This window comes from Nocardia sputi (assembly GCF_023501985.1).
Genome location: NZ_JAMFLC010000035.1, coordinates 1 through 55,811, shown reverse-complemented (window position 1 = coordinate 55,811; position 55,811 = coordinate 1). Strand labels below are relative to the sequence as shown.

The following is a 55,811-nucleotide window of genomic DNA, read 5'->3' as shown; positions in this document are numbered from 1 at the left end:
CATCAGGGTCAGGATCGCGCGGTCGCGTTCGTCCAACGCCTCCGCGGCCGGATTGACCGAAATGGGCGCGGCCATCGCCCACAGCACGTCGAAGGTCTTGATCAACAGCTCGAGCGTGGGCGAGCCGGTGATGCGCAGCCCCATCGGGTCGGGCCTGCGTTCGTCGCCGTGCAGCACCAGGCTGGCCCGCTCGTCGTCGCTGATGATCAGCTTGAACGGCGGCTCGGGCAGCGTTCTGGCCTGCGCACCGCTGGCATTCGTCGACAGCGCGTGCCGCAGCCGGTCGGGATCCTGGTAAACGGTGTCCTGGTACAAGGTCTGATAGCGAATGCCTTCGCCGAGCCTGGCCCGTTTGAGCTCGAACAATTGACGTTCGCGTTCCGGATCGCTGAGATACGGGCCGCGCTCGACCAGCTTGACGCAGCTGCGCGCCCCGGTCTGCAGTTCCTCGAAATCCGCCAGCATCTCCAGCCGCTCGTACACCGGCACCACCGCGCCGTTGCCGCGTGGCGAGCGACGCACCGAACGGAACGTCTCGCTCAGCCGCGCTGCGGCAGTGTGCATCTGGTTGATCTCCTGCTGCCTGCGCCGAGCCTCGGCTTCGGACAACGATTCCGGCGCGTGCGCGTCCCACAGCGGTTCGCCGTCGGGCGACTCGATGCGGACCGCGGCGCGCAATTCACACAACACATCCAACGAGTCCGCGGCGAGGTCTTCCGAAACGCCCAGGTACTGCGCGATATCGGCGAGACTCGACCGCGGATGGTGCACCAGCACGGCGTACGCGCGGCCGTGCGGTGACCCAGGCTCGAAGATGTCGCCCAGATCGATCACGGCCCGAGCCTAGCGACCGATCGGTGCCCTTGGGGCGGCTCTGCGAGACCCGCAGGCAAACCGTTTGCCGCGTCACCCGGACGCGAGGAGCTTCGCCGCGCGCAACCGAGCGCTGATCGGAATAGCAAGTTGGACAGGGAAAGTCAGTGCGAGGACGGGCCCCACTGCATGGGCACGCCCTTGGCGGCCAGGTACGGCAGCGGGTCGATCTTGGTGCCGGCCTGATCCCAGATCTCCAGGTGCAGGTGCGGACCGGTGGATTGACCCCGGTTGCCGACGGTGGCGATCACGTCGCCCGCGTTCACCCGCTGGCCCTCGTGCACGAACATCTCGTTCACGTGGCCGTAGACGGCGGTGGTGCCGTCGTCCTGCAGCACGCGCACCCACAAGCCGAAGCCGGAGGCCGGCCCCGCCTCGATCACGGTGCCGTTGCTGACCGAGTGGATCGGCGCGCCGAGCGCGTCGGCGAAGTCGACGCCGTAGTGCATGGCGCCCCAGCGGCTGCCGAACCCGGAGCTGATCGCGCCGGCCACCGGGCGCACCGCGGGCGCCGGGGCGACCTGCTGCTGCACGCCCTTGAGGACCTCTTCGGCGTGGGCCAAGGGCGCGGCGATCTCCGGAGGAAGATTGGGAATCCCGAACGGGGCGGCGACCGGGGCCGCGATCTGGCCCGCGACGGCGGCGGGCGCCGGCGCGACCTCGGCGACCGGCTCGGCGGCGGCCTTCGCCTCGGCGACCGGCAGTATGCTCGAGCCCTTCACGGTGGTGGGCGCGGCCTGCTTCTCGTCGGCGTCGTGTGAACCGGGCAGCAGCGGCGATGCGTAGGCCAGCGCGGGAGCGACCTGGCTCGCGGCGCCGATCAGCGCGCCCGCGGCGACTGCCGCCGTGGCGGCGGCCTTCACCCGTTCGGTGGCGGACGGCTCGGCGCGGTGCCGCGTCGGCCGACCCTTTTCGCCGCCCTCGCCCAGGAGGCTGTGGACGGTAATGGAACTGGGGCCTACACGGTGCTGCGACAAAGCTGAGTCCTTGGTCGAAGAACAGGGTCCGGGATGCCGAGCCCGAGCCGAACCGGTTCGATAACGATCCGGTGAAGTCGAGCGATAACGGTTTGGCATCCGTTGTGATGGGAACTCTACCTCGTCGTGACCATTCCGCAACCTTCCGGCCGAAAAAGGCTGGTGAGGTCCGGGTCACACGTCCAGATGAGCGAGACTCGATCCGTGACGGAGACTCGAAGCGTGATCCTGGACCATCTGGACGTTCCGATCGCGCTGGCCCCGATGGCGGGCGGCCCTTCCACTCCCGAGCTGACCGCCGCCGTGGCCGAGGCGGGCGGTTTCGGCCAGCTGGCCGCCGGTTATCTGAGCGCCGCCGACACCGCCGCGCGGATCGCGGCGACCCGCGCCGCCACCGGCAAGCCGTTCGGTGTGAATCTCTTCGTCCCCGGCCCCGCCACTCCCGCCGCCGACTTGGCGGACTATCTCGCCGAACTCGGCGCCCACCATCGACTCGGAGACCCGCGATTCGACACCGATGACTGGGACGCCAAACTCGACCTGCTCGTCGCCGACCCGGTCGCGGCCGTGTCCTTCACCTTCGGCTGCCCGAGCGCTGCGGAGGTCGCACGGCTGCACGCCGCCGGTTCCGAGGTCTGGGTGACCGTCACTTCCGTCGGAGAGGCGCGCCTGGCGGTCGAGGCGGGCGCCGACGTGCTCATCGCCCAGGGGGCCGAGGCGGGCGGACACCGGGCCACGTTCGTGGATCGCCCGGCCGACGACGCGACCGACCCACTCGGCCTGCTGGCGCTGCTGCAACTGCTCACCGCCGCTGTCGACCGCCCGCTGGTGGCAACCGGGGGCATCGCGACCGGTGCTGGCATCGCCGCGGCGCTCGCGGCGGGCGCCGCCGCCGCGCAGCTGGGCACCGTGTTCCTGCGCTGCCCCGAGGCCGGGACCAATCCGGTACACCGCGCCGCGTTGGCCGGGGATACCCCGACGATGCTCACCCGCGCGTTCACCGGACGCAGGGCGCGCGGGTTGCGTAACCGATTCCTGGTGGAACACACCGCAACCGCACCGGCGGGATACCCTGAGATCCACTACGCCACCGCACCGTTGCGCGCCGAAGCACGCGCGGCGAGCAATCCTGACGAGGTCAACCTCTGGGCTGGCCAGACCCACGCGCTGACACCGGAGTTACCCGCGGGCGAACTGGTCGGGGCACTGGCCGCGGACACGAAAAGCGCACTGGAAAAGGCGCTTTCACGCCGAATCCGGCATTGATGACAACGACTTTCGATTAGACTCGGGCATCGCATCGACGTCCAGCACTGGAGGAGAGCGCCATGTCCCTTGATGTCCCCACCGCACTACTCGAACGCGCCGAGCGCGGCGAGGTCGACGACGCCGATTTCGTCGAGGTCGTGCGCAACTCGCTGCCCTACGCCTGGGAAGTGGTCAGCCGGGTCGCCGGTGAACTGCGTTCGGGCACCGCGGAATACGCCGACAACGTGGTTCCGCCGCCGGACGAGGTGGCTCGTGGACAACTGCTGCGCGCCATGGCCAGCGACGCCATTCGCGGCGGACTGGAACGGCACTTCGGCGTGAAGCTCGCCTTCCAGAACTGCCACCGGGTCGCGGCGTTCCCGCTCTCCGCGGTCGGCGGCGAGACCTACACCACGTTCATCGGCACCCGGGCCCAACTGCTCAACCAGAACCCGGAACTGCGCAACTGCTGAGCGGCGCGAACCGAACACCCGGCGCGGGCAAACTGTTTGCCCGCGCCGGGTGTTTTCGCGTGTGAGGTGGCGCGTCGCCGCCGTCCCCCACGGCCGCCTACGCGTAGGGTGAACCGCCATGAGCAGCAACGATCTTCGCGAAGAGGTCGAAGCCCGGCTCGCACCGTGGCAGCAACAGCTCGGGGCGGACCGCGCCGCCTACACCAATCACGTGCTGCGCGTCCTAGCGCTGTGCGACCTGCTCGCCACAGATCGGCAACCGCCACCGAGCGCCCGCGAGGAGTTCCTGACCGCAGCCGCCCTGCACGACATCGGCATCTGGTCGGCGGGCAGCTTCGATTACCTCTCCCCCTCCTGCGACCAGGCACGCGCCTGGCTGGCGAGCATCGATCGCGACGACCTGACCGGGCTGGTGGTGTCCATGATCGACCAGCATCACAAGCTGCGCCCCGCGGGCCCGCCGCACGACCCGGTCGAGATCTTCCGGCGCGCCGACGCGATCGACGTCGAGCTGGGTCTGCTCGGCCGGTTCGGCATCTCCCGCGGTACCTACCGCGAACTGGCGAAGCGCTATCCCAACCACGGCTTCCACCGCAGGCTCGTGTCGCTGGCCGCGCGGCGGATGCGCAGCCACCCCGCGTCACCACTGCCGATGCTGAAGTGGTGACGCGGGGGCAGCGGGTCTAGCCGAGCGTGGTGACTTCCAGATCGCCGTCGGCGTACTGGCCGCGCAACCGCTTCTTGTCGAACTTGCCCACGCTGGTCTTCGGGACCTCCGCGATGAACGTCCAGCGTTCCGGTAACTGCCATTTGGCGAACTTGTCGGCCAGGAAGTCGCGCAGCTCCTCCGGCCGGGCCTCGGCGCCCTCGGCGAGCACGACCGCCACCAGCGGGCGCTCGTCCCACTTCTCGTCCGGCACACCGATCACCGCCGCCTCGGCGACCGCCGGGTGCCCGATCACGGCGTTCTCCAGATCCACCGACGAGATCCACTCGCCGCCGGACTTGATCACGTCCTTGGAGCGGTCCACCAGCGTGAGGTAACCGTCCTGGCTGATCTTGCCCACGTCGCCGGTGCGCAGCCAGCCGTCGTCGAACTTCTCCGGGTCGACCGCCGTGCCGTCGGGTGAGTAGTAGGAGCCGGTGATCCACGGACCGCGCACTTCCAGCTCGCCCAGCGACACACCGTCGTTGGGCACCACGCTGCCGTCGTCGGCGACCAGGCGGGCCTGGACACCGGCCGGGAAGCGGCCCTGGGTCACCCGGTAGGCCCACTTGTCCTCGTCGGTGAGCGCGGTGGCCGGCGGATGCGCGACGCTGCCCAGCGGCGAGGTCTCGGTCATGCCCCACGCGTGCAGCACTCGCACGCCGTGCTTGTCCTCGAAGGTGCGCATCATCGAGGGCGGGACGGCCGAACCGCCCACCACGACCGCGCGCAGGTGCGTGATGTCCTGCGGGTTGGCCGCCAGCCCCGCCAGCACGCCGCCCCAGATGGTGGGCACGGCGGCAGCGAAGGACGGCTTCTGCGCGGCCATGCACTCGAGCAGCGGGCCCGGCTGCAGGAACCGGTCCGGCATCAGCAGATTCGCCCCGGACATCAGCGCCGCGTACGGCAGGCCCCAGGCGTTCGCGTGGAACAGCGGGACGATGGCCAGAATGGTGTCGGTGCCGAGCAGACCCATCCCGTTGTTCGCGCCGACCTGCATCGCGTGCAGCCAGTTGGAGCGGTGCGAATACACCACGCCTTTCGGGTCGCCAGTGGTGCCGGAGGTGTAGCACATCGCCGCGGCGGAGCGCTCGTCGATCACCGGGAAGTCGTAGGTATCCGGCTGCGCACCGAGCAACTCGGTGTAGGAGTGCACCTGAACGCCTTCGGGCGCGGTGAGTGTCGCCGCGTCGCCGTTGACCACGATGACGTGGCGGACGGTCGCCAGGTGCGGCAGGATCTGGCCGAACAGCGGCACCAGCGTGCCGTCCACCAGAACCACCTGGTCCTCGGCGTGATTGGCCACGTAGACAACCTGATCGGGGAACAACCGGATGTTCAGCGCGTGCAGCACCGCGCCCATCGCGGGCACCGCGATGTAGGCGACCAGATGCTCGTTGTTGTTCCACATGAACGTGCCGACCCGGTCGCCGACCCCGATGCCCAACCCGCGCAGCGCGTTCGCCAAACGAGCCGATTCGGCGCCGACCTCGCGGTAGGTCATGGTGCGCACGCCGGTACCGGTCCAGGTGGACACGGTCGAATCGCCGGCGAACGTCGATGCGTAGCGCAGCAACGTGGCCAGCGACAACGGCTCGTCCTGCATGGTGCTCAACATCGGAACTCCTTTTTCTTCGGTGACTTCCCGTCAGAAAGCCAAGTCGGTTTCGGCCACCTTCGGGGTCTGCGACGTGACCCCGTAGAGCGATCCCACCCAACGAATCACTTCGGGATACGGAGTCGGTTCGCCGCTGGTGAGCACCGCGCGAGACAACGCGCGCTCGGGATGGGCTCCTGCGACGGCCTCGGCGGTCAGCGCCTCATTCGGCTGGCTCCCCACGGACCGGCGCGCGACTGTCCGCCCGATCGTGATGAATTCCGCCCCCAGGCAGGCATGTTCGGGAATGTGGCGGCCGATCGACTCGTCCCGCTCCAGCAGTCCACGCGCTATGCGCGAATGCGTGTTCGGTGCCGTCGCACTTCTGGACGCGGAGTAGGCGGCGAACGAAGGTTTCACGCCGACCGGGACCCTCGGCACGGCATGGCCGTCGCCGCGCGCCCGGTCGAAGACGACTCGCCCATGCCCGCACGGGCCTACCCGGATGGCGGGACGCTCATCCCCCGCGTCGATGTTTCCCGGGATGTGACTGCTTCGTAGCAGGTCAGACAGCTTCGAAAGGGTCGATACACGCGCCGGCATGGTTCAGCACGCACCGACCATGAGCCACATCACACGGCGATGCTACCCAACGGTAGGCCGCCTCGGGCAAGCCCGGCGGGAATGCCGCACGGCACCCATCCGATGGCGGACGCCATCAGTTCCAGCCGGTCAATTCGGCGCCGCTACCTCGGTGTGTGCCGGATAGGCGTGCACCACCGCGGTGTCCAACTTGGGCATGACATGGGTGAGGGAGTGCTGGGCCTCGTGCGCGATGCGATGCGCGTCCGCGAGCGTGATCGTCGGGGCGACGTCCAGTTCGACGTCGGCGTGCAGACGATGACCGATCCACCGCATCCGCAGGCTGCGCACGCCTCGCACGCCCGGTTCGGCGGCCAGCGCCCGCTCGGCCGCCGTGACCAATCCGGGTTCGACGGCGTCCATCAACCGGCGCAGCACGTCGCGCGCCGCAGTGCGCAGCACCGCGAGAATCGCCAGGGTGATGAGCAGGCCGACGATCGGGTCGGCGAGGGGGAAGCCCAGCGCTACTCCGCCCGCGCCGAGCAGGACGGCCAGTGACGTGAACCCGTCGGTGCGCGCGTGCAGGCCGTCGGCGACCAGGGCCGCCGAGCCGATCCGCCGCCCCACCCGGATCCGGTACAGCGCGACCGTCTCGTTGCCGAGGAACCCGGCCAACCCGGCCGCGGCGACCCAGCCCAGATGCTCGAGCGGCACCGGATCGAGCAATCTACGCACCGCCTCGTATCCGGCGATCAGCGCCGACAGGGCGATCATCGCGACGACGAAGAGGCCGGCCAGGTCCTCGGCCCGGCCGAATCCGTAGGTGTAGCGCCGCGTCGCGGCCTTACGGCCGAGAGCGAACGCGATCCACAGCGGAACGGCGGTCAGCGCGTCGGAGAAGTTGTGCACGGTGTCCGCGGCCAAGGCCACCGAGCCGGACGCGGCGACGATCACCAATTGCAGCACCGCGGTGCACCCGAGCACCACCAGGCTGATCTTGACCGCGCGGATGCCGACCGCGCTGGCTTCCAGTGCGTCGTCCACGCTGTCAGCGGCGTCATGGCTGTGCGGGACGAAGATTTCCCGCAAGACACCGATCGGCCCCGACCGGTGCCGGTGCTGATGCAGCGCATGGGAGTGATGGTCGTGCCGATGGGTCATGACGCGCTCGCCTCGCCTCGGCCGGGAAGCTCGCGCACCGCGCCGGCGCCGCGGTGATGCGCCGGAACACCAGGTCCAGCGTGCTCGGCGTTGTACACCGCGTCCACGACCAACTGCCGGACGTGCTCGTTCTCCAGCCGATAGAAGATCGTCGTCCCCGATCGGCGGGTGCTCACCAACCGCGCCATCCGCAGTTTGGCCAGATGCTGCGAGACCGAAGGCGCGGGCTTGCCGACTTGTCCCGCCAAGTCGTTCACCGATAGTTCCCGGTCGACCAGCGCCCAGAGCACTTGGACCCGAGTCGGGTCGGCGAGCATGCGGAACACCTCGACAACCAGGCCGACCTGATCCTGCGCCAGCGGTGGCCGCGTTTCCTGGTTATCTGCATTCATATGCAGATAGTAGAACGGACGAGGGCCCGGTACCAGTGGGCTCCGGGCCAGTGTGGCGGCGGCACCCCCTGCGTCGCCGCCGACACACCGGTCGACCCCGTATCCCAACAGCCTTCTGTCTTAGTCGAGTGTGGCGTCAGTGCGCCAGACGATCGAGCGAATATCACCTGAATGAGACAGAGCAATATTGCAGGCGCACGCACGATTTCGGCTTACCCGCGACAAACCCACGGTGACCAGCACGAATGAGTCGACGCCGCAGACACGTTCACGCGCACCTGTACACACAGCTGCACGTGCAGCCCGCCGCTCCCCCGAGTGCCGCAACTCACCCTCCAGCGGCGGAGGGCCGCTACACCGCTTCGATCGGGTCATTCTGCACTGAAATGTGGCCACTCGCGAGGATCTCTTCCGGACCGTGATGTTCGGCTGGGCCATCCCCTGCGGATTCGTGTCGCGATCACCAGGGCCGGATGACCGCCTGCGGTATGCCAGGACGAGCCGGTGACCTTCCCACAGCGCCCGGTTACTGTGAATCACGAGAACGCACCGAGCGACCTGCGGAGTAGACGACATGCCAGTGGACCGAATGCTGCCCACCCCCGAGGCCAGGGATCTGCTGGAGCTCACTCGCGACATCGCCGACAAGGTGCTCGAACCCCGCGTCGCCGAGTGCGAGAAGACCGGGATCTTCCCCGACGGCGTCTTCCCCGCGCTGGGCGCCGCCGGACTGCTCAGCCTGCCGTACCCGGAGGAATACGGCGGCGGCGCGCAGCCCTACGAGGTGTACCTCCAGGTTCTCGAGGAACTCGCCGCCCGCTGGGCCGCCGTCGCGGTCGCGGTCAGCGTGCACAGCCTGTCCTGTCATCCGCTGTTCGTCTTCGGCACCGAGGAGCAGAAGCAACGCTGGCTGGCCGGAATGCTCTCCGGTGAGACCATCGGCGCCTACAGTCTGTCCGAGCCGCACGCGGGCTCCGACGCGGCCGCGCTGCGCTGCCGCGCCACCCCGGTCGAGGGCGGATACCGGATCACCGGGGCCAAAGCCTGGATCACCAACGGCGGACGCGCCGACTTCTACACCCTGTTCGCGCGCACCGGGGAGGGCTCCCGCGGCATCTCCTGCTTCCTGGTCCCCCACGACACCGAGGGCCTCAGTTTCGGCAAGCCCGAGGAGAAAATGGGCTTGCGCGCCGTGCCCACCACGACCGCCGCCTACGACGATGCGTTCCTGCCCGCCGAACGTCGGGTGGGCGCCGAGGGCCAAGGGCTCTCGATCGCCTTCAGCGCCTTGGACTCCGGCCGTCTCGGCATCGCCGCGGTCGCCACCGGCCTGGCGCAACGCGCCCTCGACGAAGCCGTCGCGTACGCCAAGGAGCGAGAGGCGTTCGGCCGCCACATCATCGACCATCAGGGGCTCGGTTTCGTCCTCGCCGACATGGCCGCCGCCGTCGACTCCGCCCGCGCCACCTACCTCGACGCCGCCCGCCGCCGCGACGCGGGGCTGCCGTACTCGCGCCAGGCCAGCGTGGCCAAGCTCGTCGCCACCGACGCCGCCATGAAGGTCACCACCGACGCGGTCCAAGTCTTCGGTGGCTACGGCTACACCCAGGACTTCCCCGTCGAGCGCTACATGCGCGAGGCCAAGGTGATGCAGATCTTCGAGGGCACCAACCAGATCCAGCGTTTGGTTATCGCGCGCCAGCTCGCCGGGAACTGACCAGCACCGCATGGCCGGAAATGCCGATTGATTGACCGCGGATGTCTTCGGACCTGCGGATACTCTTCCGTACGCTCGGAGTATGACGACGCCGTCCATCATCATCATCGGAGCCGGATTCGGCGGGCTCGGCATGGCGCTGGAGCTGCGGCGGGCCGGGCTGGACACCTTCACCATCCTGGAGCGCGCCACCGATCTCGGCGGCGTGTGGCGGGAGAACACCTACCCCGGCGCGGCCTGTGACGTGCCCTCCCCGCTGTACTCCTGGTCCTACGAACCCAGAGCCGATTGGCCGCGGCGCTTCTCCGAACAGCGCGACATCCACGAGTACATGCAAGGCGTCGCCGACAAGCACGGCCTGCGGCGCTTCATCCGCTTCGGCACCGAGGTGATCGACGCGGAGTTCGACGAGCGCACCGGCCGATGGACCGTCCGCACGGCCGACGGCGCGCAGCTGACCGCCGACATCCTCATCCCGGCGGTCGGGCAGCTCTCCCGCCCCGCCATGCCGAACATCCCCGGCATCGAGACCTTCACCGGTCCCGCGTTCCACTCCGCGGAGTGGGACCACGACGTCGACCTGACCGGCAAGCGCATCGCCTGCATCGGTACCGGGGCCAGCGCGATCCAGTACATCCCGCGCATCCAGCCGGGCGCCGCCCACCTCACGTTGTTCCAGCGCTCGGCCGCGTGGGTGCTGCCCAAGGCCGATGTCGAGTACAGCGCCCTGCACCATGCGCTGTTCAAGTACCTCCCGCCCACCCGCCTCGCCGAGCGCTTCGCCATCTGGTCGGTCTTCGAAGCGCTGGCCCTCGGGTTGACCGACATCCCGGCCATCAAGACCCCGGTGATCGCGCTGGCCGACCGGCACCGGCAAAAGCAGGTTCCCGACGACGAACTGCGCGCGAAACTGACGCCCGACTACGCGGCGGGATGCAAGCGCGGACTGTTCTCCAACGAGTACTTCCCCGCGCTGGCGCAGCCGAACGTCACCGTGGAGACCACCGCCATCGAGGCGATCACGCCGACCGGAGTCCGCACCGCCGACGGCGTCGAGCACGAAGTGGACGTCATCGTCTACGGCACCGGCTTCAAGGGCACCGAGTTCCTCGCGCCGATGAACATCTACGGCCTCGGCGGGCGCAAGCTGGCCGACGTCTGGGGCGACGAAGGCGCCCGCGCCTACCTCGGCCTATCCGTGCCCCAGTTCCCGAACCTGTTCATGATGTACGGCCCGAACACCAACGTCGGCGCCGGCTCCATCATCTACATGCTCGAATCCCAGGCTCGCTACATCCGCCAGGTCGTGCAATACCTCACCGACCGCCCCGGCCGCTACCTCGCCGCCCGCCCCGCCGCCGAGCAACGCTGGGACGACTGGCTGCAGAAACGGTTGAAGGACACCCCCTGGAATTTCTGCTCCAGCTGGTACCGAAACGCCTCCGGCCGGATCACCAACAACTGGCCCGGCGCAACCGTGCTCTACCGCTGGAAGACAAGAACTTTCGACCCCGCCGACTATGACGAGGCACAGGCTCCCGCGCCGCACTGAGACCGCGCCCGCGCCCTCCCCACCCCGCGGCACACCCGGCTGTCCAGGCCCTTCGGGAAGCAATGCAGCCCCCGGACCCTCGACCCGGTAGACTGCGGGACGTCCCTGGTGGGCCCCGAGCCCACCATGCCTTCGTAGCTCAGGGGATAGAGCACCGCTCTCCTAAAGCGGGTGTCGCAGGTTCGAATCCTGCCGAGGGCACAAACCTGCGTCAGTGTTTTCGCAGGTCAACGCGTGTTTTATCGGAGAATCCCGACAAGACCGATATTAAGAACCCAGGTCAGGTGCGTTCCCCCCTGTGTGCCTGTAGGGCACATCGAAGATGGGAACGGGACTGCCTCAGGCTTGGTTGACGTCCAATCAGGGATGCCTTGGCTTCCAGTGTCTACAACTGGCTCAATGGTCGTCGCCGCCAAGGACGACTCGGCCGTCCGACCCCGATCGGATCACGAGGATTTACGCAGTGAGCACGTGGAGCTCAGACAGCACGCCTTGGGGGTCGTTGAGGTAGCGATATCCCTCCACTGGGGGATTGAACTGGCCGAGCACGTTCGCCACGGCATCGCGTTCCGCTTCAGTGACGGGGATGTGGCGCTTGACGAGACTGGCGCACAGCACGTCGACGAGCATCGCCCACTCACCCACGTCGCTGTAGGTCCGGTAGCTTTCGACCAGATCAGAAGGCAGACGGTCGGCGACGCTTTCGAGAAGGTCTCGCGAGTCCTTACTCATCTTGTTGAGCCGACGGTTACGAGCTTCGATGGCTTGCGGGTCTCGCTGACGCTTTCGCGCTTCTCGTGCCGCCCTGTCCGGATTCATCGCTCTCCTAGCCTATTTGATCAGATTGCCAGTCGCGTCGTTCCTGACTACGCCCTCACCGCCGGCGGGGTAGCCGGTCACGACTGAGCCGTCAGGAGCGACGATGACTTCGATTCGGGCGCCATTGCGGGTGCCGTTGACCTTCCAGTTGCCGTTGTCCTGGAGGGCTGGCGGCTGGTCCGGGTTCTTCGCAACGTCGAGTATTCGGTCGATGATCTTGTCGCCTTACCAGTCACCACTGTGGCATTGAGCCTAGGCCGCGAGTAGCATTGCTGCGTGAGTAGTGCTGGGGGGACACCTAATTCAAGTCAGCAGGTTTCCGTCGTACCTGACGAAGTCGTTGAACTCGGTCAGCATATGTCGAACCTGGTTCAAGCGCTGAGGTCGGCTCTCGATGTCGCTGCACGGGAGGTAGATGGCCTAGCTGGCAACTGGACCGGAACAGCTGCGGACACGTTCGGGGAGGGGTGGCTCGCCGTCCATGAGAGCGGGACGCAATTATTGAACTCCCTTGCTGCTCTGACCAATTCACTCGGCGTGGTGGCAGGTAGTTTCCAGCAGCAGGATGGAGCGTCCGCTGCGAACCTGGGCTCGACGAGTCTGAATCTATGAGCAGCCGATTCACCGTCGATATCGATCAACTCGAGCAAGTCGCAACCCAGTTGACCGGGCTGGCCGGGTTCATCGAGGATCAGCTCGATGGACTCGACAGCAGAGTCGCCGCGATACTTTCGGGAAGCTGGAACGGCGTCGCCGCGGAGGCGTTCGGCGATGCGCATTCCCAATGGATGGCTGCGGCGAAAGAATTCATTGACAGCATCCGCACTTCGAGTAGTGCAGCGCGACAAGCTCGGGATCGCTACGTCACGGCTGCTGACCTCAACCGCCAGATGTCATAAAGGTCGAGTATGGGCTGGGACATCGATGCCAAGGATTATGAGCGGGCGGCCAAGCAATGTCACGATCTAGCGACGACGGTACTCATCCGAGTCGGCGCGCTGCACAGGGAACTAACCGGATCGTGCGCAGGGATGGCCGGCGACTACTCCACGTCGCAACAGTGGATTTCGGCATATGAATCCGCCACCCTGCAATGGGTTTCGACGGGCACCCTCTTGTCGGACGCGCTGACTCGATACGGCGATGTGCTCGCGGCCATGGCGTACAACTGGGATGTCTCTAATCAGACCCTGCCGCATCCCGACCGTCCGGTTCCCTCGCCATCAAGTGGAAACCCCTACAAGGAACCGCACATCGCTAAGGGCGCGAATGGTGCGGGAATAGATATCAAGGGCGTTGGGCTGTCAAAATTCGAGCCGATCCCGAATGGTGACACCGATAAACTTCGGAGAGCAAAAAACCAAGCTTGGCTTGCGCACGCTCCGCATCCCGACCTAGCTGATGCCGGGGATCGAATCAAGGAGATCGGATACAACTTCGACCACTCCACCGAAGTCAACGTCGATGACATCAGGGAACGGTTGAGGACGCTCCGGGATGCGGCTATCGGCATCGCTGGCGCCTCGAAGATCATCGAGTTCTCCGTCGGCGACTATTGTGACACGCTGGAGAAGTTGCGCACCTCGATCAAAGAGCGCCTGGAAGAGAAGATCCCGAGTGTGACGGTCACGATCGCCCCGACCTTGGTGGTCGTCAAATGTTCTGCACCGATCTTCAGCAAGGATCTCGAGGATCCGGTGTACACGACAGTGACAATCAGCAGGTTCTCGGTCGTGGTGAGCAGCCTGCCGTTCACCAAATTACCCTCTCTCGACTTCCATGCTTCGCATTTGCGCGATATTATCGCGTTACCCATAGTCTTGATGGAGGAAAACTCCAGCACAGGCGGTCGGCCCGGGAATGGAAATAGTATCCCCGCACCGGTACTGACGACTGCGAGCGAGAAATATGTGCGGGACAAGCACTATCCGGGCGGCCCGCTGAATACGGAGCGGAAGAGTACCTTCTACGCAACCGAGAATCCCTATGCACTCGTCGATGCCGCGAAGAACAGCCCGCCGATCGATCAGGGCGACGGCACCTATCGGCGTGAAGTTACGGTGCCCGATCGATACATCGGGAACGAGTCGAAGTTGCGGGGTGGAGCAGCGACGCAACGGTATATCGTCGTTCACGACCGGTTCGGTGCGGTGATTACGATGTACCCCGCAGGAGATGAGTAGGAATCAGGTGGCTTTAGACATCGTTGTACAGGACATCAACCATGCCGAGATACACCGCTTCGGTGACGATGCGGACGAAACGCTGTTCGGGCTCTGCGCCGCGCAACCAGACACCAGTCTATTACGGGGTATCTACCGGTACGGCGACACCATGTTCAACCGGTACCAACTCGGCTTGATCCTCGATCAGATCGAGCGGATCGAGGTACGGACCGATGCCGAGCGGCAGGCTGTCGACCTGCTGAGGCGGGTGTCGTCGATCGCACTCCGCGCCAACGGATATCTCCTGTTCATCGGCGACTGACGGGTAGGACCGGTCGAATATCGGGCGAGCATGCCGCGTGGGTGACGGATCGCATCACGCCAGCAGCAGGCGACATACCCAAGATTTGTGGGACGTGGTCAGCCCGACCAGACATCATCATCGCCCACTCATAACTGATAACCCGCTTCGATCACCAATTGTCCACCCGAAGACCGCAGGTCGCCCGCGTTGTCACGCTCACCACGCCCACTCAGGATGCAATGGAGCTGGGAACCGGTGGACCAACTTCCGCAGAGCATCGCAATCCCTCAGGCAGCATACGTACCCGCGATGACCAGGCGTTTCCCAGTTGCCCATGTTTCGCGTGTCCTGCCGAGGGCACAAATCTGCAACACGTTTCCGCAGTTCAGCCACCTTTCCTGATCAATGGATTGTTCTGTTGCCAACGGGTGGTATCCGCCGCGCCTTCTTCGCCGAGGCGTCGAGTGTCTCCGACACTGCTCGATCCTTCCCGCCGAACCGTCAGGTCCGGCCAGTCAGACCAAGGTCAAATCCGCTGTTGTTCCGTCAGTCCCGGCAACGGACAACGGCACCACCACCGGAGGCGGCGACGTCATCACACTGGACCTGGCGCGGGGGGCGCTATTCCCCGGCGCATCACCCAGGCTGCCACCGCGCTGCGGCGGACGCGGCCGCGTGTCACTGCGAAGAAGGGTTCCTGATGGCCAGCTCGGACCCACCGGCTACGGGCCCGTGCGCGACACCCTGTTCTGAGTACAGGGCACGGACGTCGCGGGGCTCTCGTCAGTGACGTAGCCGGGCGGCTGCGGCCAGAATCGGGGTGCTCACGGCGGTGGCTGCGGCGCCGAGTGTGGTGTCGGTGGCCAGGATCCACCGGACGGTCTTCATGGCCAGGGTGAGGACTTCTCCGCCACGCTGCCGCATGTCGGCTTCGAAATGTTCCACGGCGTCGGTGAGGGTCGCGGTGCCTGCGGCGGCGGCGTTCACGTGCTCGAGCAGGCTGGCGGCGTCGCGGATGGCCGCGCCCGCTCCCATTCCCGCGGTGGGTGGTGTGGCGTGGACAGCGTCGCCGAGCGCGGTGATTCGACCCGCGGGCCAGGGCGCGAGATCGTCCGCGCGGGTGGAGGCGGCGTTGAAGCGGAACCCGGCCACGCTGCGCGGGTCGGCCTGGGCGATGACCTCGAGCGTGTGCTCGGCCCAGCCCCGTTTGCGAAACCGGGCCAGCAGCGCGGCCTGCAGCGCACCGCCGCGCAGGCCACGCAGGGAGTCGGTGCCGGCGGATTCGGGGAACATCGCGCCCCAAATGTAGGTGGGTCCGGTGGTGATCGACGTCCGCAGCTCGGGAGCGTCGAGCGCGGCGTTGCCGACCGGGTCGAGGAAGCCGATATAGAGCGCTGCCCCGTGCGGGCCGATCGCCAGCCCCGATCGTGGCCTCAGTCGCTGCTGCTCGCCGGGGCTGAGGTCTCGCACGAGGGTGCGGCCGGAGAACCCGATGATGCCCGCCGGTCTGTTGGTCGGGCCTCCCGCCAGGTGGCGGGCTACCACCGAGTGGGTGCCGTCCGCGCCCACCACCAGATCCGCCGAGACCGGCGCCCGATCGGTGAACAGCACCTGGGGCGCGCCGTGGTCATCATGGCCGACGCCGGACGCGCTGCATCCCAGGTGCAGGGCATCACCCACCGCTTCGGCCAACAACATCCGCAGGGTGATCCGATCCACGTCGACACTGCCGCTGCCGCTGAGGTCCGGCCCGTGGCCGAGCAGCCGGCCGCGGCGGTCCCAGAACGCGTCACGCTCGCGCAGCCGCAGCGCCGACCCCGATGCCAGCAACCGCTGCATGATCTTCGGTTCCACTAAATCTTTCAGCGCCGACTGCGCCCGCTCGTCCAGGGTGATGTGGTAACCGCCTGTCGCCGCCACGTCGGTGTCGCGGTCGAATACCGCCACCTCGAATCCCCGGCGCCGCAGCCCTGCACCCAGGGCGAGCCCGCCGATCCCGCCGCCGACCACAACCACCCGCATACCCAACCGTCCTCTCTGCCAATGCTCGCTGAACAGAACCCACCCTGACATCGGTAGAGGACACCGAGTGACCACCACCGGTCATGATGAGACGATGGCGAACACCTCGCACCGGGCGTTGCGACTGCTGTCTCTGCTCGGGTCAGGACGGCAGTGGCCGCTGCGCGAGCTGGCCACCCGGCTGGAAGTCAGCGAACGCACCGTCCGCCGCGACATAGAAACACTGCGCCGGCTCGACTACCCGATCACCACCATCCACGGCCCCGACGGCGGCTATCGGCTCGGCGCCGGGCACACCCTGCCGCCGCTGCTGTTCGACCACGACCAGGCCCTCGCGGTCGCGGTGGCCCTGCAGACCGCACCCAGCACGATGTTCGGCCTCGGCGACGACGCGGCGCGGGCACTGGCCACTCTGCACCAGGTCATGCCGCCTGCGCTGCGGGCATCCATGGAATCCCTGCGCCTGACCCGGCTGCAGAACTACTGGGAATTCCCCGCACCTCCCATTGACCCGGCCGCTCTCACCGCCGTCGGAACCGCGGTACGCCACCGCCGCCTACTCCTCACCGAGACACTGCGTCCGGACGGCACACGCCCCGAACCCGGGGATCCCGATTTCCTGCCCGCACACCGCATCGAGCCGCATCACCTGGTCGTCTGGGCCGCCCGGTGGTACCTGGTCGCCTACGACCTCACCGACCACGAATGGCGAGTGCACCGCGTCGATCGACTGAACTCCCGCCCCACCACGCAACACTTCTCCGCCCGCGCGCTTCCCGACGACGACCTCGCCCACTTCGTGATGAGCACCCACAACCGCGGCGACACCCCCGCCGACTGGCAATGCACCGGCACCGCACGGCTCAACCTGCCCGCTCACATCGTGGCCCGCTGGGCGCCAGGCGGCTCCGTCGTGGAACACCTCGACACCGAACACTGCCGGCTCACGCTCGGCGCCTGGTCCTGGGCCGGTGTCGCCGGCATCCTCGCCACCTTCGACACCGAACTCACCGACCTTCACCCACCCCAGCTCGTCCACGCATGCCGCCGGCTCACCCGCCGATGGGCCACTATCGCCGACACATGAGTTCGTTGTGCGCGCTCAGCTTCCGCTCGGCTGGTTCGGCAGTGAACGCAACGCATCACCGCTGAACTCGGCGCCGTTCGTGCGCGGCTTATTCTGCTGAGCCGACATCACGGCTGCTCATCGAACGGCCGTGCCGCCTCCGCCTGACAGGCTGCTGATCGCGCAGACCAGCGCCACGAACGGGTCGGTGATACCACCACAGCTCCCTGCGACCGACACGGCCGGTGCGGGCGCCTGCGGTTCGAGCGGCAACGGCGCCGCGGCGGCCGCCCCAGCACCGGTCAGGGTTGCGGCACCGATCACGGCGGCGGCAAATCCACGTACTGCGAACATTCCAACTCCTCGTGTATCGGGTAGACGGCCGAACCTGATCGGCAAGCCCTCACCACGCATGACCCGAATTGTGTTGTCCTCGAATCGGGGGGTGCAGAACTCAGTGATTGGTCGAAGGCAGGTCGCGGCAGCCTCGAGATCCGCCTTGCCGGTTCCCGGGCAGCAGCCGGACCATGAGTTTGTTCGCCAAGCTTTCGGTGATGACGCCGTAGCCCGCGATATCGGTGCGCCAGTGCACGGCGAACTTGGGCCACAGCTCGCCGCGCCACACGAAGGTGAGGGACGTTTCCTCGTCGGCCTGGATCTGGATCGGCTCGACGAGCCGCACCAGAGTCCAGATGTCGTCTTCGGACTCTTCGACAGCGATCGCCAGGCGATGTGGTGGCTCGGCACCGCGATAAAGATCGACTCGGAGTTGCTGCATCTCGATGTAGTACTGGCATTTCGTTTCGACGCCGAACACGAACCGGTCCGGACCCACTTGGTAGCCGTGCACTTCGAGGAACGGCACCGAATCGACGGTCCAGTTGGTGGCGATCAGCGCCGCCAGTTGTCGAATGCCTTTGTCGCTGTATCGGCGTACGTGACGTTGCTCGTAGCCGCGCTCTCCGCCGAAGTCGTCGAGCCTGCCGAGAACGGTTTGTTTGTCGCTGGTCAGGCCGAGTGAGCTGGTTGCCGCTTCCAGGCCCGTATCCCGCTCCGCGCTCAGTATCAGGTGCTCGAGGGTGTTGTAGGCGATCTGTGGATCGCCCGCGCCGAGCAAGCCGCGAATGACGGGGCTGCGGGCGACCGCGGCGGGTGTCAGTCCCTCGCTGGCCTTACGGATGGCAAGCAGCTCGGCTCTCACCTGGTCTTCGAGGCTCAACGGGTTGTCCGTGAGCACCGGAACGCCGGGATTCGCTCGGTCATGGCATTTCCTCTGCCGCCTCGCTATGGAGGCGGCCCAGTTCGGCGGCGAGTTCGGCAAGGGCGTCGATGTCGTCGCCGTCGTGGTACAGCGCCAGGCCGGTCGCGCCGCGGGTCGAGCTGCTCATCTCGATGACCTCCGCGGGGAAGCCGATCGTCCGGGTCACGATGGTGGGCTGCATTTCTCCGAGCCAGATCAGCTGAAGGTGGACCGGGAATCCGACGTCGACCTCGATGGCGTTCTGCGGCTGGAACTTGTCCTGGCCGACGGCTTCCATGTCCTCGCGCGCGAAGACATGGACGGCGTGCATTTCGGCGCCGACGACGATCAGCATCGGGTCGTTCATGACGTAGCCGTGCATGTGGTAGATCGTCGGAAGCACGATCAGGACGGTGCCCTCGCGGCGGAGAACGTCGAGATGCAAGGTGGGTGGCTCGATGCCGGACGCCTGCACGATGAGGTCGGCAAGGATCCGTTGGCCGGACATCGACCACCGCCGGACGCTGCGGCTGGATGGCTGGTCTTTTCCTTTGGGCTCTCGGTCATGTTGTTCGGCCGCGAACTGATTCAAGCGATCCTCGGTGTTGCCGGCGTAGCCGAACCCACCGAGATGGGCGAACGCCGCGCCCACGTCCCGGCTCGTGCTGCGCTTGCGGATGCCGTCGAGTACCAGGTACGCCTGCTCGGGATCACCATGCGCCAGCAGCGCGGTGATCGTCGGGGCGTGGACCAGATTCTCGGCGGTGATGCCGTCGTCGCGATCGATGAAGCCGTCGAGCTCCTCGGCCACGCGCTCCATGATGCTCATCGTTCCTCCAGCGGCGAACGTGCTGGTCCGGGTAGGGATCCGAACTCCAGGCCCAGGCGTTGAACCGGGATGTCAATTTCGTGTCACGACTGCCGGGCATGTGCTGGCCCATCGTAGAGATCGTTCACCCGCTCCGACCGCTACGCAGTAAGGGGATTGATCTCGTGACCGACACAGCCAGGATGAACGGCTCGATCCAGCCGTCCGCCGACGATCACCGCATCGGCACGCACCTGGTGACAGCTACGCTCGACGCGGTCGACGAGACCGTGACCGAGTTGCTGGAAACCGCAGAGCACCACAAGACCGTAGCACCCGAAATCAGCCTCCAGATGGTCGTTTTGGCGAACACCATCATGCAGGAGACGGTGCACTGGCTGCGGCAGGTGACCCGCGCGTGACCGTGCGCGACCAGGACGCCCCGCAGTGCCCGGCCTGCGGGGCGTTTCTCCCGAACGACACCGGGCACGTCGACCGGATCAGCTGGTGGCTGGATCCCACAGCGATCCTGCCGATCGAGCTCGACCATACAGACCTCGGCTTGGATTCGGCGGTCTTCGAGGGCTTCCTGCGCTCGTTCCATATCGACAGCACGCAGAAGGCGCGCACCCTCGAGCAGGCGTACCGCCTCGTTCAGCGCTACCTCGCGCCGTTCGTGGTGAAGGTGGTCGTCGACATGACCGCCGATCTCGTACGGGCGATCGATGACGACCCGGGAACCACGGTCGTCTTCCTCGGCCGCGACGGCTTCGTGTTCGGCTTCGTCCTGAGCGTATTGGCACCCGACTTCTACGCGCGACACTGCGTACCGATGTACCTGCCACGACCGCTGGCCGATGCCGCCTTGCGTGACTTGGAAAGCTGGACGGGGAGCGACTTTTCGGCCATCGAAGCATTCCGTAGACGATCGAGCGCGCCCACCGGCACGGCCGGCGCCTGGCAGCAGCTCACCGCCTACTTCGAGCTGTCCGGCATCGACATCGACGGCGGCGACGTCGATCTCTGTCTCGTCGACAGCGGCCTCAAGGGCAGCGTCCAAGAGATGCTGACCGCCGCCTACCCGGCCGCGAGTTTCTTCGGGCACTACGCGTTCTTCGCCGCGTCGGCGCACGATCCCCATCCCGGCACCAAACGCGGACATGCCCTGCATCTCGACGGTCACCACAGCGCCGACGGCCTCGCGCTCCAAGGCGACCTTCCCGAGGATCCCGAGCTGACCTTCCACCACCACGAAGCCATCGTCGCGATCGAGGGCATGATCTCCGGGAGCAAGAGCAGCCCCACCGGATACGGAACGAACGGTCGTCCGCGAGCTCGACGGCATCGCCACGACGAGCGGCCGCTCGACGGCATCAACCCCGCGCTGGTGGCCCCCGAACACGCTGATCCGTATGTGCGCGAGGCGATCTTCGCCATGAATGTCATCGCCATCGTCCACTACGCGCGTACGCTCGCGCCGACCGTCACCGCAGCTGGACCGGAGTGGTATCGGTCGGCCGAGGGGACACGGTGGTACAAGGAACTGAGCGAGCGCAGCGACCTGCTGCGCGACCAGGTACGGGCATGGGTCGCCCGGTCCGATGCTGCCGATCCGGGATTCGCGCGGTTGCTCGACAGCTTCATCCCCCGCGCGGACAAAGACGACATCCGGGATCTCGATGAGCGTCTGCGCAGCGCCGATCTCACCGACGAGCAACGGCAGGGGATCTGGCGAACGGTCACCCAGCTGTATCGACGCTGAGGCCGACGGGCGGCGTCAGCCCGTCAGTTGGACGATCGCCACGGTGCCGCCCAGCAGCACAATGCCCAGGTGGGCGGCTACCCACAGGTGGTGCAGCCGGAGCCCGTACAGCACTTTGTAATTTCGGCTGTGCTGGCTTTCGTTGTCCGACCACAGTTGCTCGATACGCAACTGCGGATACAACTCGTCCAAGCGGCGATGGAAGTGTTCGGCGCCGTCCATGTGCATCTTGAAGCGCTCGTAGTACTTGGCCGAGATCAGCGCACCGAAAAGACCGAGGAGGCAGACGCTCAGCGCCACCGTCGCCGAAAGGATCCGGGAATCGGGCTGCACGGCGACGTAGACCATTCCACCGACCGCGCCTACGACCACTACCAGAGTCATGATGGCGCGGTGGTTCTCGGACTGACGGGCCTGGGTGCGTTGCTCCTGCCAGAGTCGGAGCACCACATCGACCGGACCTTCGGAGTTGTCGGACCGAGTGTCCACGGTGCGCGTCGGAAGGTTGTCCGCCCCGTGCGCGGACTCGTCGCGGGGACCGCTTCGAGCGGTCGTCGTTCGCGCGCTCAGCACGGACACCTGCTCTTGCACTTGTTCCCACTTGGTCAGCCAGGTGCCGACGTCGCCGCCGCAGGCTTTGACGAACGCTTCGGTCGTCTCCCAGGTCGGAAGGTGATCGCCACCGGCGGCCTCGGAGAGAGCGGTCCTGGATCGGCCGCTCAACCTGGCCATCTGAAGGTACTTCGGGTTGCCCGCGCGGGCGCGCAATCGTCGAAGGTCAGCGGCGAAGGCATGGATCGGCCCCGATGACGGATCAAGCGGACGCTCGCTGCGCGGCATAGCAAAGTCCTTCTGATTACACGACATACGCCGTAGCCGTCTTCGTCAATGTTTGCGGAGATACTGCATCGCCAGCCTGCCCCCCGCGGCCGACCATATTGCGAGTGCGCGCCATTGATCGCACGTGCTCACAGGCCGGCCGATCTCATGGTGGCACAGCACGGGCCTCCACCCGGGAGAGACAACCGCATCACCCAAAACCTGCGGCGGCGCCGCTCGTCGACACGAAAAACTCCGAGGCATTGAGCGTCTCACCGTAGCTGAGCAGGCACGACGGTCTATGCGTCGCACATCTCCCGATGCATGCGGGTGTGGCGCCCGACCTCGACCGACGCTCTGCGATCGGAGTTCGTTATCCGTCGCCACGGGCCGGTAGACCGTCGCCGGACATTCGTGCCCGCGTTCCGTCTACAACTATCCAGCGGCCCTCGGAATCGATGACCTGGAGATGCGCACAGCCTTCATTCATGACGAGATTCCCGGGAACCATCGAACTATAGGTAGCACAGCACATGAATGAATCAGCGCAGACCAAATCGAACAGCTCGGTAGGCGCGGTCTGGCCTCCCGCCTTCGCGACCCATAACAGACTTCGTGGCTTCTATCCACACGTCGTCGACACACCCCGTCAGCTGGGGCAGTTCATCGCGGATTTCGCGAGTTACCGTGAGAAGGCACTGCAATCCTCGATAGACAGACTCACGATAAGATATGTGGGCCGCGGCGAACTGCTCGAATCCCTCGATGCGGCGGGCGTTGTCGTGGAAGGCGTCGTTCCGCTCGCATGTTCCCACCCACACGGCATCGTTTACACCTGCTGGAATTCTCCCACACGATCTATCGCTACCGACGCGATGCGGCAGCACGAGATTCTGCTCCGGCGTACGCGCAAAGAGCGCCCGCGAAAGAATGGGGTCGTCACCGAAGCCCGGGCGCTGGGACTCGACCTCCATATTCTGTCGCGGGCTACACCGCTGTCTCGCAGAGAGAACGAGGCCGCGCGTTTCACGGACACTTATAGCGCTTTCGGTCTCGGCCGAGACGGTGTTCAAGAAATCGTATCGAATGCCGACAATACGATCGGATATCTGGTCGACCGCACCGGCGCCGTCGTCTGCACCGTTCTCGCCGAACGTGCGAAGATCCGCATAGAGGGCCACGAGGCAGTGACCCTCTACGAGATCACCGAAGGTATCACCCGCCTCGACTTCCAGGGACGCGGACTGTATCGAGCGCTTTCGGCGTGGCTCGTGGACCGCGTATGGGAGGACGCGCCCGAACCCGTGCACGCCATTTACGGCGAATGCAATCTCTCGTCTCCCGGCGTCATATACGCGGCACGGCAGAATGGTCGACGATTCGTGTACGACGAAGGCCGCAGGTACGGCGCCGTCTACTCGAAGAAACCCGCATTCGGAATACTGTCCCAGAATTACAAGGTCGACGACGGCAACGAGGCACGGGCCTACAACGACTTCGCCCTCTCGTACGTCGACCTTGCCACGCGAAGGATCTAGAGCTCGAAGTAGCGATGCAACAGATCGCGGTACACTTCGGTTACGTCCGTCAGCGATCTCAGGGAAACCCATTCATTCGGCGAGTGGATATTGCCGCCTTCCGGACCCAGCACCAGAGACGGTAGACCGAACGCGTTGGCGAATACGTTCTCGTCACCGACCGACCTGCCGTAGTTGATGAACGGCCCGTGCTCGGGACGCAGCTTCTCCATGATCGCGTCCCGGGCGGCACCCACGAGAGGATCGTCGACAGCGATCTCGTAGGGCTCGGAGTACCTGTTCCGGCGCGGAACGAGTTCCGCTGTCACGCTGACATGACTTCGTGCGGTATCCGGCATCTCCATCGATGCCAGAACACGAGCGCACAGCTCGTTGTACTCGTTCAGGCAGTCATCGATGGTCTCGGGGATGACCAGCAATCGTTCGACTTCGAGTTCGCAGTACTCCGGAATCGACAAGCCGACCGAGGAGGCATTGAAGCTGGCGACATACTGGCTTCCCTCTTTCAAGCGTGGATGGAACGCCTGCTTCGCGCCGTCGATTTGGTGCGCGATGCGAGCCCCTATGTCGATGGCATTGACGCCCCGATCCACGTGCCCACCGTGCGATGAGTATCCGTGCACGGTGAATCGAAAACGCGCCCGTCCCCGACGACCCAGCGTCAGGACATCCGCTCCTCCGATCCGGTCCGCCGAGGCCCCTGGCTCCACCGAGAGAATACGCTCGACGCCGTCGATCCAATCACGTCGCTCGCGCACCACTTGCCAAGCTCCGAGCGATTCGTTTTCTTCGTCCACCGCGAGAAGCAGCTTGACAGGAACGTCGGCCGGAAGGTGTTCCAACGCGGAGAGCAGGCCGGCGATGCCGCCTTTCATGTCACAGGAACCGAGACCGTACAACCGGTCTCCCACCTTTGTGACGCGAAACGGATCGGTCTTCCATCCGTTGTAGACAGGAACCGTGTCCATATGCCCATAGCACAGCAATGTCGCCGTGCCCTTTCCTCGTTCGGCTAGGACGTTGAACCGGTCACCCTCGACGATCTGCTTTCGCGCGACGAACCCTTGACCGGCCAGATACTTCACCAGCCAGTCTCCGATCGCTCGTTCCCGGCCGAACGTCGAGTCGTGTGCTACCAGTGCTTCCAGTAGTCCTGTCGAATTCGTCATGAGCTAGCGAATGTCTCCGATGTCTCCGGTGGTCCAGATCCCGATCCCCTGAGGATAGTAGGTACCTCCGATGATGTTAGGACCCTTGAAAGTGTCTTTCCTACGGTTGATCAGGTTGCTGCGATAGATCCCGACCGAATCCCTGGGCCATGCGTGAGCTTTGCCGAGTACCGCTCCGCCGATATTTTCGCAGCCATGCTCTTCCAGAAAGGAAACAATGGCTTGGAGCTCGTCCCGGCTCAGGATGGGCAACTCATCCTTGCGATACAACTCGTCGATTTCCACATAGGAGTTTATCTTCTTCGGGGTGCTGGAGTTCATTGCCAACCCTTTCCGACGCCGAGGCGGTATCAGCTGAACTTTACGTCATTTCGATAAACACGGTCAAGCGTTTTCCGGTGGACGGCACCCATACGTATACGTCGCGCGACCGAATATGTAACAAACAATTAGCCGGTCGACCGCCCTGAACCGCCGAAGTTGAAGATTTGTGCGCAAACTTACCCGAGGCAGGTCACCTGTCACCCGCGACCCCGCCGGCCGCCCAGTCGAAAGCTACACCAAACTGCGGACGGCGCTGAGCCCGGTACCGAAGTCGGTGTGCGCCGGGAAGATCGGCTCACTCACGAGGGCTACTGTGTGCTGTATGCGGTGGGCGGTGCTCGTGGGCTTGGTGATGATGTCGTGTGCGTGTTCGCATAACACCATCGGGCACCCACAGCCGGCGAGGGAACCGGGTTCGTCGCAACCCAGCACGTCGGCGGGTGCGCCCGAGGGCGAGTTCCGGGATCGCGTCGACTGGGTTCGGCGAGGGTCGCCGATTGATCTCGGGCCGTATCACTCGGTCCGAGTCGAGAGCGGGCCGGTGACCGATCTGGCGGCCGATATCGCGTTCGTCAGCCCTACGCGCAAGATCAGCTGCATTACCGGGACCGCGTTGGGTATGGACGGATTCGACTGCGTGGTCGAACTGAAAGTTCCGGCGCCCGCACCCGGAGAAGGCTTCGGGAGCTGGTTCGGCGGATACGTCACCTACTCGGGCCAACGCCTGACCGTCGGCCAATTCCGCGGTGATCCAGGGCTTTTCATCCATGGTGAGGGACAGACGCTGCCGTACGACAGCACGCTCACCTTCGGCGACTACGCTTGCCGCCTCGCGACTACCGGCCTCACGTGCGTTGATACCGAGACGGGCAGTGGCGTGCAGATGAGCAGCGACGGCGTCGTCCCGCTCGGCTGCCTGCACGAGGTCCCGGAGGCCGATCGGGAACCGGCCGTCGGCCGCGCTTACGCCTGCTGAGCAGAAGCGGCTGCCGTCGGCTCCATTGGACGAAGCTGCGTGCCGGCGAGGCGCACTCGCATGTGAAACGCGAACGGCGCCGCTCCCGAAGGAGCGGCGCCGTTGTCAGCGATTCAGCGAATCACTTGATGATCTTCGTGACGCGACCGGCGCCGACGGTGCGGCCACCCTCGCGGATCGCGAAGCGCAGACCCTCGTCCATGGCGACCGGCTGGATCAGCTTGACGGTCATCTCGGTGTTGTCACCGGGCATAACCATCTCGGTGCCCTCGGGCAGGGTCACAACGCCCGTCACGTCAGTGGTACGGAAGTAGAACTGCGGACGGTAGTTGTTGAAGAACGGGGTGTGGCGGCCGCCCTCGTCCTTCGACAGGATGTACGCCTGGCCCTCGAACTCGGTGTGCGGGGTGGTGGTGCCCGGCTTCACGACGACCTGGCCGCGCTCCACGTCCTCGCGCTTGATACCACGAACCAGCAGACCGACGTTGTCGCCCGCCTGGCCCTGGTCGAGCAGCTTGCGGAACATCTCGATACCGGTGACCGTGGTCTTGGTCTTGTCCGGACGGATGCCGACGATCTCGACTTCCTCGTTCACGTTGATCACGCCACGCTCGACGCGACCGGTGACGACGGTGCCACGACCGGTGATGGTGAACACGTCCTCGACCGGCATCAGGAACGGCTTGTCGGTCTCACGAACCGGGTCCGGGATGGACTCGTCGACCGCGGCCATGAGCTCCAGCACCGACTCCGACCACTTCGGGTCGCCCTCGAGCGCCTTCAGACCGGAGACCCGCACGACCGGCGCGTCCTCATCGAACTCCTGGGAGGCCAGCAGCTCGCGGACCTCCATCTCGACGAGCTCGAGGATTTCCTCGTCGTCGACCATGTCGGCCTTGTTCAGCGCGACCAGGATGTAGGGCACGCCGACCTGACGGGCGAGCAGCACGTGCTCACGGGTCTGCGGCATCGGGCCGTCGGTGGCGGCGACCACGAGGATGGCACCGTCCATCTGCGCCGCACCGGTGATCATGTTCTTGATGTAGTCGGCGTGACCCGGCGCGTCGACGTGCGCGTAGTGGCGCTTCTCCGTCTGGTATTCGACGTGGGAGATGTTGATCGTGATACCACGAGCCTTCTCCTCCGGCGCCTTGTCGATCTGATCGAACGCGAAGCTCTCGTTCAGATCCGGGTACTTGTCAGCCAGCACCTTGGTGATCGCTGCGGTCAGCGTGGTCTTGCCGTGGTCGACGTGACCGATGGTGCCGATGTTGACGTGCGGCTTCGTCCGCTCGAACTTCGCCTTCGCCACTGTTTGTCCTCCTGGACTTGTTGGTGCGTGCAGTTGCAGCAGTGCGGGGTCATCCCCGCGGACACGGGGAAAGGGGTATTACAAACGCCCGGGAGCCATTTACTCGCCGGTCGCCTTGGCGATGATCTCCTTCGACACGTTGGCCGGAACCTCCGCGTACGAGTCGAACACCATGGAGTAGTTCGCCCGGCCCTGGGTCTTCGACCGCAGGTCACCGATGTAACCGAACATCTCCGAGAGCGGAACCAGCGCCTTGACGACACGGGCACCACTGCGTTCCTCCATGGCCTGGATCTGACCACGGCGGGAGTTCAGGTCGCCGATCACATCGCCCATGTAGTCCTCGGGCGTGGTGACCTCGACCGCCATCATCGGCTCGAGGATCACCGGACCGGCCTTGCGGGCCGCTTCCTTGAGCGCTTGCGCACCCGCGATCTTGAACGCCATTTCCGACGAGTCGACGTCGTGGTAGGCGCCGTCGAGCAGCGTGACCTTCAGGTTCACCAGCGGGTAGCCGGCGAGCACGCCGTACTGCATGGCGTCCTGGGCGCCCGCGTCCACCGAAGGGATGTATTCCCTCGGCACGCGGCCACCGGTGACCTTGTTCTCGAACTCGTAGTGCGCGCCGTCCTCGCCGACGAACGGCTCCAGCGCGATGATCACCTTCGCGAACTGGCCGGAACCACCGGTCTGCTTCTTGTGCGTGAACTCGAGCTTCTCGACCCGCTTGGTGATCGTCTCGCGGTAGGCCACCTGCGGCTTGCCGACGTTCGCCTCGACCTTGAACTCGCGCTTCATACGGTCGACCAGGATGTCGAGGTGGAGCTCGCCCATACCGCCGATGACGGTCTGGCCGGTCTCGGCGTCCAGCTTGACCGAGAAGGTCGGGTCCTCTTCGGAGAGACGCTGGATCGCGGTGCCCAGCTTCTCCTGGTCGGACTTGGTCTTCGGCTCGATGGAGACCTCGATGACCGGGTCCGGGAAGGTCATGGACTCGAGCACGATCTGGTTCTGCGGGTCGCACAAGGTGTCACCGGTGGTGGTGTCCTTGAGGCCGATGACCGCGTAGATGTGGCCCGCCGAGGCCACGCCGACCGGGTTCTCCTTGTTGGAGTGCATCTGGAACAGCTTGCCCAGACGCTCCTTCTTGCCCTTGGTCGAGTTGATGACCTGGGCGCCGGAGTCGACCTTGCCGGAGTACACGCGGACGTAGGTCAGCTTGCCGAAGAAGGGGTGCACCGCGATCTTGAACGCCAGGGCCGCGAACGGCTCCTCGGCGCTCGGCTTGCGGGTGAGCAGCTGGTCTTCCTTGCCGGGGACATGGCCGGTGGTGGCCTCCACGTCCAGCGGCGAGGGCAGGTAGTCGATGACCGCGTCGAGCATGGGCTGCACGCCCTTGTTCTTGAACGCCGAGCCGCACAGCACCGGGTAGAGCTCGGAGGTCACCGTCAGCTTGCGGATGGCACCCTTGATCTCCTCGACGGTCAGCTCTTCGCCGCCGAAGAACTTCTCCAGCAGCGCTTCGTCCGACTCGGCGACGGTCTCGAGCAGCTCCTGGCGGTACTGCTCGGCCTTCTCCTTCAGGTCGTCCGGGATCTCGACGACCTCGTACTGCTCACCGAGCTTGGTCTCGCCGCGCCAGACCTTGGCGTTGTTCTCGACCAGGTCGACGATGCCCTCGAAGGTGTCCTCCGCGCCGATCGGCAGCTGGATGACCAGCGGCTTGGCGCCGAGGCGGTCCTTGATGGTCTGCACGGTGAAGTAGAAGTCCGCACCGAGCTTGTCCATCTTGTTGACGAAGCAGATCCGCGGCACGTCGTACTTGTCGGCCTGACGCCACACCTGCTCGGACTGCGGCTCGACGCCCTCCTTGCCGTCGAACACCGCGACGGCGCCGTCGAGCACGCGCAGCGACCGCTCGACCTCCACGGTGAAGTCGACGTGCCCGGGGGTGTCGATGATGTTGATCTGGTTGTCTTTCCAGAAGCACGTGGTAGCCGCGGAGGTGATGGTGATACCACGCTCCTGCTCCTGCTCCATCCAGTCCATCGTGGCGGCGCCGTCGTGGACCTCACCGATCTTGTAGGTGATGCCGGTGTAGAAGAGGATGCGTTCAGTTGTGGTCGTCTTGCCCGCGTCGATGTGGGCCATGATGCCGATGTTGCGGACCTTGTTCAGGTCGGTGAGCACGTCCTGTGCCACGGAAATCTTCCCCGCTCGTAGCTAGTTGGGATTATCGGGGACGACCCTGTGGTCGCCTCTATGTCAACGCCGGAAGCGGCCGGTGAGTGCCGCGCTCCGGCTGTGCCTCCCCGACCCAGACGACGGGCCGGGCAGACGTCACCAGCGGTAGTGCGCGAAGGCCCGGTTGGACTCGGCCATCTTGTGGGTGTCCTCGCGGCGCTTGACCGAGGCGCCGAGGCCGTTGCTGGCGTCGAGCAGTTCGTTGGCCAGACGCTCGACCATGGTCTTCTCCCGGCGCGCACGCGAGAAGTTGACCAGCCAGCGCAGGGCGAGGGTGTTGGCGCGGCCCGGACGGACCTCGACCGGAACCTGGTAGGTGGCGCCACCGACGCGGCGGGGCTTGACCTCCAGCGACGGCTTGACGTTGTCCAGCGCGCGCTTGAGGGTGACCACCGGATCGGTGCCGGTCTTCTCCCGCGCCTGCTCCAGCGCACCGTAGACGATGCGCTCGGCCGTGGACTTCTTGCCGTCCAGCAGGATCTTGTTGACCAGCTGAGTAACCAGCGGCGAACCGTAGACCGGGTCGTTGATCAGCGGACGCTTGGGTGCGGGGCCCTTGCGTGGCATATCAGCTCTTCTCCTTCTTGGCGCCGTAACGGCTGCGGGCCTGCTTGCGGTTCTTCACACCCTGGGTGTCGAGCGAGCCGCGAATGATCTTGTAGCGGACACCGGGGAGGTCCTTCACACGGCCGCCGCGCACGAGCACCATCGAGTGCTCCTGCAGGTTGTGACCCTCGCCCGGAATGTAGGCCGTGACCTCGACCGCGCTGGTCAGGCGAACACGCGCGACCTTGCGCAGCGCGGAGTTCGGCTTCTTCGGGGTCGTGGTGTACACGCGGGTGCACACGCCACGACGCTGCGGGCTCCCCTTGAGGGCCGCGGTCTTCGTCTTGGCGACCTTGTCGCGGCGACCCTTGCGGACCAGCTGGTTGATGGTTGGCATAGACCGGCTTTCCTTATTAGTTAACGCGGTGTGTGGACTTCATGTCTGTTTTGAGTTCGCGGCGTTCCCGGGGCCCTTGGTGGAGGCAAGCTTCCACTTCCGGGCCCGTCGTTCACGCCGCTGTCATCGAGCTTTCACTCGCACGTCCGGCCACGTTTCTCGCGTCCCGAGGTCGGGCGTGTCGCGCGCGGCGCGGAGCCCGGATTCCGGGCACGCTGGAGTCGTCGGCCGCTCTCGCTGGCCTACGGTCACGCACGAACTTGCCCGCATGCTTCCGGGCACAGCGGTCCACGATACCCGTGGCCGGGACACAGGGTCAAAGCGGGTCGGCCCGGCGCCGGTCTACCTGGCCAGGTTCAAGGTCATTTCCATCAGCTTCCCGGCCGCGTCGCACGGATCGGGGTGCGCCGAGCCCGGCCGGTAGTTGATCCACCAGCCGATGACGCCGTTGTCCGGCGCGCTCGCCGTCACCCCGCAGGAGTCCGGATCGTTCGGCCTGCGGATCTGCAGCGCGAGGGCGCTCTGCACGGTGATGTTGGTGGTGGTGTAGCCCAGCTTGTTGTTCGTCTGCTTCTCGTTGCTCAGCGTGCCGTTCTCGTACCAGTTGAGCGTCGCCATGCCGTTGCCGCCGGGCGCGCCGACCAGGTCCCACATGCAGACCGCTCCGAAGAACGACTCGCTGACCTGGATGCTCTCGCCGATGGCCTTCCCGATCTGCTCTTTGGAGAGGATCTCGCACTCCCGGAGCAACTTGTCCAGCTTGGTGTTGATCGACTGACTTCCGCCCACCGGATGCGCGGACCCGGACACCACGCGGCTGCAGCCGCCCACGGACAACGCCAGGGCCGCGGCCACGACGACGGCCGCGCCACGCCGGTACAGACCTCGTCGGACGTTCATGCTCTCCCCCTACTGCAATCGCTGCAGAGTCAGCTCGGCGAGGGCACGGCTGCGGTCGCACGGATTCCCGAGGTTATCGGAGAAGAACCCGAAGGACGTCGACCACTCGAAGAAGTCGTCGCCCAGCTGCACCGCCAGATCGCAGATCTGTCCGCCCGGATCCAAGGCTGCGAAACCGTCCCGGCCGGCCACCTTGATCGGATCGGGAGCGCGGCCGTTGACGGTCACCCACGCCCGCTCCCGCTCGATGGGGCTGCCCCGGTAGGAAGCGAATGTGATACTCGGAGAACCGATTCCCGCCGACTGCCAGTTGCATCCGACGGCGTTGCGGAACACTCCGGAGATCTGGCCGAGGCCACCGAGAGTGCGCACCTCGTCATCGGTCACGTGCCCGCACTCCCCGACGAACGGGCCCAGTGCCACCACCTTCGGCGCGGGACGCGACGGACCGGAGTCCTGCGACTGCTCGTCCGAACCGCAGGCCGTCAGCGCGAGCAGCAAGGCTGTCGCGATGACGACCGCCGACTTGATCCGCATGGGAAGAACTCTACCGATTCCGCGACGAGGTGACCGCCCGACGAAGGCGGCCGCGTGCGGCGCCTCACAAATTGCCGCGAGCCGCTTGTTCGCGTTCGATCGCCTGGAACAGCGCCTTGAAGTTCCCTTTGCCGAAGCCGAGAGAGCCATGGCGCTCGATCAACTCGAAGAAGACGGTGGGCCGGTCGGTGAGCGGCCTGGTGAAGATCTGCAACAAGTAGCCGTCCTCGTCCCGGTCGACCAGAATGCCGCGGCGCCGGAGTTCCTCGACCGGGACGCGGACCCGGCCGATGCGAGCCCGCAATTCCGGGTCTTCGTAGTAGGCGGCCGGAGTCTCCAGGAACTCGACGCCCTCCCTGCGTAAGGCGTCCACGCAGGCGAGGATGTCACCGGTGGCCAGCGCGATGTGCTGGACGCCGGGTCCGCGATAGAACTCCAGGTACTCATCGATCTGCGAGCGTTTCTTGCCCGCGGCGGGCTCGTTGAGCGGGAACTTCACCCGGTGGTTTCCATTGGCGACGACCTTGCTCATCAGCGCGGAGTACTCGGTGGCGATGTCGTCGCCGACGAACTCGGCCATGTTCGTGAAACCCATGACCCGCCGGTAGAACTCGACCCACTCATCCATCCGCCCGAGTTCCACATTGCCCACGACGTGGTCGATCGCCTGGAACAGGCGGTTGGGCGCGCCGTCGCGCCGCTGATAGTTGGAGCGGCGGGCGACATAGCCGGGCAGGTAGGGCCCACGGTAGCCGGAACGGTCGACCAACGTGTGCCTGGTCTCGCCGTAGGTGGCCAGCGCCGCCGAACGGACAGTGCCGAAGTCGTCGGTGTCGTCGTGCGGCTCGACCAGGACGGTGGCGCCGTGTGCGCGCGCCCACGCCACGCAGCGGTCCACGTCGGGCACTTCGAGCGCGATGTCGACCACGCCGTCACCGTGCCGATCGTGATGGGCGACGAGTGGACTGTCCGGGTCCACCGCGCCGGTGATCACGAAGCGCGCCGCGCCGCTGCGCAGGACGAAAGCCTTGTGATCCCGATTGCCGGTCTCCGGGCCGGAGTAAGCCTCCAGCCGCATCCCGAAGGCGGATTCCAGGAAGTGCGCGGTCTGGGTGGCGTTGCCGACCACCCAGACCAGGGCGTCCCACCCGATGACCGGGAACGGGTCACCGCTGTCGTCGTGGTCGACCAACCCCACGAGCGTGCGTAACTCGCCGTCGCTGGGAACGGCGGCGGGCCGGGCGTTCGGCAGGTGCTCGATGGTCATCTTCCAAGGAAATCGCCGGGTCAGCCGAGTAGGCAACAGCGTCGATTCTCGATAGGCAGTGTGGCGAATTCGGCTAGCAACCGGCAGGTGATGCTGGACAATTTGAATAGCTTCGATGGGTCGGGCAGCGAGCCCGCCCCGGCGCTCGAACGGAGGCCGCCATGATGCGCACACCGGCGAAGCTCGACGAACTCGATCTCGCCATCCTCACCGCGATGCACGAGTACCAGAAGGCGGGCATTCTCGAACTGTCCAGGCGGACCAAAGTCGCCAGGGCAACGGTGCAATCCCGGATCTCGCGCATGGAGGAGTCCGGCGTGATCGCCTCCTACGACCCGCAGATCGATGTCACCGCGGCGGGGTTCGACGTGCAGGCGTTCGTCACGCTGGAGATCGCCCAGGGCGCGCTGGACACGGTGGCGGCCGAACTCGACGCCATCCCCGGCGTGCTGGAGGCTTACGCCACCACCGGCTCCGGCGACGTGCTGTGCCGGATCGGAGCGGACTCGCACGCCGGATTGCAGGCCGTTCTGCTGAGCATCGACCGGACCTCCTCCGTGGTGCGCTCGCACAGCGTCATCGTGCTGTCCACCGTGGTGTCGCGCCGGGCGCTGCCCCTGTTGCGCACGCTGAGCCCCTCCGGAACCACCAAGGCCCCCGCATACCGCGCGGCCCGCGAGCCGTAGCGGAGTTCAGGGGCGCAGGTCGGCGTGCACGTCGAGGATTTCGACACTCCCCTGCTTGCCCGCCTCCAGGAAGGCGAGCAGAGCGTGCGCCTCCGCCTCCACCTCGGCGCGCTCGGCGTTCGTCCAGGTCCGGGTCGGACTGATGCGCAGCCGCGCGGACTCGGCGGTCACGAAGACCTTGTACAGACCGGAGAGGAACCCGTCGATCAGCACCGGGGAGACCTGAGCGGCGAAGGAGCGCAGCGGAGGGGCCGTGCCGTCGGGCACGATCCGCGTTCGGTCCTGGTGCGACAGCAGGGCGTTGTCGTACCAGCCGAGCAGCCGCACCGGAGCGGGCGCGTCCGGATCGGCCAATTCGGCGTCGGCCACGTCGTAGAGCGTGCGGCCGCGCTCGTCGGTGTAGGTGCGCACCCGATCCCCGAGTTGCGCCACCGCCCGCTTCATGCCGAGCAGCCTCGACCAGGTCTGCATGTCCATCGTGCTGGCCGGGCCGAAAGCACGCAGATAGCGGAAGAGCAACTCGGCCAAGGGATAGGTGGGATCCAGGGGTGCGCCGAGCCAGGGCTCGACCCGCGACCAGATCGGCCTGCTGTTGTCTTTCCACTTCCCGCGCGGCGGCGTCTGCAACACCGGCAGTTGATACAGCCAGGTCTGCAACACCGCGCCGGGGTCGCGGTCGGGATACAGCTCGGCGGCGCGGGCACGCAGGTCCGCGGCGGACATCGGCTCGTCGCCGAGCACCGCCTCGCCGTTGCTGCGCACCTCATCCGGATCCAATCCGACCATGGCGCCGTAGTTGAAGCCCTTGCGGAAGGGCGCTTTCTCCAGTTCCGGCTGCACGTGTGGTGCGATCCGCAACGCGTCCGGCGGGGTGACCATATGGATGGTCCCCCGCATCAGAGTGATCCGGACCAGGGAACGATCCTCCAGCGCGTCCGACACCGTCGCCGGATCGAAGGCCGCGACGCGGCTCCACAATCCGACGAACGGCGGCGGCGAATCCTGCGCCTGTAATCCGACGAGGTGCTCGCACATCTCGTGCACACTCAGCCGTGAGCGCTCGAGCAGATGCTGGCGAGCCAGCAGGGTCCGGTTCAGGACCCGATTGGACAATTTCATGACGCGGGCTTGTCGAGACGTCTCAGCGCAGCGTGACCACGACCTTGCCGGTGGCCGTCCGGTTCTCCAGCGAGGCGACGGCATCGGCGGCCTTGTCCAGCGGGTACAGCACCGGCTCCGGCGGCGCGATCTTGCCGGAAGCCAGCAGCGGCTCCACCTCGGCCCATTGCTCCTGCAGGTAGCCCGGGTGCGACATCACCCATTCGCCCCAGGCCGCGCCGGTCACCTCGACGTTCTTCAGCAGCAACCGGTTGACCTTGACGGTGGGGATCTCCCCCGCGGTGAAGCCGACGACAAGCAATCGGCCCGCCGAAGCGAGCGAACGAACGCTGTCGGTGAAACGGTCGCCGCCGACCGGGTCGAGCACGATGTCGACGCCGCGACCGCCGGTCAGTTCCTTCACCGCCGCGAGCCAGCCGTCGGTGAGCACCACGTCGGTGGCGCCGTTGGCGCGCGCGACCTCGGCCTTCTCCTCGGTGCTCACCACGGCGACCACCCGGCCCGCCCCGAGCGCGGCCGCCATCCGCAGCGTCGAGGTGCCGATGCCGCCCGCGGCGCCGTGCACCAGCACCGTCTCGCCCTCCGCCAGCCTGCCTCGCGTGCGCAGGCAGAAGTGCACGGTCAGGTCGTTGAACAGGATGCCGGCGCCCGCCTCCAGGGAGACGTTGTCGGGCAGCCGGAAGACCATCTGCGCGGGCGTGACGGCCGTCTCGGCCATGGCGTTGCCGAGCATGGTCAGCGCGACGACCCGGTCACCGGGGCGCACGTGCGCGCCCTCGGGAGCTTCCCGGACGATGCCCGCGACCTCGCCGCCGACGACGAACGGCAACTCCGGCTTCATCTGGTAGAGGCCGCGCGTCATGAGCACGTCCGGAAAGGCCACGCCCGCCGCGTGCACGTCGATCACGACGCCCCCCGGGTAGGACGCGGGCTCCGGAATCTCCACGATCCGAACCGCTTGCGGTCCTTCCAGCTTGTCGACCTGGGCTGCGCGCATGTGCTGACCTCTCTGTCCTCGCACCGGCACGATCCACGCCGGCGCCACACCGACAACATAACGGGCGCCGCCCGAGGACGCCCGGCCCGACACCCGATTTTGCTATGCTGGCCGCGACCTCGCGGTCGGGAGGGAAGGGGGATTAATGGTCGAGCAAAACCAGCCGCAAGCTGCGACGATGCAAGTCGATCCCACGGCGCTGCGCTCGTTCGCGCAGACGCTGCGCACGGAGGCTACGTCGGTCGTGGACCTCGGCGCCGGGGAGGACCTCGCCGCCGTCGTCGGGGCGCTGCCCGGCACCGATTTCGGCCCGGTGGCCCAGCGCGCGAACGACGCCGTGCACCGGTGCCTGGAGCGGATCGGGTCCCGGCTCACCACGATCGCGGACAACCTGCACAACGCGGCGGGCAATTACGAGCTGGCGGAGGACGACTTCGCGGCCGAGCTTCGCACCATCGGACTCCAGCTGCCATGACGCTCACCATCCCCGATGTCGAGAACTGGCAGCCGGAGCGCCTTTCGGCGGCGGGCGGGCTGGCCGAACGCATCTCGCAGGGGCTGGACACCGCGGTCGGCAAGGGCGCGGATGACACCAAAGCCCTGGCCGACGCGAAAAAGTGGTCCGGCACAGCGGGCGACGCCGCGAACGCCAGGATGCAGACCGAGAAGACCCGCGCGTCGGCCGTGAGCGCAGCTTTGCTCGAACTGAAGACCGCGCTCACCACCCAGGTGCAGAACCTCGCCGACGCCAAAGCCAAGGTGTTGAGCCTGCGGGACGACGCGCTGAACCAGACACCGCCCTTCGATGTCGCGCCCGACGGCACCGTGGGTGCCAAGACGCGAATCGACTACCTCCGCGCGCACGCGGACAAGGCCGACATCGACGGGCTGGTGTTCCAGGAAGCGCTGCAAGCGGCCTCTCGCACGTGGGAGCTGACCAACGCTCTCAAGACCGCCGAGGACGTGGCCGCCCAGGCCAGAACCCAGGTCGAGGGGGCGGCCGGGAAGTTGGAGGCGGCGTTCGCCGGGCTCGGCGAACCGAGCGCGAACGTACCCACGGCCCCCACGACGCCCGCCGCCACCGCACCGGCCGCGACCTCGGGCGCCCCGGTCGCCGCCCCTTCGTCGGACCGGCCGAGCCGGCTGATGTCCGGGCACAACGACTCCGGGTCGTCGTACGGCACATCGTCGGGCACGCCGTACCAAGGTGGGCCGAGTTCGTCCGCGCCGACCGGTCCGCTGCCCAGCGGTGACGTCGCGCGGTGGATCGCCGAGGCGAAGCAGAAGCTCATCGCGATGGGATACGACCCAGCGACCATCGACGAGCGTGCCATCGCGCTGATCATCCAGCACGAATCCGCGGGCAATCCGTACGCGGAGAACCGCTGGGACAGCAACTGGGTGGCCGGACATCCGTCGAAGGGGCTGATGCAGACCATCGACAGCACGTTCAACGCTTACAAGGCGCCCGGACACGACGACATCTGGAACCCGGTCGACAACATCATCGCCGGAGTGCGGTACTCGATCGACCGTTACGGGTCGCTGGGCAACGTGCCCGGTGTCGCCGCCGTGAACTCGGGCGGGGCATACCAGGGGTACTGAGCCGTTCACAGCGATGACCTGCGGCCGCCGAGCCGGCGCTCCCGCCGACCGACCGACTCGTCCCGGGATGCTGAACGCAAGACCCGATTGTTGCTGGCCCATGCCCCGGTGGGCGGACTATTAAGGAGGTACGGACGGCTCGACGCGAGGGTGTGACGTACGCCCCGTAAAGTCGTCACAACAGCACCGCATGAAGAAACGCGGCACACCGTGCAGCGCGAGGAGCACAAGTGTCACTCGATCAGCCACTCGCCCCGCTTCCCCAGGAGGGCATGGGCTTTGCTTCGGCGTGGCCCGTCCGGGCTGGCGATGTGGATCCCTACGACCGGTTGCGGTTCGATGCCGTCGCCCGCTACCTGCAAGATATCGCCTGGGAAAACCTGCATAAGACCTTCTTCCACCGAACCGACCCGAACTGGATCGTCCGCCGGACGGTCATCGATGTCATCCGGCCGATCCTGTGGCCCGACGAGGTGCGGCTGCTGCGCTGGTGCTCGGCGATGTCGACCCGGTGGACGAATATGCGCGTCCGGATCACCAGCGGAAACGGCGGCCTGATCGAGACCGAGGGTTTCTGGATCAATATCAGCGAGTCCACCGGCATGCCCGCGCGAATCAGCGACGAGGGCCTCGCCTATCTCGCGCGCACTTCCAGCGAACACCGCCTGCGGTGGCGGCCGTACCTGACCGACGCCACGCCGCCGGAGTCGGACACCGACCTGCCGTTCCCCGTGCGCGCCACCGATATCGACCAGTACAACCACGTCAACAACGCTTGTTACTGGCAGGCGGTGGAACAGTTCCTCGTCGAATATCCCAAGCTGCTCGCGGGCCCGCACCGCGCGGTGATCGAATACGTGGCGCCGGTGCTGGCACGCCAGCACGTGAGCGTGCGCAGCCGGTACGAGCCCGGTGACCGGACCGGGCAGCCGGTGCTACGGCTGTGGTTCGTGGTCGGCGGAACCACCACGACGGTGGTCCGCATCATGCCGCTGCCCGGCTCCCCCGCCACTGCGAATTTCTAGGCTCGCCCGCCTCTGGCGAGTCTTCAGGCCGTACTGGTGGGCGTCGTCAGACGGCGGCCCGGCCGGATCTCGGACGATCCGACCGGACATCCGATCGTCAGCCGCGCGCGGCTTTGAGCAGGTCTTCGCGGGTGGTGAACTTGACCCGGGGGCGGCCTGCGGGCTTGCCCGCGGACTTCTCCGCCTGGTCGATCGCTCGCCAGCCCGCCCGGTCCACCAGATCGGCCTGACGTTCGGCCAGCAGCGCCCGCAACGCGGCGCGGTCGGCTTGCGGCGGCGCCAGTTTGCCCGCGGTGAAGTCGGCGAGCAGCAACTCCACCGTCTCCTCGGAGTCGATCCGGTTCGAACCGATGACCCCGCGTGGCCCCCGCTTGATCCACCCGCTGACATACACGCCGGTCAGCGGCATACCGTCGTCGCCGACGACCCGGCCGTGCTCGTTCGGCACGACGCCGCGCCGCTCGTCGAACGGCAGCTCGCCGACCCGCTCGCCGCGGTAGCCGATGGACCGCAGCACCAGCGATGCGTCGATGCTCTCGGTGCGTCCGGTCGCGCGCGCGACGAGCTGACCGCCCTCCTCGAACAGTTCGTTGTGCGCGATCTCGACCGACTCGACCCGCTCGGCGCCGGTGAGCGCGACGGGCGAGGTCAGGTAACGGAACACGATCCGCTTGTTCCCCTCCGCCCTGCGACCGCCGGCGTACTCCTTGGCCAGGGTGTACTTCAACGCCAGCGACGGCTCGATCTCCGGGTCGTCCACGATCGCCTGGCTGGCATGGTCCAGCGCCAGGTCGTCCTCGTCCACGACGACGTCGACGCCCTTCAGATGCGCGAGCGCGAGGAACTCCGGCGAGGTGTAGGCCGCCTGGAGCGGGCCGCGCCTGCCGAGCACGACGACTTCGCGAATATTGCTCTGCCGCAGTGCGTCCAGCGCGTGATCGGCGATGTCGGTCTTGGCGAGTTCGTCCGGGTCGACGGTCAGCACGCGCGCCACGTCCAGCGCGACGTTGCCGTTGCCGACGATCACGGCCCGTTCGCCGGACAGATCGAAGGTCCGGTCGGCGAAGTCGGGGTGGCCGTTGTACCAAGCGACGAACTCGGTGGCGGAATGGCTGCCCGGCAGATCCTCCCCCGGGATGCCCATCCTGCGGTCGCTCGAAGCGCCGACCGCGTAGATCACGGCGTGATGGTGGCGCAGCAGTTCCTCGTGTGAGATGTGCGTGCCGACTTCGACGTTGAGGTAGTACTGCAGCGTGTCGCGGCGGAAGGCGGACTCGAACATGCTCGAGACCGTCTTGGTGCCGGGGTGGTCGGGAGCCACGCCCGCCCGGACCAGGCCCCACGGCGTCGGCAGCCGGTCGAACATCTCGATCTCCACGTCGGCCCTGCGCAGCAGCTCGTCGGCCGCGTAGCAGGCCGCGGGCCCCGCGCCGACGATCGCGACGCGCAGGGTGCCCAGCTCCTTCGGCGGACGCGAGGGCGTGACGATCGGATCGAAGTTCGATTCCAGTGGATGCCGTTGGAAGTAGGCGGCATTGATGTCGCGGAATCGCGCCAGCGAAGCGGTCAGGTCGTCCTCGGAGAAGATGGCCTCCACCGGGCACGCGTCGACACAGGCTCCGCAGTCGATACAGGTGTCGGGGTCGATGTAGAGCATCTCGGTCGTCGCGAACTCCGGCTGGTCCGGGGTGGGACGGATGCAGTCGACCGGGCACTCGGAGACGCAGCTGGCGTCGTTGCAACAACGCTGCGTGATTACGTAGGCCATATTGTGCTGATCCTCGAAGAAGTACGTGGGCCGTGGCCACCCATGGGGTTGTGGTGGACAGATGAGCGGCGTCCGTCACGTCCACCGCGAGGATCGCCCGCAGCCGCCCGTGATGTGATGCCGCTTTCAGTTTGCCTCGAGTGTGGTCGAGACCTCTCGCCTGGAGGCCTTACCGTATCTCCATGGCGCGGACTCTGATCCTCATGCGGCACGGCAAATCGGCGTATCCGGAGGGCGTCGACGACCACGAGCGACCGCTCGCGCCGCGCGGCGTGCGCGAAGCCGGGCTGGCGGGTCGATGGTTGCGTGAGACCCAGCCGCCGATCGACGCCGTGCGCTGTTCCACCGCCATCAGGACCAGACAGACGTTGGCCGCAACGGGTGTCACCGCGCCGGTCGTCTTCGAAGCCGGGATCTACGAGGCCACGCCGGAGACTCTGATCGAGCTGGTCCGGCTCGGCGACGACGACGTGGCGACGCTGCTGGTGATCGGGCACGCTCCCGGCATGCCGTGGACGGCTTGGGAATTGGCGAGCAATCGCGACGCGCCTCCCGCCGTCGAACTCAGCCGCAAGTTCCCGACCTCGGCGCTCGCCGTGCTGCGCTTCGACCGCCCTTGGACGGATGTCGACCCGGGAACCGGGGAACTGGCGCATTTCCACATTCCGCGCTGACCACGCGGTGAGGAACGCGCGGTCAGCGCAGAAATTTGCCGCCGACCACGACGACCGCACCGAGGACGAGCAGGAGCGCGAACGCGGCCAGACCACCGAACAACCACCACACCACACCGAGCGCGACGGCGAACGGCGCGATCGCGACGGCGGCGATCACGGGGCTTTCCTTGACCGTCGCCCAGGCTGAACGAGCCCTGATCCGGTCTATGTCCTTTCCAGGCATGTTCCCAGCGTAGGCCGGAATCCGGGACTTTGTCGGCGCAGGGTGGAATGCTCGGCGGATGGATTGGAAAATCGAGCTCGTCGCCATCCCGGTAACCGATGTCGACCGCGCCAAGGACTTCTACACCAAGATCGGTTTCCAGGCCGATCACGACCACAGGGTCGATGAGAACATGCGCTTCGTGCAGCTGACCCCACCCGGCTCCGGTTGTTCCATCTGCCTCGGCGAGGGCATCACCGAGGCAGCGCCCGGCAGCGTGCAGGGCATGCAGATGGTGGTCTCCAGCGCCGAGGACGCCTATCAGCAGCTGATCGCCGCCGGTGTGGACGCCACTCCGGTCCAGGACCTCGGCTGGGGCCTGTTCACCTTCTTCGCCGATCCGGACGGCAACAAATGGGCGGTCCAGCAGCTGCCCACCTACGACAGCTGACGGACGATCCCTCCGCCCCGAATCCCCGACCGCGCAGCGCTGGGGTGCCGGGGCTGGAAAACCGACACACCTCTTGCTTGGAGTGCACTCCAGGTGACTAGCGTCGTCGTTGTTCAACGGGAAGGGCGAGTGCAGTGAGCGAGCGTCGGCGAGTGGACCGAGAACACAGCGCGTCGTCGCGCACGACGGAGCCGAGCGACGGCGAGGTGCGGTCGTGAGCGAGACGGCATCGCACACGAGTGTGAGCGAGGACAGGGAGCAGCCGCGGTATTCGATCGGCGAGGTGTCCGAGCGCTCGGGGCTGAGCCGGGACACGCTGCGCTGGTACGAGCGGATCGGGCTGATGGACTACATCGGCCGGGACCACACCGGCAAGCGGCGGTTCAGCGATCGGGATCTGGAGTGGCTGGCGCTGATCGGGCGGCTGCGCACGACCGGCATGTCGGTGGCGGACATGGTGCGCTACGCCGAGCTGGTACGGGCCGGAGACGTCACGCTCCCGCAGCGGCTGGAGATGTTCCGGGACACCCGCGCCGAAGTGCTCGCCAAGATCGATGAACTTCGTCAGACCCTGGCCGTGCTGGACTACAAGATCACCCTGTACGAGGGCAAACTCGAGCACGTCCCGCAGGCCACGGTCACCGCGCACGACAGCGAAGGGATCACGCTATGACGACGGCCGACAGGCTTCCCACCACTACGCTGGGCCCCGGCGGCATCCCGGTGGGGACGCAGGGCCTGGGTTGCATGGGCATGAGCGAGTTCTACGGGCCCAGCGATCTCACCGAGTCCCGAGCGACCCTGGATCGCGCGCTGGAGCTGGGTGTCACGCTGTTCGACACCGCCGATGTGTACGGCTTCGGCCACAACGAGGAATTCCTGAGCGATTTCGTGAACGCCGAGCGCGACCGGGTGGTGCTCGCCACCAAGTTCGGCATCGTCCGCAAGCCCGAGGATCCGTCCTACCGGGGCTTCGACAACTCCCCCGCCTACATCCGCGGCGCGGTGGAGGCCAGCCTGCGCAGGCTCCGCATCGACACCATCGATCTGTATTACATGCATCGCAAGGATCCCGGCGTGCCGATCGAGGACACCGTCGGGGCGATGGCGGAATTGGTGCGGGCGGGCAAGGTACGGGCCCTGGGTCTGTCCGAGGTGACCGGAGCCGAACTGCGTGCGGCGCACGCCGTGCATCCGATCGCCGCCGTGCAGTCGGAGTGGTCGCTGTTCTCCCGGGACGTGGAGCGCACGGTGGTGCCCGCGGCCGCGGAGCTGGGCGTGGCGTTCGTGCCGTACTCACCGCTGGGTCGCGGTTTGCTCACCGGATCGTTCACCGGTTCCACCGACGCGCGGGATTTCCGGTCCTCCATGCCCCGCTTCTCCGGCGAGAACGCGGCACGCAACGCCGAGCTGCTCGGCCCGCTGCGGGATATCGCCGAAGCCCGCGGCATCACGTTGGCGCAGGTGGCGCTGGCGTGGGTGCACGCGCAGGCCAAGGTGCGCGATCTCGCGGTGGTCCCGATCCCCGGCACCCGCAGCCGGACCAGGCTCGCGGCGAACGTCGCGGCCGCGACCATCGCGCTGACCCCCGACGAGCTGGCGACGCTGGAGCCGATCGCGAGCCGCGTGGCCGGGAACCGGTACGCGGACATGTCGTTCACCTCGGCAGGCCGGGAATAGCACTCGAGATAGGAGACGCCCATGTCGACGTTGACGCTCAACGTCCGCTTCACCGCCAAGCCCGGTCGCGGAGCTGAACTGAAGGATCTGCTGCAGGGGGTGATCGAACCGACGCTGGCGGAGGAAGGCTGCCTCGGTTACGAGCTCTACCTGCATCCCACCGACCCGAGCCGGATGGTGCTGCTGGAGGAGTGGACCGACTCGGACGCGCTGGCTGCGCACTTCCAGACGCCGCACCTGAAGGCTCTGGCCGCCGCGTTGCAGGACGTCCTGGTCGAACCGTTCCAACTGCGGCGGTTCGCCGAGATCGCCTGAGGGTGCGGCGGCGGCCGGTACGGTGTGCGCCGAAGCGCGGGCCGCGAGCAGCGACACGAGCCGCTGGGGGTGATCCGGCACGAACCGCTCACCGGACCGAAGTCCGCTTCTTCACCGGCCCGGTCGGCGCCGTTCACCGGCGAGGACTAACATCCCACGAATATGAAGCCCGATGAGCCCCGCGATCGCGTCTGGATCGACAAGCAGACGCCGGCCGCGTTCCGCGCGCTCAACAGCGTCGCGAGCCAGGTCAGGGCCGCCGGGGCGGCGGTGGGGCTGGACCGCCGGATCATCGAACTGATCAATCTGCGCGTCTCCCAGCTCAACGGCTGCGCGTATTGCCTCGACGTGCACTACCGGGCCGCGCTGGCCGCCGGGGCCACCGAGCAGGAGATCGCGGTGCTGCCCGGCTGGCGGCGCGGGGGCACGTACACCCCGTTCGAGCAGGCCGTGCTAGCGATCGCGGAAGTCACGGCGACGCTTCCGGACGAGAACGTCATCGAGCGTGCGTACGCTTCCGCCCGCCGGTATCTGACGGATGATCAGCTGTCCGTCGTCATCTGGGTGGCCACCACCATCGGCGCGTTCAACCGGGTCTCGATTCTCAGCGGGCATCCGGTACGCGCACGGAAGGAGAAGGGAACCATGAGCGAATCGGCTTCGGAGTCCAAGGTCGTCCGCAACGACGAACGGCACCGCTACGAGGTATTCCACGGCGAAGAGCTGGCGGGCTTCGCCGACTACGAGGAACGCGGCGACGAGACGGTGTTCACGCACACCGAGATCGACGGCGCGTTCTCCGGCAAAGGGCTCGGCTCCGTCCTGGCGAAGAACGCCATCGAAGACGTCGTCGAGCGCGAGCGCGTGATCCGGCCGCTGTGCCCGTTCATCAAGGCGTACCTGGACAAGCACCCGCAGTACGACGCGCACGTGATCGGCAAAGGCGTCACCCGGTGAGCGACCTGGACCCACGCCCGGCCGAGACGCTCTGTGAACCCGCGCCGGGGCCCGGTCCGGTCGCGGAGCGTTATCCGGCCCGGGAGGTGCCGCTCGGCGGCGTGCGCGGCGTCTTCGTCGAACGCGTGCTACCGCAGCGCGACCTGCCGACCGTCGGCGCGTGGTGCTTCCTGGACCGCTTCGGCTCACCGACGGTCACCAACACCGGTGCGCCGCCGGACATCGATCCGCACCCGCACATCGGCCTGCAAACGGTGACCTGGCCGTTCGAGGGACGCATCCGGCATCGCGACTCGGTCGGCTCGGACGTGGAGATCGAACCCGGTCAGCTGAACCTGATGACCTCAGGGCGCGGTATCGCCCATTCCGAATACGCCGTGCCCGGCGCGCACGCCGGGCACGGTTTGCAGCTGTGGATCGCCCTGCCGGGTGACCGCACCGGCATCGCCCCGCACTTCGAGCAGCACCGGGAACTGCCGGTCGTCGAGGCGCCCGGCCTCCGGGCGATCGTGCTGATCGGCTCGCTGGCCGGGGCGACCTCGCCCGCGATCGCCTACACACCGATCGTCGGCGCCGACGTGCGGCTCGAGCCGGGATCCGATGTGACTTTGCCGCTGCACCCTCGTTTCGAGCACGCGGTGCTGGCCATCGAGGGCGATGTCACGGTCGCGGACGCCGAACTCTCGCCGGGGCCGCTGCTGTATCTCGGCACCGAGCGCGACGAACTCCGGCTGCGCAGTGCCGGTGGCGCCCACTTCGCGTTGATCGGCGGCGAGCCGTTCGGCGAGGAGCTGGTGATGTGGTGGAACTTCGTCGGCCGCAGTCACGAGGACATCGTCGGCGCCCGGGCCGATTGGGAGAATCACGACGTCACCCGATTCGCCGACATCGCCGGGCATACGCCGCGGCAGCGCATACCCGCACCGCCGCTGCCCGGACTGCATCTGAAGCCTCGCAAGCGCCGGATCGGCCCGGCCCGGGGCTGATCGCGCACGGTGCGATCAGCCCGCTCACCGAGGCAGCGAGCGCGTTTAGGCCTAGCCGCGCGCGAGCAGGGCATCCAGCGCGCGGTAGCTCTCGTTGAGCCCGGTCTCCATGCCGGACTGCAGCATCCCGTCGCGCTCCTGCGGCGTGTGGAACTGACTGTCGGTGACCACCTTGGTGCGGCCGTCGCCGAGATCGAGGAAGCTGACGCTGTCGATCGCCACGTGGGCGGGCATGCCGTCCCATTCGAAGGAATACACGATGCGCTCCTGCGGGGTGACCTCGCGGAAACGGCCCTCGAAGCCATCGGTTCCCTCGTCGGAGTGCTCGACGAAGCGCCAGTGCCCGCCCGGACGGAACTCCCAGCGCTCGATGTCCAGCCGGTTGCCGCGCGCCCACCACTGGGAGAGCAGTTCGATCCGGCTGTAGGCCTCCCACACGCGTTCACGCGGGGCGTCGAAGATCCGCTCGATGTGGATCGTGCGGTCGGTGTCGGTCGTGACGACGGCGTCGTTCGTGGTTGTGCTCATCGGTCCTGCTCCGTTCGCTCGAGGAATTCGCCGAGACGGTCCAGTCGCGCTTCCACCATCCGCCGGTAGCCCTGCATCCAAGCCACTTCGCGGTCGAAGACGTTCTCACCGAGGCGGCAGTACCGCACCCGGCCGCGTTTCTCCGTGACCACCATGCCCGCGGCCTCCAGCAGGTGGATGTGCTTCTTGACGCCGGTGAGCGTCATCTCGAAGCGCTCCGCCAACTCGCTCACGGTCGCGGACCCACGGCCGAGGCGTTCCAGGATCCCACGCCGGGTGGGATCCGCGAGCGCCCCGAAGGAGGCATCCAGAAAGTCATACTGAACCATCTAGTTCAGTGTTGCTCCTGCCGGCGCGGACGTCAAGAGGGAATGCGCGCTTTTCCACACAGCCGGAAACGGCGCCTCGAATGCCCGGTCATCGGCGACCGGGCCGGGCAGCGCGAAAAACTCTGTGACTCAACCCCTTCTGATCGGGTCCACCGAGCGGTATCTTTTCGGACGAACCGGACACGGGGGCGGCACATGGAAAGAGCACGATGAGGATCTCTCGCTTCACCGCGACGACAATGGCCGCGCTGGCGGCCACCGCGATCACCACGAGCGCCGCGCACGCGCAGCCCGCGCCCGACGACGCGCCACTCGACCTGCACGGATCGTTCCATCAGATCGCCTACGAGGTCGCCGCCACCGAGGACCGGCGCGCAGCCGTGGCGACCATCCAGGACGGCACGTTCGCCTCGGTTCACGACGGCCGGATCGTGACGGTCTCCGACCGCGACGGCGAGGTGGTGGCCGCGCTGCCGATGACGCTGCGCATCGGCGAGCACCGCGTGGCCCTGCGCCCCGTGCTCGAGGACGCGGGCCGCCGGCTCACCGTCGCACCGATCGCGATGGCCGAAACACCGGTGCGCGACGTCGCCGCCCAGGAGCGCTTCTACGCCGAGGCCGAGAAGGCCATGCCGAGCATCCTCGCGGGCGCGGGCATCGGCGCCGCCATCGGTTTCGTCGTCGGATTCCCGCTCGGGCTGTTCGTGTTGGACTTCATCACCGTGCCCGCCGCCGCGGTCGCGGGCGCCGCGATCGGCGCGCTGGCCGGATATGTCGTCGGCGGCGGGCAGCCCGCGGTCGACGCGGCGCTCGAATACGTGACCGCCCCCTAGTAGGGCTGGTCGGCGGACGCCAGCCGCTGGGTGCCGATCACCCGCAGCAGGTCCAGCTTCTCGGCCGCGTCCGTCCAGGGTGAGAACCTGAACCGGAATCTCGAACTGGTCCGCGCGCTGGACGAGATCGCGGCGCGCAAGGACGCCTCGGTGGCGCAACTGGCCATCGCCTGGGTGCTGACTCGTGGAGCGGACATCGTGCCGGTCATCGGCACGCGCCGACGCCGGCGCTGGGCGGAAGCCGTGAACGCTCTCGATATCTCGCTCACCGAGGAGGAGCTGTCCACAATCGAGGCGGCGGTCCCCGCCGACCGGGTCGCGGGCGAACGCTACGCCACCGCGCAGATGGCGATGCTCGACAGCGAGCGGTGAGGTCGGCCGGAGCGCGGATGCCCCAGCCGCGCTCCGGAGGAGCCGAGGCTGGTCCGGCGGATCGCACCGACGATTCGGACCGGCCCCTCGCTGTGTCCCGAGTCCGAAGACCCGACACCAGGTGCGCCTCGGCAACGGTGCGATTCGAATGCCATAGGCTAGAGCTGCGCTAGTGCGAGCAGGTACCCGCCAGGCGATCAGGCTCTGCGGGGACGGAGCACGGCGGTGAATAACGCTGTGGCCACGGTCTTTCCGGTGTCGTCGGTGATGTCTACCGGCACGTCGAGTTCCAGCGGCACTTGGGCCTCGATGTCCGCTCGCATCTTCGCGAGGGTCTCCGCGGAGAACGCGGAAGTAGCGCGGAACGGTCCCGCATCCCCCTTCGCACGGGCTTTGTACTCGATCCGCCCGTCCTTGGCGACGATGAACGTATCCCCCATCAGGTCCACGATCCCCGACACCGAAGCCCCCATGGCGGCGGTCTCCGCCATCCCGAACAACACCGCAGCATGCAGATCTCCGTTGTGGTTCAGATGCTCCGCTCGCGGCACCATCGACACCACATTCCGCCCCGCCGCGAACTCTTCCCACTCGACCCCCGCGTACTGGATGAACCCCAGCTTCCGGAAGCCCGCCACCACCAGATCCCCCACCGCCGCGCCGTCCACCGCCACCTCCCGGACCCGAAAACTGCAACCTGTTCTAATTTTCTACTCGGTGCCGCGTCAGTTGTCCACTGGAATACAGTCGCCGACGAAGTCGGACTCTCCACCCGCTGATCGCTAGGTAATGTGTTCGCTGCACAAGGAGGGGAGTCTCGAACCATGGATGGTGTCAGCGCGCGTGCGCTCGAAATCAAGCAGATCAACGAGCAACTCGCGGCAGTGCGCGGCTCGGCCCGGTCCGCGGACGGCAGCGTCTTCGTCGAAACCGACGTCAACGGCCGCATCACCGATCTCTACCTCGCCGATTACGCGATGGAGAACGGCCCCGATCGTCTGGCCGCACTGATCACCGATCGTCATCGCACAGCGTTGGACAACGCCAACGCGGAAGCGAGGCGAATCTTCGAAGCGCCTGCGGACGACTCGCCGAAGCGGGACGACTTCGCGGCGAGTCGGCCTGCACTGGAGTGGACGCCGTCCCATCTCAGACGCGACGACACGTATCAGAACAATCAGTGGCGAGAGCCGCACGACCGAGATCGGTGGCGCTGATGTTCGACGTCGACCCTGCCAAGATGCGCGAGATGGCGAAGGACGTACGGACGAATGCGGACGCACTGGCGGGCAAGGCACCGATCGCGCTGGACAGCCGCAAACAGGTGCGGCCGCAGATGATTCACTCCAACTTCGCCACCAAGATCGAAGAGGTCTTGGAGGCGATGGACACGGTAATCGACTACCACGCACGCCGGCTCCGCGAATGCTGCGACGAAATCGATAGACAGGCGGCCGCCTATGAGAACGTCGATCAACACCGCGCGGCAGATCTGAACGGGGCCGGGCGATGAGTGTCGATCTGCTGACGATCACCGATGTGCTCTCCTGGAACCTCCAGTATGCGAGGGAAACCGCGACGAAGGTACTCACGGCGGCACAGGGCGTCGATCAGGAGGCCATCGCTGCGGAGAACAAGATCGGCCGCTCCCAGGACTACTTCGACAGCGAGGCCGGAGACGCAGCACGCGTTCGCGGCCGCACGGATCGCGACGAAAGCATCAGCACCGCAGATGTACTCGAAGAGATGAGCAAGATGATCAGCGCGCTGAGCGATGACATCGACGCCAACATCAGAACCATTCGAGAGAAGAAGAAGGAAGCCGAGGATTCCCGCTGGAACCTGTTCGTGCAGGAAGACGGCGAGGTGTTGTCCCACGACTCCAACTGGGAGACAGCCGAGAAGTACTTCCCTTTCGGTGGTCCCGCCGTTGCCGCGAAAGAGTTGGCCATCACTCTGCTGAGCAGTGCCATACAGGGTGCGCTACGAAATATCCAGCGTGACGATCAAGAGGGCGCCGAGAACTTCGTCCGCTTGGTCGAGAAGCTGCCCGACGCGGTGAAGCAAGGCGTCGCTCTGATGCCGAACGATCCCAAGCTCGCGAAGATACTCACCGACTATCAAACGGATGTGTCGGAAGGGGAGCCCCAGCTGTGGCCGCTCGGAACAGAACTGGAAGCAATTCGACTGATCAAACCCGACTTCAATCCGTCGCTCATGACATCCGAAGAGATCGATGCGATGAAGAAGCTGCTCCTGAGCAGTCCTATGGGCCCCGCGCACGTCATAGAACATACGCAGCTCACGGAAACCGCCAGGGATACCGCGAAAGAAGTCTTCCCGGCCTCGGTTGACGACGGCAAAGGTGACGCCTTCCGACACGCGTATTGGAACGCGTTGATGACTCAGCAGTACGGCGAGGACTGGACGAAAGAGTTCGCGACGGCACACGAGAAGAGCGGGGGAAACACTCCACAGCGTGAGGCGATGGATCTGTACAACAACGAGCTCGGCCGCAAAGTCGCGCTCGCCCATCCCGATGCGTCGCCGGACGAGTTGAAGGAACTGATCCGGAACGAGATCGACAACGGCAACGCGATCGTCATCGAGAACAAGAACCCCGACGGTACGACGAGGCCGGCCCAAATAACGTGGAGCAATGCGGTCGCCGAAGCCCAAACCGGACCCCCGCCCGGCGTCGGAGTCCCGCTACCAGGAAAGAAGTGACAGCCGATGATCAAAGCCCGGAGCACTATTCCGATTCTGATCGCGATGGTGACCACATCGGTCGTCACGGGTTGCGGATTGCTCCCTGAGCGAAACAGCCCCGATTCAAAAGTGAACTGTCACAACGTATATACGATGTCGACGAACGTCGACAACCTCGGTTCGACCAGCGCGTTCACCCGGGAGGCGATGAAAGCGGCAACGGGTACCGAACCCGTTACCCTGGCCGACATCGCGCGCACCGCGGGTTGGAGCGATGGCTGGGACCGCATGGTCGACGTGCCGCAGAACATCACGGCGGAAGAACTCAACAGGCGAGCGAACACCCCAGGCAACTGCTGGAAAAGTCTTCCCAGACCCTACAACAGCGACGGAGACGGCCCACCTAATGGCTTGTACCTCTTCCTGAAGGATGACAAGGCCGTCCAGTCAGTGGGCTGGTACTACGGCCACGACCAAGCCTTCGATCTCCGAGGACAGGATGCGATCTACCCGACCACCCTGCTGACCCCCTGGGCCGGTCAACTCCGCCCCGCCTCCTGACTCGCCACGCGGTGCCCCCGCCCGTGCTCGGCCGATCGGCGGATCGCCTGGACTACAACCATCCCTGGGCGCTCGGTGGATGCGCCGGAAGCCGGAGGAATCCGGCTTGCCGTTCGCAGGCGAGACAGCGCAATCTTTACCCGCATGACACCGACATCGGCTGACGAATAACAAACGGCCCCCGCTCCAGAAAGGAGCGGGGGCCGAATGTCTTACGGCTGACCGGATCAGCGGTAGTCGCTGAAGCCGTAGTCGTCCAGCGGGACAGCCGCGCCGGTGGTCTGACCGAAGCTGTCCGGGCTGTAGTAGGTGTCGTCGTAGGACGGCACCGCGTACGCGGCGGCACGGGCTTCCTCGGTCGGCTGAACCTGGATGTTGCGGTAGCGGTTGATACCGGTACCGGCCGGGATCAGCTTACCGATGATCACGTTCTCCTTGAGACCGATGAGCTTGTCGGAGCGGCAGTTGATCGCCGCGTCCGTCAGGACTCGGGTGGTCTCCTGGAAGGACGCCGCCGACAGCCACGAATCGGTGGCCAGCGACGCCTTGGTGATACCCATCAGCACCGGGCGACCCGCCGCGGGCTCGTTGCCCTCGGCGACGACGCGGCGGTTGGCGGCCTCGAACTCGGCACGCTCGGTGAGCGAGCCGGGCAGGAACTCCGTCGCACCCGAGTCGATGATGGTCACGCGACGCAGCATCTGGCGCACGATCACCTCGATGTGCTTGTCGTGGATCGACACACCCTGCGAGCGGTAGACCTCCTGGACCTCGTGGACCAGGTGGACCTGCACCTGACGGGGGCCCATGATGCGCAGCACCTCGTGCGGATCCGCCGCGCCTTCCAGCAACTGCTGGCCGACCTCGACGTGGTCACCGTCCGAGAGCAGACGCTCGGTGCCGTCGTCGTGCTTGAACACACGCAGACGCTGCCGCTTCGAGAGCTTGTCGTAGACAACCTCTTCGCCACCGTCATCCGGGATGATGGTGATCTTGTAGAAGCGATCGTCGTCCTCCAGCCGCACGCGACCGGAGACCTCGGCGATGGGCGCCTTGCCCTTGGGCACGCGCGCCTCGAACAGCTCCTGCACGCGGGGCAGACCGCCGGTGATGTCGTCACCCGCGACACCACCCTGGTGGAAGGTACGCATGGTCAACTGGGTACCGGGCTCACCGATGGACTGCGCGGCGACGATACCGACGGCCTCACCGATGTCGACCAGCTTGCCGGTCGCCATCGAGCGGCCGTAGCAGGTCGCGCACACGCCGGTGCCGGTGGTGCAGGTCAGCACGGAGCGGACCTTCACCTCGGTGATACCGGCCTCCAGCAGCGCCTCCAGCGCCGGATCACCGAGGTCGGCGCCCTTCGCCACGATGACGTTGCCCTGCGCGTCGAGCGCGTCGGCCGCGAGGGTGCGCGCGTAGGTGGAGGTCTCCACGTGCGCGTCGCGGATGATCGAGCCGTCGAGCTGCTTCTCCGCGATCGGCACCACGATGCCGCGCTCGGTGCCACAGTCGTGCTCGCGCACGATGACGTCCTGCGAGACGTCCACCAGACGACGGGTCAGGTAACCCGAGTCGGCGGTGCGCAGCGCGGTGTCGGCCAGACCCTTACGAGCGCCGTGGGTGTTGATGAAGTACTCCAGAACCGTCAGGCCCTCACGGAAGGAGGACTTGATCGGCCGCGGGATGAACTCACCCTTCGGGTTCGTCACCAGGCCCTTCATACCGGCGAGGGTACGGGTCTGGGTGAAGTTACCCGTGGCGCCCGAGTCGACGATCGTGATGATCGGGTTGTCGGCCGGGTAGTGCGCGCGCAGCGCCTTACCGACCTCCTCGGTCGCCTCCTGCCAGATCTTGACCAGGGCGTTGTTGCGCTCCTGGTGATCGAGCGCACCACGCTGGTACTTCTTCTCGATCTGATCCGACTGCGCCTCGTAGCGCTCCATGATCTCGGCCTTCTCCGGCGGCACGAGCACGTCGGACATCGAGACCGTCACGCCCGAACGCGTGGCCCAGTAGAAGCCTGCGTCCTTGAGCTTGTCGACGGTCTGCGCGACCACGATCATCGGGTAGCGCTCGGCGAGATCGTTGATGATCGTCGCCTGACGCTTCTTCGGCATCTGCTCGTTGATGAACGCGTAGTCCGCGGGCAGCAACTCGTTGAACAGCACCCGGCCCAGCGTGGTCTCGGTGGTCCACGCGTCGCCGCGACGCCAGCCCTCCGGGAACAGCTGCGCTTCGACGTCCTTCGGCGGACGCTGGTCGGTCAGCCGGACCTTGATCAGCGAACGCACGGTGAGCTCACCGCGGTCCACCGCCATCTGCGCCTCGGCGGGCGAGGAGTACACGCCCTGCTCCGGACCGTCCTTGGTGGCCGGTTGGTAGGAGCCCTTCGCGCCCTCTTCCAGACGGGTCAGGTAGTACAGGCCGGTCACCATGTCCAGACGCGGCATGGCCAGCGGCCGGCCCGACGCGGGCGACAGGATGTTGTTCGACGACAGCATCAGGATGCGCGCCTCGGCCTGCGCCTCCGCCGACAGCGGCAGGTGCACGGCCATCTGGTCACCGTCGAAGTCGGCGTTGAACGCCTCACAGACCAGCGGGTGCAGCTGGATGGCCTTGCCTTCCACCAGCTGCGGCTCGAAGGCCTGGATACCGAGGCGGTGCAGGGTGGGCGCGCGGTTGAGCAGCACGGGGTGTTCGGCGATGACCTCTTCGAGGACGTCCCACACCTGCGGCCGCTGCCGCTCCACCATCCGCTTGGCCGACTTGATGTTCTGCGCGTGGTTCAGGTCGACCAGGCGCTTCATCACGAACGGCTTGAACAGCTCCAGCGCCATCAGCTTGGGCAGACCGCACTGGTGCAGCTTCAGCTGCGGACCGACGACGATGACCGAACGGCCCGAGTAGTCGACGCGCTTACCGAGCAGGTTCTGCCGGAAGCGGCCCTGCTTGCCCTTGAGCAGGTCCGACAGCGACTTGAGCGGACGGTTGCCCGGTCCGGTGACCGGACGGCCGCGGCGGCCGTTGTCGAACAGGGCGTCGACGGACTCCTGCAGCATCCGCTTCTCGTTGTTGACGATGATCTCGGGCGCGCCGAGGTCGATCAGTCGCTTGAGGCGGTTGTTGCGGTTGATCACGCGACGGTACAGGTCGTTCAGGTCGGAGGTGGCGAAGCGGCCACCGTCGAGCTGAACCATCGGGCGCAGCTCCGGCGGGATCACCGGAACGGCGTCGAGCACCATGCCCATCGGCGAGTTGCCGTTGGACTGGAAGGCCGCGACGACCTTGAGCCGCTTGAGCGCGCGCAGCTTCTTCTGGCCCTTGCCGGTGCGGATGGTCTCGCGCAGCGACTCGGCCTCGGCCTCGATGTCGAAGCTCTCCATCAGCTTCTGGATGGACTCCGCGCCCATCGCGCCGGTGAAGTACTCGCCGTAGCGGTCGACCAGCTCGCGGTAGAGCACCTCGTCGACGATGAGCTGCTTGGGCGCCAGCTTGGTGAAGGTGTTCCAGATCTCCTCGAGCCGGTCCAGCTCACGCTGGGCGCGGTCGCGCAGCTGGCGCATCTCCCGCTCGCCGCCGTCCTTGACCTTGCGGCGGACGTCGGACTTGGCGCCTTCGGCCTCCAGCTCGGCCAGGTCGGCCTCGAGCTTCTGGGCACGGGCCTCGAGGTCGGCGTCACGCTGGTCTGCGACCGCCTTCTTCTCGACCTCCATCTCGGCCTCGAGCGTGGACAGCTCGTTGTGCCGCAGCTCCTCGTCGACAGCCACGATGACGTAGGCGGCGAAGTAGATGATCTTCTCGAGATCCTTCGGCGCCAGGTCGAGCAGGTAGCCCAGGCGCGAGGGCACGCCCTTGAAGTACCAGATGTGGGTGACCGGAGCGGCCAGCTCGATGTGGCCCATACGCTCGCGGCGCACCTTGGCGCGAGTCACCTCGACGCCACAGCGCTCACAGATGATGCCCTTGAAGCGGACGCGCTTGTACTTGCCGCAGTAGCACTCCCAGTCCCGGGTGGGACCGAAGATCTTCTCGCAGAACAGGCCGTCCTTTTCCGGCTTGAGCGTGCGGTAGTTGATGGTCTCCGGCTTCTTCACCTCGCCGTAGGACCACTGACGGATGTCGTCGGCGGTGGCGAGGCCGATCCGGAGTTCATCGAAGAAGTTGACGTCTAGCACGTAACTTCCTTTCCCCTGTGCGGGTCGAATTCGAGCAAAAGTTCACTAGTGGGGTAATCCACGGTGGGAGGCCGGATGCCGCCGTGGCGGCATCCGGCCGGCCGCCTAGTTCGCCAGATCGTCGACGGTGGCCGCTTCGTTCCTCGACAGGTTGATGCCGAGGTTGGCCGCCGCGCGCTCCAAGTCCTCGTCGTCGCCGTCGCGCATCTCGATCGCGGCGCCGTCGGACGACAGCACCTCCACGTTCAAGCACAGCGACTGCAGTTCCTTGAGCAAGACCTTGAACGACTCCGGAATGCCCGGCTCCGGAATGTTCTCGCCCTTGACGATCGCCTCG

62 protein-coding genes and 1 tRNA gene (1 of these 63 running past the window's edge) are annotated in these 55,811 nt (G+C 66.4%); 32 read left to right on the top strand and 31 right to left on the bottom strand.

What is annotated here, in order from left to right:
• A protein-coding gene (locus M8859_RS33595; RefSeq protein WP_159930045.1) for a helix-turn-helix domain-containing protein crosses the window boundary here: on the bottom strand, positions 1-834 show its 5' portion. Its footprint begins 150 nt before the window's first position; the window shows 834 of its 984 coding nt (coding positions 1-834); it begins with the start codon at positions 832-834; its stop codon lies off the left edge, out of view.
• Positions 835-977: 143 nt separating this feature from the next.
• Positions 978-1,850: a M23 family metallopeptidase gene (locus M8859_RS33590; protein ID WP_159930046.1), complete on the bottom strand. Its 873-nt coding sequence runs from the start codon at positions 1,848-1,850 to the stop codon at positions 978-980.
• A gap of 222 nt (positions 1,851-2,072) precedes the next feature.
• Here M8859_RS33590 and M8859_RS33585 point away from each other — a divergent pair, with 222 nt between their 5' ends.
• From M8859_RS33585 to M8859_RS33575, 3 genes are all read left to right on the top strand, one after another.
• Positions 2,073-3,116, top strand: coding sequence for a nitronate monooxygenase (locus M8859_RS33585; RefSeq protein WP_223521609.1), 1,044 nt, complete (start codon positions 2,073-2,075; stop codon positions 3,114-3,116).
• Positions 3,117-3,178: 62 nt separating this feature from the next.
• Positions 3,179-3,571, top strand: coding sequence for an SCO5389 family protein (locus M8859_RS33580; RefSeq protein ID WP_159930048.1), 393 nt, complete (start codon positions 3,179-3,181; stop codon positions 3,569-3,571).
• 118 nt (positions 3,572-3,689) lie between these two features.
• Positions 3,690-4,238 (top strand): HD domain-containing protein, encoded by a 549-nt coding sequence (locus M8859_RS33575; RefSeq protein ID WP_159930049.1) that lies wholly within the window; start codon positions 3,690-3,692, stop codon positions 4,236-4,238.
• 16 nt (positions 4,239-4,254) lie between these two features.
• Here M8859_RS33575 and M8859_RS33570 read toward each other — a convergent pair whose 3' ends face one another.
• The 4 genes from M8859_RS33570 to M8859_RS33555 form a co-directional block, all read right to left on the bottom strand.
• On the bottom strand, positions 4,255-5,895 hold the full coding sequence (locus M8859_RS33570) for a long-chain fatty acid--CoA ligase (RefSeq protein ID WP_159930050.1): 1,641 nt from the start codon (positions 5,893-5,895) through the stop codon (positions 4,255-4,257).
• 30 nt (positions 5,896-5,925) lie between these two features.
• On the bottom strand, positions 5,926-6,294 hold the full coding sequence (locus tag M8859_RS33565; RefSeq protein WP_195072086.1) for a hypothetical protein: 369 nt from the start codon (positions 6,292-6,294) through the stop codon (positions 5,926-5,928).
• A gap of 312 nt (positions 6,295-6,606) precedes the next feature.
• Positions 6,607-7,617: a cation diffusion facilitator family transporter gene (locus M8859_RS33560; RefSeq protein ID WP_159930052.1), complete on the bottom strand. Its 1,011-nt coding sequence runs from the start codon at positions 7,615-7,617 to the stop codon at positions 6,607-6,609.
• On the bottom strand, positions 7,614-8,009 hold the full coding sequence (locus M8859_RS33555; protein WP_195072087.1) for an ArsR/SmtB family transcription factor: 396 nt from the start codon (positions 8,007-8,009) through the stop codon (positions 7,614-7,616). Before M8859_RS33555 ends, M8859_RS33560 begins: the two co-directional genes overlap by 4 nt.
• Before the next feature lie 574 nt (positions 8,010-8,583).
• Between M8859_RS33555 and M8859_RS33550 the strand changes: the two genes are divergently transcribed.
• The 3 genes from M8859_RS33550 to M8859_RS33540 all read left to right on the top strand — a co-directional run bounded on the left by M8859_RS33550 (position 8,584) and on the right by M8859_RS33540 (position 11,479).
• A complete protein-coding gene (locus M8859_RS33550; protein ID WP_195072088.1) occupies positions 8,584-9,726 on the top strand; it encodes an acyl-CoA dehydrogenase family protein in 1,143 nt (380 codons plus the stop codon).
• Between the two features lie 82 nt (positions 9,727-9,808).
• Positions 9,809-11,278 (top strand): flavin-containing monooxygenase, encoded by a 1,470-nt coding sequence (locus M8859_RS33545; RefSeq protein ID WP_195072089.1) that lies wholly within the window; start codon positions 9,809-9,811, stop codon positions 11,276-11,278.
• A gap of 128 nt (positions 11,279-11,406) precedes the next feature.
• A tRNA-Arg gene (locus tag M8859_RS33540) sits at positions 11,407-11,479 on the top strand.
• A 255-nt stretch (positions 11,480-11,734) separates the two neighbouring features.
• On the opposite strand, the gene M8859_RS33535 is transcribed toward M8859_RS33540, so the two are convergent.
• Positions 11,735-12,097 (bottom strand): hypothetical protein, encoded by a 363-nt coding sequence (locus M8859_RS33535; RefSeq protein WP_159930056.1) that lies wholly within the window; start codon positions 12,095-12,097, stop codon positions 11,735-11,737.
• 12 nt (positions 12,098-12,109) lie between these two features.
• Positions 12,110-12,310 carry an EndoU domain-containing protein gene (locus M8859_RS37830; RefSeq protein ID WP_370523836.1) on the bottom strand — a complete coding sequence of 67 codons (201 nt, stop codon included), beginning with the start codon at positions 12,308-12,310 and terminating at the stop codon, positions 12,110-12,112.
• A gap of 63 nt (positions 12,311-12,373) precedes the next feature.
• Between M8859_RS37830 and M8859_RS37825 the strand changes: the two genes are divergently transcribed.
• From M8859_RS37825 to M8859_RS33520, 4 genes are read left to right on the top strand one after another with little or no spacing between them, the layout of a single operon-like run.
• Positions 12,374-12,709, top strand: coding sequence for a WXG100 family type VII secretion target (locus tag M8859_RS37825; RefSeq protein ID WP_195072102.1), 336 nt, complete (start codon positions 12,374-12,376; stop codon positions 12,707-12,709).
• Positions 12,706-12,996 carry a WXG100 family type VII secretion target gene (locus M8859_RS33530; protein ID WP_159930058.1) on the top strand — a complete coding sequence of 97 codons (291 nt, stop codon included), beginning with the start codon at positions 12,706-12,708 and terminating at the stop codon, positions 12,994-12,996. Before M8859_RS37825 ends, M8859_RS33530 begins: the two co-directional genes overlap by 4 nt.
• 9 nt (positions 12,997-13,005) lie before the next feature.
• On the top strand, positions 13,006-14,280 hold the full coding sequence (locus M8859_RS33525; RefSeq protein WP_249645466.1) for a hypothetical protein: 1,275 nt from the start codon (positions 13,006-13,008) through the stop codon (positions 14,278-14,280).
• Positions 14,273-14,584: a hypothetical protein gene (locus M8859_RS33520; protein WP_195072104.1), complete on the top strand. Its 312-nt coding sequence runs from the start codon at positions 14,273-14,275 to the stop codon at positions 14,582-14,584. Before M8859_RS33525 ends, M8859_RS33520 begins: the two co-directional genes overlap by 8 nt.
• 765 nt (positions 14,585-15,349) lie before the next feature.
• Here M8859_RS33520 and M8859_RS33515 read toward each other — a convergent pair.
• Positions 15,350-16,588, bottom strand: coding sequence for an FAD-dependent oxidoreductase (locus M8859_RS33515; RefSeq protein ID WP_159930062.1), 1,239 nt, complete (start codon positions 16,586-16,588; stop codon positions 15,350-15,352).
• Positions 16,589-16,655: 67 nt separating this feature from the next.
• On the opposite strand from M8859_RS33515, the gene M8859_RS33510 reads away from it, so the two are divergent.
• Entirely contained in the window at positions 16,656-17,675 is a 1,020-nt protein-coding gene (locus tag M8859_RS33510; RefSeq protein WP_236565729.1) for a helix-turn-helix transcriptional regulator, read from the top strand.
• A gap of 117 nt (positions 17,676-17,792) precedes the next feature.
• Here M8859_RS33510 and M8859_RS33505 read toward each other — a convergent pair whose 3' ends face one another.
• From M8859_RS33505 to M8859_RS33495, 3 genes are all read right to left on the bottom strand, one after another.
• Positions 17,793-18,008 (bottom strand): hypothetical protein, encoded by a 216-nt coding sequence (locus tag M8859_RS33505; RefSeq protein WP_159930063.1) that lies wholly within the window; start codon positions 18,006-18,008, stop codon positions 17,793-17,795.
• Positions 18,009-18,108: 100 nt separating this feature from the next.
• Positions 18,109-18,873, bottom strand: a complete 765-nt coding sequence (locus M8859_RS33500; protein WP_159930064.1) for a hypothetical protein — start codon at positions 18,871-18,873, stop codon at positions 18,109-18,111.
• Between the two features lie 40 nt (positions 18,874-18,913).
• Entirely contained in the window at positions 18,914-19,723 is an 810-nt protein-coding gene (locus M8859_RS33495) for a hypothetical protein (RefSeq protein WP_195140457.1), read from the bottom strand.
• 164 nt (positions 19,724-19,887) lie between these two features.
• On the opposite strand from M8859_RS33495, the gene M8859_RS33490 reads away from it, so the two are divergent.
• The gene (locus M8859_RS33490; RefSeq protein WP_159930066.1) at positions 19,888-20,124 is read left to right on the top strand and encodes a hypothetical protein; all 237 of its coding nucleotides are present in this window, start codon (positions 19,888-19,890) and stop codon (positions 20,122-20,124) included.
• Positions 20,121-21,464 carry a hypothetical protein gene (locus tag M8859_RS33485; RefSeq protein ID WP_159930067.1) on the top strand — a complete coding sequence of 448 codons (1,344 nt, stop codon included), beginning with the start codon at positions 20,121-20,123 and terminating at the stop codon, positions 21,462-21,464. Before M8859_RS33490 ends, M8859_RS33485 begins: the two co-directional genes overlap by 4 nt.
• A 15-nt stretch (positions 21,465-21,479) precedes the next feature.
• Here M8859_RS33485 and M8859_RS33480 read toward each other — a convergent pair whose 3' ends face one another.
• The gene (locus tag M8859_RS33480) at positions 21,480-22,304 is read right to left on the bottom strand and encodes a helix-turn-helix domain-containing protein (RefSeq protein ID WP_195140458.1); all 825 of its coding nucleotides are present in this window, start codon (positions 22,302-22,304) and stop codon (positions 21,480-21,482) included.
• 713 nt (positions 22,305-23,017) lie between these two features.
• Between M8859_RS33480 and M8859_RS33475 the strand changes: the two genes are divergently transcribed.
• Positions 23,018-23,821 carry a hypothetical protein gene (locus M8859_RS33475; protein ID WP_249645465.1) on the top strand — a complete coding sequence of 268 codons (804 nt, stop codon included), beginning with the start codon at positions 23,018-23,020 and terminating at the stop codon, positions 23,819-23,821.
• Here the strand turns inward: M8859_RS33475 and M8859_RS33470 are convergent.
• Complete coding sequence (locus M8859_RS33470) at positions 23,818-24,990, bottom strand: M20 family metallopeptidase (RefSeq protein ID WP_249645464.1); 1,173 nt, start codon at positions 24,988-24,990, stop codon at positions 23,818-23,820. The two genes, M8859_RS33475 and M8859_RS33470, sit on opposite strands and share 4 nt — an antisense overlap.
• A 3-nt stretch (positions 24,991-24,993) precedes the next feature.
• Complete coding sequence (locus M8859_RS33465; RefSeq protein ID WP_195072111.1) at positions 24,994-25,311, bottom strand: hypothetical protein; 318 nt, start codon at positions 25,309-25,311, stop codon at positions 24,994-24,996.
• Between the two features lie 544 nt (positions 25,312-25,855).
• Here M8859_RS33465 and M8859_RS33460 point away from each other — a divergent pair.
• A complete protein-coding gene (locus M8859_RS33460) occupies positions 25,856-26,290 on the top strand; it encodes a hypothetical protein (RefSeq protein WP_195072112.1) in 435 nt (144 codons plus the stop codon).
• 121 nt (positions 26,291-26,411) lie between these two features.
• On the opposite strand, the gene tuf is transcribed toward M8859_RS33460, so the two are convergent.
• The 7 genes from tuf to hppD form a co-directional block, all read right to left on the bottom strand.
• Complete coding sequence (gene tuf / locus M8859_RS33455; RefSeq protein WP_043732954.1) at positions 26,412-27,602, bottom strand: elongation factor Tu; 1,191 nt, start codon at positions 27,600-27,602, stop codon at positions 26,412-26,414.
• Positions 27,603-27,701: 99 nt separating this feature from the next.
• Entirely contained in the window at positions 27,702-29,804 is a 2,103-nt protein-coding gene (gene fusA / locus M8859_RS33450) for an elongation factor G (protein WP_159930073.1), read from the bottom strand.
• 138 nt (positions 29,805-29,942) lie between these two features.
• Positions 29,943-30,413, bottom strand: coding sequence for a 30S ribosomal protein S7 (gene rpsG / locus M8859_RS33445; RefSeq protein WP_014353063.1), 471 nt, complete (start codon positions 30,411-30,413; stop codon positions 29,943-29,945).
• A 1-nt stretch (position 30,414) separates the two neighbouring features.
• Positions 30,415-30,789 carry a 30S ribosomal protein S12 gene (gene rpsL / locus M8859_RS33440; RefSeq protein WP_014353064.1) on the bottom strand — a complete coding sequence of 125 codons (375 nt, stop codon included), beginning with the start codon at positions 30,787-30,789 and terminating at the stop codon, positions 30,415-30,417.
• A gap of 342 nt (positions 30,790-31,131) precedes the next feature.
• The gene (locus M8859_RS33435) at positions 31,132-31,689 is read right to left on the bottom strand and encodes a DUF3558 domain-containing protein (protein WP_159930074.1); all 558 of its coding nucleotides are present in this window, start codon (positions 31,687-31,689) and stop codon (positions 31,132-31,134) included.
• A gap of 9 nt (positions 31,690-31,698) precedes the next feature.
• Positions 31,699-32,226, bottom strand: a complete 528-nt coding sequence (locus M8859_RS33430; RefSeq protein WP_159930075.1) for a DUF3558 domain-containing protein — start codon at positions 32,224-32,226, stop codon at positions 31,699-31,701.
• A gap of 64 nt (positions 32,227-32,290) precedes the next feature.
• On the bottom strand, positions 32,291-33,493 hold the full coding sequence (hppD, locus tag M8859_RS33425; RefSeq protein ID WP_159930076.1) for a 4-hydroxyphenylpyruvate dioxygenase: 1,203 nt from the start codon (positions 33,491-33,493) through the stop codon (positions 32,291-32,293).
• Positions 33,494-33,657: 164 nt separating this feature from the next.
• Between hppD and M8859_RS33420 the strand changes: the two genes are divergently transcribed.
• Positions 33,658-34,179: an Lrp/AsnC family transcriptional regulator gene (locus tag M8859_RS33420; protein ID WP_249645467.1), complete on the top strand. Its 522-nt coding sequence runs from the start codon at positions 33,658-33,660 to the stop codon at positions 34,177-34,179.
• Positions 34,180-34,185: 6 nt separating this feature from the next.
• Here the strand turns inward: M8859_RS33420 and M8859_RS33415 are convergent, their stop codons facing one another.
• Both M8859_RS33415 and M8859_RS33410 read right to left on the bottom strand, forming a co-directional pair.
• On the bottom strand, positions 34,186-35,298 hold the full coding sequence (locus M8859_RS33415) for a winged helix DNA-binding domain-containing protein (RefSeq protein ID WP_159930077.1): 1,113 nt from the start codon (positions 35,296-35,298) through the stop codon (positions 34,186-34,188).
• Between the two features lie 22 nt (positions 35,299-35,320).
• Positions 35,321-36,295 carry an NADPH:quinone oxidoreductase family protein gene (locus tag M8859_RS33410; protein WP_159930078.1) on the bottom strand — a complete coding sequence of 325 codons (975 nt, stop codon included), beginning with the start codon at positions 36,293-36,295 and terminating at the stop codon, positions 35,321-35,323.
• Positions 36,296-36,473: 178 nt separating this feature from the next.
• Here M8859_RS33410 and M8859_RS33405 point away from each other — a divergent pair, with 178 nt between their 5' ends.
• The 3 genes from M8859_RS33405 to M8859_RS33395 all read left to right on the top strand — a co-directional run bounded on the left by M8859_RS33405 (position 36,474) and on the right by M8859_RS33395 (position 38,925).
• Positions 36,474-36,770 (top strand): type VII secretion target, encoded by a 297-nt coding sequence (locus tag M8859_RS33405; RefSeq protein ID WP_249645463.1) that lies wholly within the window; start codon positions 36,474-36,476, stop codon positions 36,768-36,770.
• A complete protein-coding gene (locus tag M8859_RS33400; protein ID WP_159930080.1) occupies positions 36,767-37,900 on the top strand; it encodes a transglycosylase SLT domain-containing protein in 1,134 nt (377 codons plus the stop codon). Before M8859_RS33405 ends, M8859_RS33400 begins: the two co-directional genes overlap by 4 nt.
• Before the next feature lie 230 nt (positions 37,901-38,130).
• Positions 38,131-38,925: an acyl-[acyl-carrier-protein] thioesterase gene (locus tag M8859_RS33395; protein WP_195072115.1), complete on the top strand. Its 795-nt coding sequence runs from the start codon at positions 38,131-38,133 to the stop codon at positions 38,923-38,925.
• Positions 38,926-39,022: 97 nt separating this feature from the next.
• Here the strand turns inward: M8859_RS33395 and M8859_RS33390 are convergent, their stop codons facing one another.
• Positions 39,023-40,693, bottom strand: a complete 1,671-nt coding sequence (locus tag M8859_RS33390) for an FAD-dependent oxidoreductase (RefSeq protein ID WP_195072116.1) — start codon at positions 40,691-40,693, stop codon at positions 39,023-39,025.
• Between the two features lie 182 nt (positions 40,694-40,875).
• Between M8859_RS33390 and M8859_RS33385 the strand changes: the two genes are divergently transcribed.
• A complete protein-coding gene (locus tag M8859_RS33385) occupies positions 40,876-41,367 on the top strand; it encodes a SixA phosphatase family protein (protein WP_249645462.1) in 492 nt (163 codons plus the stop codon).
• A gap of 22 nt (positions 41,368-41,389) precedes the next feature.
• On the opposite strand, the gene M8859_RS33380 is transcribed toward M8859_RS33385, so the two are convergent.
• The gene (locus M8859_RS33380; protein WP_159930083.1) at positions 41,390-41,593 is read right to left on the bottom strand and encodes a hypothetical protein; all 204 of its coding nucleotides are present in this window, start codon (positions 41,591-41,593) and stop codon (positions 41,390-41,392) included.
• Positions 41,594-41,651: 58 nt separating this feature from the next.
• Between M8859_RS33380 and M8859_RS33375 the strand changes: the two genes are divergently transcribed.
• The 6 genes from M8859_RS33375 (at position 41,652) to M8859_RS33350 (ending at position 45,961) form a co-directional block, all read left to right on the top strand.
• Positions 41,652-42,023: a glyoxalase superfamily protein gene (locus tag M8859_RS33375; RefSeq protein WP_159930084.1), complete on the top strand. Its 372-nt coding sequence runs from the start codon at positions 41,652-41,654 to the stop codon at positions 42,021-42,023.
• A 214-nt stretch (positions 42,024-42,237) separates the two neighbouring features.
• A complete protein-coding gene (locus M8859_RS33370; RefSeq protein WP_159930085.1) occupies positions 42,238-42,696 on the top strand; it encodes a MerR family transcriptional regulator in 459 nt (152 codons plus the stop codon).
• The gene (locus M8859_RS33365; protein ID WP_159930086.1) at positions 42,693-43,703 is read left to right on the top strand and encodes an aldo/keto reductase; all 1,011 of its coding nucleotides are present in this window, start codon (positions 42,693-42,695) and stop codon (positions 43,701-43,703) included. Before M8859_RS33370 ends, M8859_RS33365 begins: the two co-directional genes overlap by 4 nt.
• A gap of 21 nt (positions 43,704-43,724) precedes the next feature.
• A complete protein-coding gene (locus M8859_RS33360) occupies positions 43,725-44,018 on the top strand; it encodes a putative quinol monooxygenase (RefSeq protein ID WP_195072118.1) in 294 nt (97 codons plus the stop codon).
• Between the two features lie 162 nt (positions 44,019-44,180).
• A complete protein-coding gene (locus tag M8859_RS33355) occupies positions 44,181-44,975 on the top strand; it encodes an N-acetyltransferase (protein WP_159930088.1) in 795 nt (264 codons plus the stop codon).
• A complete protein-coding gene (locus tag M8859_RS33350) occupies positions 44,972-45,961 on the top strand; it encodes a pirin family protein (RefSeq protein WP_159930089.1) in 990 nt (329 codons plus the stop codon). The genes M8859_RS33355 and M8859_RS33350 overlap by 4 nt, the downstream gene beginning before the upstream one ends.
• Before the next feature lie 51 nt (positions 45,962-46,012).
• Here the strand turns inward: M8859_RS33350 and M8859_RS33345 are convergent, their stop codons facing one another.
• Together M8859_RS33345 and M8859_RS33340 are read right to left on the bottom strand one after the other, a co-directional pair.
• A complete protein-coding gene (locus tag M8859_RS33345; protein WP_195072119.1) occupies positions 46,013-46,489 on the bottom strand; it encodes an SRPBCC family protein in 477 nt (158 codons plus the stop codon).
• Positions 46,486-46,818 (bottom strand): ArsR/SmtB family transcription factor, encoded by a 333-nt coding sequence (locus M8859_RS33340; RefSeq protein ID WP_195072120.1) that lies wholly within the window; start codon positions 46,816-46,818, stop codon positions 46,486-46,488. Before M8859_RS33340 ends, M8859_RS33345 begins: the two co-directional genes overlap by 4 nt.
• 209 nt (positions 46,819-47,027) lie before the next feature.
• Between M8859_RS33340 and M8859_RS33335 the strand changes: the two genes are divergently transcribed.
• Positions 47,028-47,651 carry a DUF8020 domain-containing protein gene (locus tag M8859_RS33335; protein WP_195072121.1) on the top strand — a complete coding sequence of 208 codons (624 nt, stop codon included), beginning with the start codon at positions 47,028-47,030 and terminating at the stop codon, positions 47,649-47,651.
• A 30-nt stretch (positions 47,652-47,681) separates the two neighbouring features.
• Positions 47,682-48,023, top strand: coding sequence for an aldo/keto reductase (locus M8859_RS33330; protein ID WP_159930093.1), 342 nt, complete (start codon positions 47,682-47,684; stop codon positions 48,021-48,023).
• Positions 48,024-48,220: 197 nt separating this feature from the next.
• Here the strand turns inward: M8859_RS33330 and M8859_RS33325 are convergent, their stop codons facing one another.
• Complete coding sequence (locus M8859_RS33325; RefSeq protein WP_223518947.1) at positions 48,221-48,697, bottom strand: PaaI family thioesterase; 477 nt, start codon at positions 48,695-48,697, stop codon at positions 48,221-48,223.
• A 150-nt stretch (positions 48,698-48,847) separates the two neighbouring features.
• Between M8859_RS33325 and M8859_RS33320 the strand changes: the two genes are divergently transcribed.
• From M8859_RS33320 to M8859_RS33305, 4 genes are read left to right on the top strand one after another with little or no spacing between them, the layout of a single operon-like run.
• Positions 48,848-49,240 (top strand): YbaB/EbfC family nucleoid-associated protein, encoded by a 393-nt coding sequence (locus M8859_RS33320; RefSeq protein ID WP_159930094.1) that lies wholly within the window; start codon positions 48,848-48,850, stop codon positions 49,238-49,240.
• Positions 49,240-49,536: a type VII secretion target gene (locus M8859_RS33315; protein WP_159930095.1), complete on the top strand. Its 297-nt coding sequence runs from the start codon at positions 49,240-49,242 to the stop codon at positions 49,534-49,536. The genes M8859_RS33320 and M8859_RS33315 overlap by 1 nt, the downstream gene beginning before the upstream one ends.
• Positions 49,533-50,750: a DUF6973 domain-containing protein gene (locus tag M8859_RS33310; protein ID WP_159930096.1), complete on the top strand. Its 1,218-nt coding sequence runs from the start codon at positions 49,533-49,535 to the stop codon at positions 50,748-50,750. Before M8859_RS33315 ends, M8859_RS33310 begins: the two co-directional genes overlap by 4 nt.
• 6 nt (positions 50,751-50,756) lie before the next feature.
• Positions 50,757-51,293 carry a hypothetical protein gene (locus M8859_RS33305; RefSeq protein WP_195072122.1) on the top strand — a complete coding sequence of 179 codons (537 nt, stop codon included), beginning with the start codon at positions 50,757-50,759 and terminating at the stop codon, positions 51,291-51,293.
• A 227-nt stretch (positions 51,294-51,520) separates the two neighbouring features.
• Here the strand turns inward: M8859_RS33305 and M8859_RS33300 are convergent, their stop codons facing one another.
• On the bottom strand, positions 51,521-55,474 hold the full coding sequence (locus M8859_RS33300; RefSeq protein WP_159930098.1) for a DNA-directed RNA polymerase subunit beta': 3,954 nt from the start codon (positions 55,472-55,474) through the stop codon (positions 51,521-51,523).
• 105 nt (positions 55,475-55,579) lie between these two features.
• The coding region (locus M8859_RS33295) for a hypothetical protein (protein WP_159930099.1) at positions 55,580-55,811 on the bottom strand (232 nt) is incomplete at its 5' end.

Bases quoted from the DNA above. Each gene is read 5' to 3' on its own strand.
- M8859_RS33480 (WP_195140458.1), bottom strand. From the start codon at position 22,304: ATGCCGCGCAGCGAGCGTCCGCTTGATCCGTCATCGGGGCCGATCCAT.
- M8859_RS33315 (WP_159930095.1), top strand. From the start codon at position 49,240: ATGTTCGACGTCGACCCTGCCAAGATGCGCGAGATGGCGAAGGACGTA.
- M8859_RS33365 (WP_159930086.1), top strand. From the start codon at position 42,693: ATGACGACGGCCGACAGGCTTCCCACCACTACGCTGGGCCCCGGCGGC.
- M8859_RS33390 (WP_195072116.1), bottom strand. From the start codon at position 40,693: ATGGCCTACGTAATCACGCAGCGTTGTTGCAACGACGCCAGCTGCGTC.
- M8859_RS33545 (WP_195072089.1), top strand. From the start codon at position 9,809: ATGACGACGCCGTCCATCATCATCATCGGAGCCGGATTCGGCGGGCTC.
- M8859_RS33520 (WP_195072104.1), top strand. From the start codon at position 14,273: ATGAGTAGGAATCAGGTGGCTTTAGACATCGTTGTACAGGACATCAAC.
- M8859_RS33575 (WP_159930049.1), top strand. From the start codon at position 3,690: ATGAGCAGCAACGATCTTCGCGAAGAGGTCGAAGCCCGGCTCGCACCG.
- M8859_RS33400 (WP_159930080.1), top strand. From the start codon at position 36,767: ATGACGCTCACCATCCCCGATGTCGAGAACTGGCAGCCGGAGCGCCTT.
- M8859_RS33340 (WP_195072120.1), bottom strand. From the start codon at position 46,818: ATGGTTCAGTATGACTTTCTGGATGCCTCCTTCGGGGCGCTCGCGGAT.
- M8859_RS33410 (WP_159930078.1), bottom strand. From the start codon at position 36,295: ATGCGCGCAGCCCAGGTCGACAAGCTGGAAGGACCGCAAGCGGTTCGG.
- M8859_RS33420 (WP_249645467.1), top strand. From the start codon at position 33,658: ATGCGCACACCGGCGAAGCTCGACGAACTCGATCTCGCCATCCTCACC.
- M8859_RS33345 (WP_195072119.1), bottom strand. From the start codon at position 46,489: ATGAGCACAACCACGAACGACGCCGTCGTCACGACCGACACCGACCGC.
- rpsL (WP_014353064.1), bottom strand. From the start codon at position 30,789: ATGCCAACCATCAACCAGCTGGTCCGCAAGGGTCGCCGCGACAAGGTC.
- M8859_RS33320 (WP_159930094.1), top strand. From the start codon at position 48,848: ATGGATGGTGTCAGCGCGCGTGCGCTCGAAATCAAGCAGATCAACGAG.
- hppD (WP_159930076.1), bottom strand. From the start codon at position 33,493: ATGACCATCGAGCACCTGCCGAACGCCCGGCCCGCCGCCGTTCCCAGC.
- M8859_RS33555 (WP_195072087.1), bottom strand. From the start codon at position 8,009: ATGAATGCAGATAACCAGGAAACGCGGCCACCGCTGGCGCAGGATCAG.
- M8859_RS33355 (WP_159930088.1), top strand. From the start codon at position 44,181: ATGAAGCCCGATGAGCCCCGCGATCGCGTCTGGATCGACAAGCAGACG.
- M8859_RS33535 (WP_159930056.1), bottom strand. From the start codon at position 12,097: ATGAATCCGGACAGGGCGGCACGAGAAGCGCGAAAGCGTCAGCGAGAC.
- M8859_RS33310 (WP_159930096.1), top strand. From the start codon at position 49,533: ATGAGTGTCGATCTGCTGACGATCACCGATGTGCTCTCCTGGAACCTC.
- M8859_RS33380 (WP_159930083.1), bottom strand. From the start codon at position 41,593: ATGCCTGGAAAGGACATAGACCGGATCAGGGCTCGTTCAGCCTGGGCG.
- M8859_RS33435 (WP_159930074.1), bottom strand. From the start codon at position 31,689: ATGAACGTCCGACGAGGTCTGTACCGGCGTGGCGCGGCCGTCGTCGTG.
- M8859_RS33305 (WP_195072122.1), top strand. From the start codon at position 50,757: ATGATCAAAGCCCGGAGCACTATTCCGATTCTGATCGCGATGGTGACC.
- M8859_RS33560 (WP_159930052.1), bottom strand. From the start codon at position 7,617: ATGACCCATCGGCACGACCATCACTCCCATGCGCTGCATCAGCACCGG.
- M8859_RS33335 (WP_195072121.1), top strand. From the start codon at position 47,028: ATGAGGATCTCTCGCTTCACCGCGACGACAATGGCCGCGCTGGCGGCC.
- M8859_RS33385 (WP_249645462.1), top strand. From the start codon at position 40,876: ATGGCGCGGACTCTGATCCTCATGCGGCACGGCAAATCGGCGTATCCG.
- M8859_RS33550 (WP_195072088.1), top strand. From the start codon at position 8,584: ATGCCAGTGGACCGAATGCTGCCCACCCCCGAGGCCAGGGATCTGCTG.
- M8859_RS33405 (WP_249645463.1), top strand. From the start codon at position 36,474: ATGCAAGTCGATCCCACGGCGCTGCGCTCGTTCGCGCAGACGCTGCGC.
- rpsG (WP_014353063.1), bottom strand. From the start codon at position 30,413: ATGCCACGCAAGGGCCCCGCACCCAAGCGTCCGCTGATCAACGACCCG.
- M8859_RS33415 (WP_159930077.1), bottom strand. From the start codon at position 35,298: ATGAAATTGTCCAATCGGGTCCTGAACCGGACCCTGCTGGCTCGCCAG.
- M8859_RS33495 (WP_195140457.1), bottom strand. From the start codon at position 19,723: ATGAGCATCATGGAGCGCGTGGCCGAGGAGCTCGACGGCTTCATCGAT.
- M8859_RS33570 (WP_159930050.1), bottom strand. From the start codon at position 5,895: ATGTTGAGCACCATGCAGGACGAGCCGTTGTCGCTGGCCACGTTGCTG.
- M8859_RS33530 (WP_159930058.1), top strand. From the start codon at position 12,706: ATGAGCAGCCGATTCACCGTCGATATCGATCAACTCGAGCAAGTCGCA.
- M8859_RS33505 (WP_159930063.1), bottom strand. From the start codon at position 18,008: ATGTTCGCAGTACGTGGATTTGCCGCCGCCGTGATCGGTGCCGCAACC.
- M8859_RS33580 (WP_159930048.1), top strand. From the start codon at position 3,179: ATGTCCCTTGATGTCCCCACCGCACTACTCGAACGCGCCGAGCGCGGC.
- M8859_RS33360 (WP_195072118.1), top strand. From the start codon at position 43,725: ATGTCGACGTTGACGCTCAACGTCCGCTTCACCGCCAAGCCCGGTCGC.
- M8859_RS33465 (WP_195072111.1), bottom strand. From the start codon at position 25,311: ATGAACTCCAGCACCCCGAAGAAGATAAACTCCTATGTGGAAATCGAC.
- M8859_RS33470 (WP_249645464.1), bottom strand. From the start codon at position 24,990: ATGACGAATTCGACAGGACTACTGGAAGCACTGGTAGCACACGACTCG.
- M8859_RS33430 (WP_159930075.1), bottom strand. From the start codon at position 32,226: ATGCGGATCAAGTCGGCGGTCGTCATCGCGACAGCCTTGCTGCTCGCG.
- M8859_RS33515 (WP_159930062.1), bottom strand. From the start codon at position 16,588: ATGCGGGTGGTTGTGGTCGGCGGCGGGATCGGCGGGCTCGCCCTGGGT.
- M8859_RS33525 (WP_249645466.1), top strand. From the start codon at position 13,006: ATGGGCTGGGACATCGATGCCAAGGATTATGAGCGGGCGGCCAAGCAA.
- M8859_RS33375 (WP_159930084.1), top strand. From the start codon at position 41,652: ATGGATTGGAAAATCGAGCTCGTCGCCATCCCGGTAACCGATGTCGAC.